The organism is Ruegeria sp. BF10, assembly GCF_056538725.1.
The window spans coordinates 288357-342808 of sequence record NZ_JBQFTR010000002.1 but is presented as its reverse complement, the minus strand read 5'-3'; the positions used below and the strand labels follow the sequence as shown (position 1 = coordinate 342808).

The 54452-nt window shown below is 58.1% G+C and carries 61 protein-coding genes, 1 tRNA gene and 1 pseudogene (1 of these 63 only partly in view); 42 read left to right on the top strand and 21 right to left on the bottom strand.

The genetic code is table 11. From position 1 onward, the window contains the following. Positions 1-99, top strand: partial view of a Gfo/Idh/MocA family protein gene (locus ACR0DJ_RS11400; protein ID WP_480685001.1) — the final stretch only. 936 nt of this gene lie to the left of the window's left edge; 99 of the gene's 1035 nt are visible here — the last part of the coding sequence; the start codon falls outside the window, past its left edge; the stop codon is at positions 97-99. Then, entirely contained in the window at positions 96-1091 is a 996-nt protein-coding gene (locus ACR0DJ_RS11395) for an ABC transporter ATP-binding protein (protein WP_257601083.1), read from the top strand. Before ACR0DJ_RS11400 ends, ACR0DJ_RS11395 begins: the two co-directional genes overlap by 4 nt. Positions 1092-1150: 59 nt before the next feature. On the opposite strand, the gene ACR0DJ_RS11390 is transcribed toward ACR0DJ_RS11395, so the two are convergent. Beyond that, the gene (locus ACR0DJ_RS11390) at positions 1151-3382 is read right to left on the bottom strand and encodes a CHASE2 domain-containing protein (RefSeq protein WP_480684999.1); all 2232 of its coding nucleotides are present in this window, start codon (positions 3380-3382) and stop codon (positions 1151-1153) included. 57 nt (positions 3383-3439) lie between these two features. Next, positions 3440-4267 (bottom strand): FecR family protein, encoded by an 828-nt coding sequence (locus ACR0DJ_RS11385; RefSeq protein WP_480686260.1) that lies wholly within the window; start codon positions 4265-4267, stop codon positions 3440-3442. Positions 4268-4918: 651 nt separating this feature from the next. On the opposite strand from ACR0DJ_RS11385, the gene ACR0DJ_RS11380 reads away from it, so the two are divergent. From ACR0DJ_RS11380 to ACR0DJ_RS11345, 8 genes are all read left to right on the top strand, one after another. Further along, a complete protein-coding gene (locus ACR0DJ_RS11380) occupies positions 4919-5353 on the top strand; it encodes a hypothetical protein (protein WP_170345234.1) in 435 nt (144 codons plus the stop codon). Continuing rightward, the gene (locus ACR0DJ_RS11375) at positions 5350-6015 is read left to right on the top strand and encodes a MotA/TolQ/ExbB proton channel family protein (RefSeq protein WP_170345235.1); all 666 of its coding nucleotides are present in this window, start codon (positions 5350-5352) and stop codon (positions 6013-6015) included. Before ACR0DJ_RS11380 ends, ACR0DJ_RS11375 begins: the two co-directional genes overlap by 4 nt. A gap of 25 nt (positions 6016-6040) precedes the next feature. Next, entirely contained in the window at positions 6041-6373 is a 333-nt protein-coding gene (locus ACR0DJ_RS11370; RefSeq protein ID WP_425079259.1) for an ExbD/TolR family protein, read from the top strand. Positions 6374-6377: 4 nt separating this feature from the next. Further along, positions 6378-6755: an ExbD/TolR family protein gene (locus tag ACR0DJ_RS11365; protein ID WP_170345237.1), complete on the top strand. Its 378-nt coding sequence runs from the start codon at positions 6378-6380 to the stop codon at positions 6753-6755. Continuing rightward, positions 6752-7900: an energy transducer TonB family protein gene (locus ACR0DJ_RS11360; RefSeq protein WP_425079260.1), complete on the top strand. Its 1149-nt coding sequence runs from the start codon at positions 6752-6754 to the stop codon at positions 7898-7900. The genes ACR0DJ_RS11365 and ACR0DJ_RS11360 overlap by 4 nt, the downstream gene beginning before the upstream one ends. 196 nt (positions 7901-8096) lie before the next feature. Continuing rightward, a complete protein-coding gene (locus tag ACR0DJ_RS11355) occupies positions 8097-10019 on the top strand; it encodes a DUF3604 domain-containing protein (protein WP_480684997.1) in 1923 nt (640 codons plus the stop codon). Positions 10020-10179: 160 nt separating this feature from the next. Then, positions 10180-11010, top strand: a complete 831-nt coding sequence (locus ACR0DJ_RS11350) for a peptidyl-prolyl cis-trans isomerase (protein ID WP_480684995.1) — start codon at positions 10180-10182, stop codon at positions 11008-11010. Beyond that, positions 11007-11996, top strand: a complete 990-nt coding sequence (locus ACR0DJ_RS11345) for a HupE/UreJ family protein (protein WP_480684994.1) — start codon at positions 11007-11009, stop codon at positions 11994-11996. Before ACR0DJ_RS11350 ends, ACR0DJ_RS11345 begins: the two co-directional genes overlap by 4 nt. 162 nt (positions 11997-12158) lie before the next feature. On the opposite strand, the gene ACR0DJ_RS11340 is transcribed toward ACR0DJ_RS11345, so the two are convergent. The 4 genes from ACR0DJ_RS11340 to ACR0DJ_RS11325 are packed head-to-tail and all read right to left on the bottom strand — an operon-like array spanning position 12159 to position 14637. Next, positions 12159-12353, bottom strand: a complete 195-nt coding sequence (locus ACR0DJ_RS11340; RefSeq protein WP_374041630.1) for a helix-turn-helix domain-containing protein — start codon at positions 12351-12353, stop codon at positions 12159-12161. Positions 12354-12363: 10 nt separating this feature from the next. Then, positions 12364-12852 (bottom strand): hypothetical protein, encoded by a 489-nt coding sequence (locus ACR0DJ_RS11335; RefSeq protein WP_170345243.1) that lies wholly within the window; start codon positions 12850-12852, stop codon positions 12364-12366. Between the two features lie 52 nt (positions 12853-12904). Then, entirely contained in the window at positions 12905-13477 is a 573-nt protein-coding gene (locus ACR0DJ_RS11330; RefSeq protein ID WP_480684992.1) for a carbonic anhydrase, read from the bottom strand. A gap of 47 nt (positions 13478-13524) precedes the next feature. Then, complete coding sequence (locus ACR0DJ_RS11325) at positions 13525-14637, bottom strand: NmrA family NAD(P)-binding protein (protein WP_254440004.1); 1113 nt, start codon at positions 14635-14637, stop codon at positions 13525-13527. 90 nt (positions 14638-14727) lie between these two features. On the opposite strand from ACR0DJ_RS11325, the gene ACR0DJ_RS11320 reads away from it, so the two are divergent. The 5 genes from ACR0DJ_RS11320 (at position 14728) to ACR0DJ_RS11300 (ending at position 17656) form a co-directional block, all read left to right on the top strand. Further along, positions 14728-15306, top strand: a complete 579-nt coding sequence (locus tag ACR0DJ_RS11320) for a TetR/AcrR family transcriptional regulator (protein ID WP_480686259.1) — start codon at positions 14728-14730, stop codon at positions 15304-15306. A 296-nt stretch (positions 15307-15602) separates the two neighbouring features. Beyond that, positions 15603-16181: a lyase family protein gene (locus ACR0DJ_RS11315; RefSeq protein WP_480684989.1), complete on the top strand. Its 579-nt coding sequence runs from the start codon at positions 15603-15605 to the stop codon at positions 16179-16181. 29 nt (positions 16182-16210) lie between these two features. Next, positions 16211-16813, top strand: a complete 603-nt coding sequence (locus tag ACR0DJ_RS11310; protein ID WP_480684987.1) for a DUF2141 domain-containing protein — start codon at positions 16211-16213, stop codon at positions 16811-16813. Between the two features lie 4 nt (positions 16814-16817). Next, positions 16818-17408 (top strand): TetR/AcrR family transcriptional regulator, encoded by a 591-nt coding sequence (locus ACR0DJ_RS11305; RefSeq protein WP_480684986.1) that lies wholly within the window; start codon positions 16818-16820, stop codon positions 17406-17408. After that, on the top strand, positions 17405-17656 hold the full coding sequence (locus ACR0DJ_RS11300; RefSeq protein ID WP_170345250.1) for a hypothetical protein: 252 nt from the start codon (positions 17405-17407) through the stop codon (positions 17654-17656). Before ACR0DJ_RS11305 ends, ACR0DJ_RS11300 begins: the two co-directional genes overlap by 4 nt. Before the next feature lie 107 nt (positions 17657-17763). Here the strand turns inward: ACR0DJ_RS11300 and ACR0DJ_RS11295 are convergent, their stop codons facing one another. After that, positions 17764-18273, bottom strand: a complete 510-nt coding sequence (locus ACR0DJ_RS11295; protein WP_480684984.1) for a redoxin domain-containing protein — start codon at positions 18271-18273, stop codon at positions 17764-17766. A gap of 133 nt (positions 18274-18406) precedes the next feature. On the opposite strand from ACR0DJ_RS11295, the gene ACR0DJ_RS11290 reads away from it, so the two are divergent. From ACR0DJ_RS11290 to ACR0DJ_RS11265, 6 genes are all read left to right on the top strand, one after another. Continuing rightward, positions 18407-18877: an Rrf2 family transcriptional regulator gene (locus ACR0DJ_RS11290; RefSeq protein ID WP_170345251.1), complete on the top strand. Its 471-nt coding sequence runs from the start codon at positions 18407-18409 to the stop codon at positions 18875-18877. Beyond that, positions 18874-19539 carry a Crp/Fnr family transcriptional regulator gene (locus tag ACR0DJ_RS11285; RefSeq protein WP_170345252.1) on the top strand — a complete coding sequence of 222 codons (666 nt, stop codon included), beginning with the start codon at positions 18874-18876 and terminating at the stop codon, positions 19537-19539. Before ACR0DJ_RS11290 ends, ACR0DJ_RS11285 begins: the two co-directional genes overlap by 4 nt. Positions 19540-19690: 151 nt before the next feature. Then, positions 19691-20047, top strand: coding sequence for a hypothetical protein (locus ACR0DJ_RS11280; RefSeq protein WP_480684983.1), 357 nt, complete (start codon positions 19691-19693; stop codon positions 20045-20047). 99 nt (positions 20048-20146) lie between these two features. Further along, positions 20147-21031, top strand: coding sequence for an MBL fold metallo-hydrolase (locus ACR0DJ_RS11275; RefSeq protein WP_257601397.1), 885 nt, complete (start codon positions 20147-20149; stop codon positions 21029-21031). Positions 21032-21046: 15 nt separating this feature from the next. Continuing rightward, positions 21047-22729 carry a bifunctional protein tyrosine phosphatase family protein/NAD(P)/FAD-dependent oxidoreductase gene (locus ACR0DJ_RS11270; protein ID WP_480684982.1) on the top strand — a complete coding sequence of 561 codons (1683 nt, stop codon included), beginning with the start codon at positions 21047-21049 and terminating at the stop codon, positions 22727-22729. Between the two features lie 133 nt (positions 22730-22862). Beyond that, positions 22863-24596 (top strand): SulP family inorganic anion transporter, encoded by a 1734-nt coding sequence (locus ACR0DJ_RS11265; RefSeq protein ID WP_480684980.1) that lies wholly within the window; start codon positions 22863-22865, stop codon positions 24594-24596. Between the two features lie 5 nt (positions 24597-24601). On the opposite strand, the gene ACR0DJ_RS11260 is transcribed toward ACR0DJ_RS11265, so the two are convergent. The 5 genes from ACR0DJ_RS11260 to ACR0DJ_RS11240 all read right to left on the bottom strand — a co-directional run bounded on the left by ACR0DJ_RS11260 (position 24602) and on the right by ACR0DJ_RS11240 (position 28723). Continuing rightward, a complete protein-coding gene (locus ACR0DJ_RS11260; protein ID WP_425079275.1) occupies positions 24602-25354 on the bottom strand; it encodes an anti-sigma factor family protein in 753 nt (250 codons plus the stop codon). Then, positions 25351-25860, bottom strand: a complete 510-nt coding sequence (locus ACR0DJ_RS11255; protein ID WP_425079276.1) for an RNA polymerase sigma factor — start codon at positions 25858-25860, stop codon at positions 25351-25353. The genes ACR0DJ_RS11260 and ACR0DJ_RS11255 overlap by 4 nt, the downstream gene beginning before the upstream one ends. Before the next feature lie 47 nt (positions 25861-25907). Then, the gene (locus tag ACR0DJ_RS11250) at positions 25908-26297 is read right to left on the bottom strand and encodes a COG4315 family predicted lipoprotein (protein ID WP_425079277.1); all 390 of its coding nucleotides are present in this window, start codon (positions 26295-26297) and stop codon (positions 25908-25910) included. A gap of 48 nt (positions 26298-26345) precedes the next feature. Beyond that, positions 26346-26594, bottom strand: coding sequence for a hypothetical protein (locus ACR0DJ_RS11245; RefSeq protein WP_480684979.1), 249 nt, complete (start codon positions 26592-26594; stop codon positions 26346-26348). 461 nt (positions 26595-27055) lie between these two features. After that, positions 27056-28723 (bottom strand): GMC family oxidoreductase, encoded by a 1668-nt coding sequence (locus ACR0DJ_RS11240; RefSeq protein WP_170345260.1) that lies wholly within the window; start codon positions 28721-28723, stop codon positions 27056-27058. Between the two features lie 197 nt (positions 28724-28920). Here ACR0DJ_RS11240 and ACR0DJ_RS11235 point away from each other — a divergent pair, with 197 nt between their 5' ends. Beyond that, positions 28921-29127 carry a LysR family transcriptional regulator gene (locus tag ACR0DJ_RS11235; RefSeq protein ID WP_480684977.1) on the top strand — a complete coding sequence of 69 codons (207 nt, stop codon included), beginning with the start codon at positions 28921-28923 and terminating at the stop codon, positions 29125-29127. A 70-nt stretch (positions 29128-29197) separates the two neighbouring features. On the opposite strand, the pseudogene ACR0DJ_RS11230 reads toward ACR0DJ_RS11235, so the two are convergent. Next, a pseudogene (locus ACR0DJ_RS11230) lies at positions 29198-29359 on the bottom strand (helix-turn-helix domain-containing protein); the annotation flags it as partial. A 108-nt stretch (positions 29360-29467) separates the two neighbouring features. Between ACR0DJ_RS11230 and ACR0DJ_RS11225 the strand changes: the two are divergent. Both ACR0DJ_RS11225 and ACR0DJ_RS11220 read left to right on the top strand, forming a co-directional pair. Next, positions 29468-29944 (top strand): hypothetical protein, encoded by a 477-nt coding sequence (locus tag ACR0DJ_RS11225; protein ID WP_480685243.1) that lies wholly within the window; start codon positions 29468-29470, stop codon positions 29942-29944. 232 nt (positions 29945-30176) lie between these two features. Further along, positions 30177-30674, top strand: a complete 498-nt coding sequence (locus ACR0DJ_RS11220) for an NAD(P)-dependent oxidoreductase (protein WP_480684975.1) — start codon at positions 30177-30179, stop codon at positions 30672-30674. On the opposite strand, the gene ACR0DJ_RS11215 is transcribed toward ACR0DJ_RS11220, so the two are convergent. Together ACR0DJ_RS11215 and ACR0DJ_RS11210 are read right to left on the bottom strand one after the other, a co-directional pair. Next, the gene (locus ACR0DJ_RS11215; RefSeq protein WP_480684974.1) at positions 30613-31707 is read right to left on the bottom strand and encodes a Gfo/Idh/MocA family protein; all 1095 of its coding nucleotides are present in this window, start codon (positions 31705-31707) and stop codon (positions 30613-30615) included. The two genes, ACR0DJ_RS11220 and ACR0DJ_RS11215, sit on opposite strands and share 62 nt — an antisense overlap. Positions 31708-31719: 12 nt before the next feature. Continuing rightward, positions 31720-32430 carry a GntR family transcriptional regulator gene (locus ACR0DJ_RS11210; protein WP_480684973.1) on the bottom strand — a complete coding sequence of 237 codons (711 nt, stop codon included), beginning with the start codon at positions 32428-32430 and terminating at the stop codon, positions 31720-31722. 105 nt (positions 32431-32535) lie between these two features. Between ACR0DJ_RS11210 and ACR0DJ_RS11205 the strand changes: the two genes are divergently transcribed. Genes ACR0DJ_RS11205 through ACR0DJ_RS11180 form a run of 6 tightly spaced genes read left to right on the top strand, consistent with a single transcriptional unit; the run spans position 32536 to position 38112 of the window. Continuing rightward, complete coding sequence (locus ACR0DJ_RS11205; RefSeq protein ID WP_425079283.1) at positions 32536-33690, top strand: LLM class flavin-dependent oxidoreductase; 1155 nt, start codon at positions 32536-32538, stop codon at positions 33688-33690. Further along, a complete protein-coding gene (locus tag ACR0DJ_RS11200) occupies positions 33690-34580 on the top strand; it encodes an aldo/keto reductase (RefSeq protein ID WP_480684972.1) in 891 nt (296 codons plus the stop codon). The genes ACR0DJ_RS11205 and ACR0DJ_RS11200 overlap by 1 nt, the downstream gene beginning before the upstream one ends. Further along, a complete protein-coding gene (locus tag ACR0DJ_RS11195; protein ID WP_371809256.1) occupies positions 34580-35095 on the top strand; it encodes a flavin reductase family protein in 516 nt (171 codons plus the stop codon). The genes ACR0DJ_RS11200 and ACR0DJ_RS11195 overlap by 1 nt, the downstream gene beginning before the upstream one ends. 53 nt (positions 35096-35148) lie before the next feature. Next, positions 35149-35736 (top strand): TRAP transporter small permease subunit, encoded by a 588-nt coding sequence (locus tag ACR0DJ_RS11190; RefSeq protein WP_480684970.1) that lies wholly within the window; start codon positions 35149-35151, stop codon positions 35734-35736. After that, the gene (locus tag ACR0DJ_RS11185) at positions 35737-37026 is read left to right on the top strand and encodes a TRAP transporter large permease (protein ID WP_170345268.1); all 1290 of its coding nucleotides are present in this window, start codon (positions 35737-35739) and stop codon (positions 37024-37026) included. It begins immediately after the preceding gene. A 24-nt stretch (positions 37027-37050) separates the two neighbouring features. Then, the gene (locus ACR0DJ_RS11180; protein WP_257601053.1) at positions 37051-38112 is read left to right on the top strand and encodes a TRAP transporter substrate-binding protein; all 1062 of its coding nucleotides are present in this window, start codon (positions 37051-37053) and stop codon (positions 38110-38112) included. Positions 38113-38142: 30 nt separating this feature from the next. On the opposite strand, the gene ACR0DJ_RS11175 is transcribed toward ACR0DJ_RS11180, so the two are convergent. Beyond that, positions 38143-38613 (bottom strand): tetratricopeptide repeat protein, encoded by a 471-nt coding sequence (locus tag ACR0DJ_RS11175; protein ID WP_152460163.1) that lies wholly within the window; start codon positions 38611-38613, stop codon positions 38143-38145. Positions 38614-38616: 3 nt separating this feature from the next. On the opposite strand from ACR0DJ_RS11175, the gene ACR0DJ_RS11170 reads away from it, so the two are divergent. Next, positions 38617-39900: a cytochrome-c peroxidase gene (locus ACR0DJ_RS11170; RefSeq protein ID WP_480684969.1), complete on the top strand. Its 1284-nt coding sequence runs from the start codon at positions 38617-38619 to the stop codon at positions 39898-39900. Positions 39901-40128: 228 nt separating this feature from the next. Here the strand turns inward: ACR0DJ_RS11170 and ACR0DJ_RS11165 are convergent, their stop codons facing one another. The 3 genes from ACR0DJ_RS11165 to ACR0DJ_RS11155 all read right to left on the bottom strand — a co-directional run bounded on the left by ACR0DJ_RS11165 (position 40129) and on the right by ACR0DJ_RS11155 (position 42284). Further along, complete coding sequence (locus tag ACR0DJ_RS11165) at positions 40129-40326, bottom strand: hypothetical protein (protein WP_170345270.1); 198 nt, start codon at positions 40324-40326, stop codon at positions 40129-40131. 369 nt (positions 40327-40695) lie between these two features. Next, positions 40696-40772: transfer RNA gene (locus tag ACR0DJ_RS11160), tRNA-Pro, on the bottom strand. A gap of 396 nt (positions 40773-41168) precedes the next feature. Continuing rightward, the gene (locus tag ACR0DJ_RS11155) at positions 41169-42284 is read right to left on the bottom strand and encodes a THUMP domain-containing class I SAM-dependent RNA methyltransferase (protein ID WP_480684968.1); all 1116 of its coding nucleotides are present in this window, start codon (positions 42282-42284) and stop codon (positions 41169-41171) included. Between the two features lie 297 nt (positions 42285-42581). Between ACR0DJ_RS11155 and ACR0DJ_RS11150 the strand changes: the two genes are divergently transcribed. The 6 genes from ACR0DJ_RS11150 to nqrF are packed head-to-tail and all read left to right on the top strand — an operon-like array spanning position 42582 to position 48454. Continuing rightward, on the top strand, positions 42582-43925 hold the full coding sequence (locus ACR0DJ_RS11150) for a Na(+)-translocating NADH-quinone reductase subunit A (protein ID WP_480684967.1): 1344 nt from the start codon (positions 42582-42584) through the stop codon (positions 43923-43925). Positions 43926-43930: 5 nt separating this feature from the next. Beyond that, positions 43931-45139, top strand: coding sequence for an NADH:ubiquinone reductase (Na(+)-transporting) subunit B (locus ACR0DJ_RS11145; RefSeq protein WP_480684965.1), 1209 nt, complete (start codon positions 43931-43933; stop codon positions 45137-45139). Continuing rightward, positions 45132-45959: a Na(+)-translocating NADH-quinone reductase subunit C gene (locus ACR0DJ_RS11140; RefSeq protein ID WP_170345274.1), complete on the top strand. Its 828-nt coding sequence runs from the start codon at positions 45132-45134 to the stop codon at positions 45957-45959. The genes ACR0DJ_RS11145 and ACR0DJ_RS11140 overlap by 8 nt, the downstream gene beginning before the upstream one ends. Continuing rightward, positions 45959-46612 (top strand): NADH:ubiquinone reductase (Na(+)-transporting) subunit D, encoded by a 654-nt coding sequence (locus ACR0DJ_RS11135; RefSeq protein WP_117873115.1) that lies wholly within the window; start codon positions 45959-45961, stop codon positions 46610-46612. Before ACR0DJ_RS11140 ends, ACR0DJ_RS11135 begins: the two co-directional genes overlap by 1 nt. Further along, positions 46612-47220 (top strand): NADH:ubiquinone reductase (Na(+)-transporting) subunit E, encoded by a 609-nt coding sequence (nqrE, locus tag ACR0DJ_RS11130; RefSeq protein WP_050603817.1) that lies wholly within the window; start codon positions 46612-46614, stop codon positions 47218-47220. Before ACR0DJ_RS11135 ends, nqrE begins: the two co-directional genes overlap by 1 nt. A gap of 10 nt (positions 47221-47230) precedes the next feature. Next, complete coding sequence (gene nqrF, locus ACR0DJ_RS11125; RefSeq protein ID WP_480684964.1) at positions 47231-48454, top strand: NADH:ubiquinone reductase (Na(+)-transporting) subunit F; 1224 nt, start codon at positions 47231-47233, stop codon at positions 48452-48454. A 59-nt stretch (positions 48455-48513) separates the two neighbouring features. Here the strand turns inward: nqrF and ACR0DJ_RS11120 are convergent, their stop codons facing one another. Next, positions 48514-49527: an NAD-dependent epimerase/dehydratase family protein gene (locus ACR0DJ_RS11120; protein WP_480684963.1), complete on the bottom strand. Its 1014-nt coding sequence runs from the start codon at positions 49525-49527 to the stop codon at positions 48514-48516. A 235-nt stretch (positions 49528-49762) separates the two neighbouring features. On the opposite strand from ACR0DJ_RS11120, the gene ACR0DJ_RS11115 reads away from it, so the two are divergent. After that, positions 49763-50476 (top strand): metallophosphoesterase family protein, encoded by a 714-nt coding sequence (locus tag ACR0DJ_RS11115; protein WP_480684962.1) that lies wholly within the window; start codon positions 49763-49765, stop codon positions 50474-50476. Between the two features lie 11 nt (positions 50477-50487). On the opposite strand, the gene ACR0DJ_RS11110 is transcribed toward ACR0DJ_RS11115, so the two are convergent. Continuing rightward, positions 50488-51012, bottom strand: coding sequence for a CBS domain-containing protein (locus ACR0DJ_RS11110; RefSeq protein WP_171119143.1), 525 nt, complete (start codon positions 51010-51012; stop codon positions 50488-50490). A 123-nt stretch (positions 51013-51135) separates the two neighbouring features. On the opposite strand from ACR0DJ_RS11110, the gene ACR0DJ_RS11105 reads away from it, so the two are divergent. The 4 genes from ACR0DJ_RS11105 to ACR0DJ_RS11090 all read left to right on the top strand — a co-directional run bounded on the left by ACR0DJ_RS11105 (position 51136) and on the right by ACR0DJ_RS11090 (position 54407). Beyond that, positions 51136-51321: a hypothetical protein gene (locus tag ACR0DJ_RS11105; protein WP_170345279.1), complete on the top strand. Its 186-nt coding sequence runs from the start codon at positions 51136-51138 to the stop codon at positions 51319-51321. A gap of 66 nt (positions 51322-51387) precedes the next feature. Further along, positions 51388-52413 (top strand): FAD:protein FMN transferase, encoded by a 1026-nt coding sequence (locus tag ACR0DJ_RS11100; protein WP_425079676.1) that lies wholly within the window; start codon positions 51388-51390, stop codon positions 52411-52413. Between the two features lie 15 nt (positions 52414-52428). Next, entirely contained in the window at positions 52429-52665 is a 237-nt protein-coding gene (nqrM, locus tag ACR0DJ_RS11095; RefSeq protein ID WP_170345281.1) for a (Na+)-NQR maturation NqrM, read from the top strand. Positions 52666-52736: 71 nt separating this feature from the next. Next, positions 52737-54407 (top strand): sulfatase-like hydrolase/transferase, encoded by a 1671-nt coding sequence (locus ACR0DJ_RS11090; protein WP_480684960.1) that lies wholly within the window; start codon positions 52737-52739, stop codon positions 54405-54407. The last annotated feature ends 45 nt before the right edge of the window (positions 54408-54452 follow it).

The following is a 54452-nucleotide window of genomic DNA, read 5'->3' as shown; positions in this document are numbered from 1 at the left end:
CACATGAACGACGCGGTGCAATCGCTGGCCATCTGCCTGGCCGCTGATGAAAGCATTCGTACCGGCCAACCCATTTCGCTGAAAGAGGCACGCAAATGACCGCCCTGACGCTGCAAAACGTGAACAAGTCCTTCGGCACCGTCGAGGTCCTCAGGGATATCAACATCGACGTTGACGAGGGCGAATTCGTCGTCTTCGTCGGCCCTTCGGGGTGCGGTAAATCCACCCTTCTGCGTGTCATCGCGGGGCTCGAGGATGTGACGTCAGGCGAGGTACGCATCGGCGGTGAGCTCATGAACCTCACACCGCCCTCAAAACGCGGTATCGCAATGGTGTTCCAGAGCTATGCTCTCTACCCCCACCTGAACGTGCGCAAGAACATGTCATTGGCGCTGAAACAGGAAGGCCAGAGCAGGCAGGTCATCGAAGAGCGTGTTGCCAGGGCCAGCAAGATGCTGAACCTCGAACCTTACCTTGACCGGTATCCTTCCGAACTGTCCGGTGGTCAGCGCCAGCGCGTCGCCATCGGTCGTGCCATCGTGCGGGAACCGAAGCTGTTCCTGTTCGACGAGCCTCTGTCCAATCTCGATGCGGCCCTGCGTATGAATACACGGTTGGAAATCGCGAACCTGCACCGGCAGCTTGACGCTTCGATGATCTACGTGACCCACGACCAGACCGAGGCAATGACTCTTGCCGACAAGATCGTCGTCCTGCGCGACGGGCGTGTGGAACAGGTCGGCAGCCCGATGGAGCTTTACAACAACCCCGCCAACCAGTTCGTGGCCGGTTTCCTTGGGGCGCCGTCGATGAATTTCTTTCCCGCCAGCATGATCGGCGAAAGCGCAGACATTACAACGGGAATCCGGCCGGAAGACCTGTTTTTGTCTGATGATGGCCCGGTTGTTGCAAACGTCACCCATGTCGAACATTTGGGCGGTGACACCAACGTGATTGCCATGATGCAGGATCACCAGATCACCGCGCGCCTGTTCGGGCAGCATCAGGTTGAAGCCGGTCAGAGCATCCGATTTGGATATTCTCCAGGCAGGGTCTATCGCTTCGACGCCCAGGGTGCGCGTCTCGCGTGACACTCACTGACGCAGGGCTTTGGGGGCCTAAGTCAGCCGGCTTTTCCATGCAGTGCCGCCTAAACACCACCGGCTATTCTGGTGTTTCGGGTGAACATGACCGTCCCGGATGATGAGACCGCGCGGAAATCGGCCGCGCGACCCGCCAAAGCGCGATAGAACTGGCGCAATCCGGGTTCGATATCTGCGGCAAGTTTTTCGCAATGCTGACACATGCGCACGATGTCGCCCTGAGGTTTTCGGGTTCTCAACGCTGCGATCAACTCACCATGCCGTGCAACGAGCTCCTGGAACGCGTCGGTCTTCCGCAAAGTGGAATCTCCCACCAGAACAAAAACGGGCTCTGGGTTGGTTTTGCCTTTCAGGTCAACATGGCCGGCCTGCAAAAATGCCAGGTCATCTCGACCGGCTTGATACACCCCGTCTGAGACGACAATGTCATACTCGACCGTTCGACAGCATTGTTCGATCCGAGCCGAAACATTCACGACATCTCCGATAACCGTATAGTTGAACCGTTTTTGCGATCCTATGTTGCCGACGCAGGCCTGCCCCGTGGCGATTCCGGTTGCCAGCGCTATCGGCTTTCGGTTCCGGATGATGTCGGATGCGTTGAATTGTGCCAAAGCACCTCGCATCCTGAGCGCGGCAAGCGCTGCGCGGCATGGATGGTCGGCAACGGGCAAAGGTGCGTTCCAGAAGGCCATGATGGCGTCACCTATGAACTTGTCGATCGTACCACGCTCATGCAGGATCTGATCCCCAAGCTTGGAAAACAGCGCGTTCAACAATGAAACAAGTTCTGTGGCCGTTGCGGACTCGGACAGGGCGGTAAATCCCCGGATATCCGAAAACATCACGGTGATTTCCTGGCTTTCACCGCCCAATTGCAGCTGGTGGCCCGAATTCTCCATTTCATCAAGGATTTCCGGGGCCACGTAATGCGAAAAGACTTTTCGAATTTGGCGCTTTTCGCGCTCGGTCGATACGAAAAGATACCCCGCTAGCAGACCGAAATTTGCGATGCCTCCAATCAGGGGAAAGGTGGCGTCGAACAGGATGGATTGGTTCTGAAATACCAGCCAGCTGATGGCAAGAACGGCTGCGGCGGCAATGCCGCCGGCGATGAAGGATGCGATGGCACCAAAGCTGGACATGACGGCAATCACCACAAGCCCCAGAAACGCAAAGGCAAGCAGTTCCTGCGCCGCAGTCACGTCAGACCGGCTGAGCATATCACCGGTCAGAATCTGTTCGATCATCTGAGCATGAATTGAAACACCGGGGACGCTTTCGCCCAGTGCCGTCTGATGAATATCGAACAAACCGGCAGCGGAGGTTCCGATCAGGATTATTCTGCCTTCGATTTCGGATCGCAGCCCGGGGTTTTCGGAACCTTCCAGAACATCCCTGGCTGAAATGTAAAGGTCGGGAGTGTCCCGCCGGTATTTCAGCCAAAGCTCGCCATTCTCGGTTGTCGGCAAACGGTATCCGGCGATTTCGACCGCCAGCATGATGCCAGCCTCGTCAGGCGCGCCTTCCACGAAGATGCTGGTCTCACCCAGGGCGACTCTGAGGGCTTCAACTGCAAGGCTTGGCAGCGGACCGTCCGGACCGTTCCATAGAACCGGCGCACGTCTTACGATGCCGGTCCCACCGATGGGCGAGACATTGACCCCGCCGACACCTGCCGCCACCCGATCCAACGGTGGCGCGATTGGCGTCCAATGCGGGACCGAGATCAGCCCCTCGGCGGGGCTTTCCCCGAATTCAATGAGCCCGGCCTTGGCCGTAACGGGTTCCCCTTCAGCTGACAATCGCGCGGCCACGCCCAGAACCACGGGCCAGTTGGCCATTTCCATCCCCAGCACGACATCGTTGTCCAGCTTTTCGGCGTGGCGTTCCACAGTCAGTACGCCCGCCAGCGATGGATCGTTCAGAAGGCGAGATGGCGAATACCGGTCGGGTTCGGCAAACAGCATGTCGAAGGCAATCGTCGCGGCGCCGTAGTCACCCAGATTTTGCACCAACTGCGCAACCAAAGTGCGGGGCCATGGCCATTGTCCAAAGCTGGCAAGCGAAGCCTCATCGATATCCACGACGCGCACGGGGAGTTCGGGATTGAACTCCCGCGGAGACAGTCTTTGCAAGACGTCGAAATAGATCAGACGCGTCATTCGAACGGGGTACGGATCCCATGCCCGAATGAAGCAACCCAAAAGGATCAGACCCAGCCCCACGAGGCGGAAGGCCCATCGCCCGTTCCTGGATTTCCGCAGCTTGTCGCTCACACCATCCTCCAGACAAATGGAACTGGAACTGCGTGTTCAGCAGCAATTCCCGAGCAATTACGGATCAGTTTCTTCCCGCTCTGGTTCGTCCCGTTCGGGTTCCTCAGGTTCCGGTTCTTCCCGTTCGGGTTCCTCTTGTTCGGGTTCTTCCCGTTCAGGTTCTTCCTGCTCTGGTTCTTCTCTGTCGGGCTCCTCCTGCTCTGGTTCTTCCCGTTCGGGTTCTGCATGGTCCGGCTCTTCTCTTTCCGGGTCATTGTTCGCCGAAGGCGAAGGTTCAGTGACCGTATTCTGCGCTTCGCGTTGCTGAGGAGGCGCTCTACCGGCTTCCGACCGGTCCGCCTCGACACGCCGTATGGGTGCTCCATCACCTGAACACCCTTCAACCCGTACCTGCAAAGGGGGCAGCAGCCCGTCCTGGGACTGAACGAATGGAAACCCGCCTTTCAGCGCTTGATCGTATTGGGCCTGATCGGCAGGCCGTCCGACACCTCCGTCTCCGCTTGTTGCGAACATGCTGCATTGACGTCCCGAGGATCTGCACGCGCCCTGACTGCCACACATGCGGACCGTACCTTGCAGGACAAGCATCGCGCTTTGTTTCTCCGACACGATCCACATATCGAAGGTGGTGCCGCGCACGGCCATTGTCGCCGACGGAGTCCTGATCGAGTAAGCTCTCTTTCGGCTTTTCCCGGAAATAAACCGAAAACTGCCACCCAAGGCCTGAACGGCAAAGCTCTTGGCTTTGCGGTTGTTTCGCAGCATGGACACATCCAGCACCATGCGTGCGTTGGGGCCGATGGCAATCTTGGTGTCATCCACAAAAACGATTTGAATTACGCCGGTCCGATCCGTGCTGAGCGCGTCGCCGGACGCAACCTCCATTCCTGAATAAACAGGTTGTGCTTTTCCCGCGCGAACGACTTGGGCGCCTTGTTGGACGCTGATGATTTTTCCAATTTCGGCGATGGTCTGCGACGGTATGGCCACGGCAACGCAAAGAACCATTACAATCTTTAACAACGACAAACTCGAACCCCTTCCCCCAATGGGTTTTGACGCGCGGAAACCGCGCTGTGCTCGACGCTTGCCTCTCAAAAAACGTATTATTATCTTTTATATGCATTAAAAACGTAGACAAATATGCTTATTTTTCGCGCTCTTAGCAAGAATTATGTGAAAACGACGTTCAAAAGTCGCTTTGGGCGCGCTTCTGTGAAGGCTTGATCGGGCGCAGTTTCGCACGTTTACTGCGGGTTAAGCATCTGTTTGGAAAAAGAGCGACTTTTCAAAACTGAACCGACATCAACTTGCTGGTTGTCCTGATGCGCAGTGCAACCTTGGGCGCAGTTGAAATTCCAATTGCGCAACGTATGTCTTGCCATGAACGTACGTATATCAATCCGCGCTGAAGGCCGTTTTGCTTTGCCACCCTACGCGGCTCTTTAATGTGACATGTCCCTCGGGTAGAAACGCAGTTGGGCAAGCTGACGGTCGCTGCCCGATTGTTCCAGCGCTGCAACACGGAGTCTGTTCATGCTGTTTCGTCGCATTATGGTCGCGGCCATGTTTTCTGGCTGTTTGCTGTCCACAGCGTCTGCACAATCCCAGGCCGAATCCTCTGCCCGGCTCTTCGTGGAACTGAACTCGGCCGAGGATGTTGCTAGCGCGTGCAGGTTGACGTTTCTGGTCAAGAATGAAACCGGGCAGCCGATCGACGGCGCCGTGTTCGAAACCGTCATTTTCGACACCGAAGGTGGTGTGTTGAACCTTTCTCTGTTCGATTTTCGCGATTTGCCCGCCGACCGGCCCCGGGTGCGCCAGTTCGATCTTCCCAACAGAACATGTGACACAGTTGGGCAAGCCTTGATCAACGGCGCGAACTCCTGCGTCGTGGATGGTTCCGAAAGTGACATATGCGACAGCACCCTGACGCTGAGCAGCAGGGTGGAAATGGGGTTGTTGGGATGAATCCTCTAGCCGCACTTCGTGAGATATTTGAACTCGGCGGGCCGGTGGTGGCGATATTGATCGCCATGTCGGTTTTGACGCTGGCTGTCACTCTCTACAAGCTCTGGCAATTTGCCGCCTGCGGCGTCGGGCGGCACAGGGTGCTGTCTGAAGCTCTGGCAGCCTGGGACGCAGGAGATCACAGTACGGCACGCGCCAGGCTGGCGGACAGCAGCAGCTATCTTGCCCCTATTGTGGGCGCGGCGATGAACGCATCTGGTGTTCCCGGGGCCGATGACCGGCTGGATGCCGAAGCGGGTCTGGCGCTCGCCGGGCTGGAACGCGGTTTTCGCTTGCTGGACACCGTGGCGCAGCTGGCGCCGTTGCTGGGTCTTTTCGGTACGGTTCTGGGAATGATCAGCGCTTTCCAAAGCTTGCAAACCGCTGGATCATCGGTTGATCCGTCACTTTTGGCCGGCGGTATCTGGGTGGCCCTGATCACCACCGCTGTGGGTCTGGCTGTTGCAATGCCAACATCGATGGTTTTGTCCTGGCTTGAAAGTCGAACCGCGCGCGAGCGTGTTTTTGCAGACAAGGCTTTGCGTACGGTTCTGGTTCCCGGTCATTCCATCCAAAGCACAGAGGCGGCCGCACAGGTCCCGGTCGCCCCAGAACATGCGTAACACTGCGCCTTTTGTGCGGCGGCGCATGTCGATGACGCCCCTGATCGACGTGATCTTTCTGCTTTTACTGTTTTTCATGCTGTCCTCAACGTTTTCTCGATTCAGCGAGATCGAGTTGAGCAGCGCCGCCACAGGCGGGAATGCTGATGCTACGCCGCCCGAGCGCCTTTTCGTGCAACTTGGCCCCTCACGTGTTGCCCTGAATGGCCAACCCCTGTCGCTTGAGGAATTGTTCAATCAGGTCAAAGCCGGTCAGGTGCTGGTAAGCCTTGATCCCGGGACAACTGCGCAACGTCTTGTGGACCTGCTTGTCCCGTTGCGCGGGCGCGAAGGTTTGACGGTCAGGGTGTTGGAGTGAGGCAATGATCCGCTATATCCGGCCCGGTCGAAATCGTGATTCCACCATTCCGCTGATCAACGTCGTCTTTCTGATCCTGATCTTTTTTCTGATTGCGGGTACGATTGCACCGCGGTTGGATCCCGATCTGGATTTGGTGAATACTGCGGATCTTGAAGGCCGCGAGCCGCCGGATGCGCTTGTTCTTCATCGTGACGGAACGCTGAGTTTTCGGGGCAATCCGATCGAGGCCGAAGCTTTCATGGCCGCGCATGACTCGGGACCCGTGCGGATCGTACCTGACAGGGATGCGTCGGCCTCTCGATTGATGGAAGTCACCAGCAGTCTGCGCCGGTTGGGTGCGCCAACCGTTTTTCTGGTGACCGAACAGGCCCTCGAATGATCAGGCGGTCCGTTTTTGTTGCAATCATTGCAATTTCGATTTCCGTACTGGTGCATCTGATCGGCCTGATTGTCACGGTGCCAGAGTTGTCGGATCCGGCTTCCGGGGAAACCGGTACCGACACAATCGAACTCAGCAACGCGTTTGAAGAGTTGGCCGATGCCAGGATTGAACCCGTACCGCCCACGCCGGATGAACCGCCAACCCCTCCGGTGGAGCCGCCAACCCAGCCGCAGGAGGCAGAGGTTCCGACAAGTGATGCCCGCGTTGCCTCGCCGAACCCGCAAGAGACGTTCACGCCCGACACCGGGGATTCAACGATTATCCAACCGAGGGCGCCGGAGGAGGTTGTCGTGGACCCTGTCGACCGGAACCTGGAGGACGAAGGCGAAGCCGCCGAAGCTGAAGGCGCTGCGTCTGCAAGGCCCGAAGCGTTGGCCGAAACACCTGAGTTGCCGAAGCAAGAGCCGGTTGCTCCGGTTGAGCCTTCTTCTGCCGCGGAACCGGCGTCCGAGGAACAGCAACAGGTTGCGGCGTTACCAGTCGAGGTGGCTCCGGTTGTTCCGGAAGTCACGCCGCCACTTGAACCTGTGATACCGGAAGAAGCGTCGGAACCCCTGGATGAAGAAACCGAACTGACCGTACCCGATGCAAACGTGGACGGATCCGAACAGGCCGTAGCCACGTCATTGCGGCCTCGCCTTCCAGACCGACGTCCACAACCCACCCTGCGGGGTGCGTTGGATCCGTCAAGCAACTTTGACGCTCTGCGATTTCCGGAACAGACGATTGAATCACCTCTGACGACGTATCAAAGAGAGGGTGTCGACGCCTTCCGGCAAAACCGGGGCGGCACCCGTTCAGGCGGGCGGGGGCCGGGAAATTCGGACACCACGAACTATGCAGGTCAGGTTCTTGTTCATCTGAACCGGGCGCCGGTCGTTTACGTTGCCGGTCGTGGCTATGCGCGTGTGTTTTTTCAGATTGACCCGGATGGTTCGTTGGCCTGGGTTGATGTCGTCGAAAGCTCCGGCTCGCCGGAAATAGAACGCGCAGCCAAGGAACAGGTTCGAACCGCCGCACCTTTCCCGCGCCCGCCGGGGGGCGTCAGCCGGAAGCTTTCCTTCTACTATCAGATAAGATGACCCGACGGGTCTTGCCTGTAGGACACGATTTGCGATCGCCCCAGAGGCTTTCGCCGAGTTTCCGGATTGCGCGGGTTTGCAGCTTTCATAAAAAAAACTCTTTGGTCGAAAGAATGTGATATAAGAAAAAGTGAATATTATGTTGGCGCGATGAAACCGCCGACACCTCTGAGTATACCTGATTTGGGAGGTCACTTTGTTTCGGATATCTTCTTGTTTGATTTCACTCGTATTGGTCCCTGCTGCTGCTGTCGCCGACGCCGTACCCAGCGAAGAAGCTGCCGAGGGATTGTTTTCTGATCAACCGTATTCCCCTTATGCTCAACGCACATTTCCTGAGCGTCCGCTTTGGGGTGACACTCACCTCCACACTGGACTTTCGTTGGACGCGGGCGCTTTTGGCAACACCTTGCTACCGGACGAAGCGTGGCGTTTCGCAAAGGGTGAGCAGGTCATTTCTTCGACGGGTCAACCAGTAAGACTGTCACGACCGTTGGATTGGATGGTTCTCACGGATCACACGGACCTGATGGGGTTTGCTCCGGATTTGCAGGCCGGCAAGCCGGGCGTTCTTTCCGATCCGAAAGGGCTGGAGTGGTACGAGGGGTACAAAGCCGGCGGGGAAGAAGCCGGTAAAGCGGCTTTCGACATCATTACCAATTTTTCGCAAATGACTCTGCCAGAAGTCCTGTTGGAGTCGTACAGCCCCGGTGCCGATGCTTTTGCCTTCACCTGGGAAAGCATTGTTCTGGCGGCCGAGCGGCACAATGATCCCGGCACCTTTACCGCTTTCATCGGCTTTGAATGGACCTCGGTGCCGAAAGGGTTCAACTTGCACCGCAATGTCATGCTGCGCGATGGGCCAATCAGGGCGCTTCAGATGGTGCCGCCGGTCACGCAGCCGCCCTACGGTGATACGGATCCAAAGGCGCTATACGCCTGGCTTGAAGAATATCAGGAAAAAACGGGGGGGCGAGCAGTTGCCTTTGCCCATAACGGAAACCTGTCAAATGGGTGGATGTTCCCAACCGAAGACACGTATCACGGCGGCAAGGTTGACGAGGAATATGTCGCTGCCCGCGCGAAATGGGAGCCCCACTATGAGGTCACGCAGATCAAGGGTGACGGCGAAGCGCACCCTTTCCTGAGCCCGGATGACGAATTTGCGGACTATGAGAACTGGGACGTCGGCAATCTGGATATTACCGAGTTGAAGACCGATGACATGCTGGCTGGTGAATACGCTCGCGAGGCGCTGAAGCGCGGTTTGATGCTGGAAGAAAAGTTTGGCGTGAACCCATACAAGTTCGGCATGGGTGGCGCGACGGACAGCCATACCTCTCTGGCTACGGCCGAGGAAGACAACTTCTTTGGAAAATCCGTCAGCGTCGAACCCTCTGCCTCGCGTATCAAGCATCCGTTCATCGCAAATGACCTTGGTGAAATTCCCGGCGATTTGCTTGTCGCCTCCGGATACACGGCGGTCTGGGCCACCGAGAATACGCGCGCGGCGATCTTTGATGCCTTCAAGCGCCGCGAAACCTATGCAACGACCGGGCCAAGGATTGGTCTGCGGTTCTTTGGCGGATGGGATTTCAGTGACGCCGATGTTGAAACCCGTTTCCTTGCCAATGTTGGTTATACCAAAGGCGTGCCAATGGGTTCGGACCTGCGCCCGCGCGAGGGTGAGGCTGCGCCAAGTTTCCTGATCGCCGCTCTGCGCGACCCGGTTGGTGCCAATCTGGACCGCGTTCAAGTGATAAAGGGATGGCTCGACCCAGAAGGTGAATTGCAGGAAAAGGTCTACGACGTGGCATGGTCGGATAACCGTGAGGTCGATCAAAACGGCAAGGTCCCTGCGGTCGGGAACACTGTGGACGTGGACACCGCCAGCTGGACCAACACAATCGGAACGGCCGAACTTGTCACCGTATGGTCAGACCCGGATTTCGATCCGAATGCACGCGCGTTTTACTACGTCCGCGCCATCGAGATCCCAACGCCGCGTTGGATCCTGTACGACAAGCTGAGGTATGGTATCGAATTGCCCGAGGATGCAGTGCTTACGCATCAGGAACGCGCCTATTCGTCCCCGATCTGGTACACCCCGGCAGAGTGATCCGCTCGACCCACGAATTGAGCGCCGGGGCGGTGATTTCCACCTCGGCGAATTCACCACGTTTCCGGAACACCCGGACTGCTCGTTTTCTTGCAAAACCCAACCGGTTGATGACAGCATCTGTATGTAGAACCTGAGCACGTTTTACGCAGGAGACTCCATGCGAATACTGAAAGAACCTCTGTTCCATTTTTTCTTGATTGGAGCGGCTATTTTTATTTGGTTCCATATTGTTGCGCCGGACAACGAGACCGTCGAAGATCTTGAGGTGATAACAATCGACGAAAATGACGTCGCATTATTGTCTTCTCGGTTCGAAACACAGTGGAAACGCCCGCCAAGCGATGCGGAACTGAAGGCGTTGGTCGATGCATCCATTCGTGAAGAGGTTCTGGTCAGGGAGGCAAGAAAGCTTGGTCTGGATCGCGGAGATCCCTTGATAAGGACCCGGCTGAGCCAAAAAATGGATTATCTGACCGAAGCCATTGCCACTTCCATCGTTCCGGAGGACGAAGACCTGGAGGCCTTTCTTCAGGAAAACGCGGAACGCTATGCAACGCCTGTCATGGTGGCCTTCCATCAGGTCTTTCTTGGAGAAAAGCCCGGAGAGGCCGAAATCGAGAATGCGCTGGCCACCCTGCGCGCCAAGCAAGACGTTTCCGATCTGGGCGGTTCAACCTTGCTGCCGGCGTCAATGCCCTTGTCCGCGACGCGGGTTATCGAGTCGGTCTTCGGAGGAGGGTTTTCGAAAGGCATCACAGAGGTCGAAACAGGTCGGTGGACGGGGCCGATCCGGTCGGGTTACGGTATCCACCTTGTTCAGGTCGTCGCTATCGAGCCCAGTCGAACACCTCCTTTGGCTGAAATCCACGACGCGGTGCTGCGGGATTGGCGTCGGGAAATGAGTGAAGCTCTGGCGCAAGCGCAATACGACACGCTTGCCGAAAACTACGAGATTGTGGCCCCCGATCTTTCAGGCCCTGCCAAATGAGAGTTTTGGTCTGCTTCCTGTTTGCGCTGCTGTTCCTGTGGCCTGCAAATTTCGCCACTGCGCACGCGCTTGATCCGGGATATCTGGAAATTCGTCAAATTGCCTCTGACACCTGGAGCGTTCATTGGCGAAAGCCTGATGTGAATGGCCAACCGATGGCGATTGACGCCATATTGCCAGATGGCTGCACACCTGCGCGTGGCCCTGATCCCGTTTCCGACGGTCGAGGGTGGGTTTCGTCCTGGGTCGTCGAGTGCCAGGTGGATGTCGCAGGTCAACCCATTGCCATTGAAGGCCTTGAGACTCAGAGAAATGACGTGCTGGCGCGTGTGCATCCCCTCGATGCCCAACCTGCAACGCTTCGTTTTACCCCGGACGCCAGTGTCCAAATCTTACCTTCTGAACAGTCGACATGGTCAGTGTTTGCCGCGTATTCCCAGTTGGGTTTCGAGCACATACTGGAAGGCTGGGATCACCTTCTGTTTGTCTTTGCGCTGTTTGTTCTGGTCCGTGATCCGTGGAAACTTGTGGGGGCAGTAACAGCGTTTACACTTGCGCATTCAATAACACTGGCGCTGGCAACGATTGGCGTTTTGAATGTTCCCGGACCACCGGTCGAGGCCGTTATCGCACTGTCCATCGTGTTTCTGGCGATGGAGATTGTCAAAGGCGGTGAAGGACGGTTCCGGCTTTCAAGGCAGAAACCCTGGATCGTCTGTTTCGGGTTCGGGCTTTTGCATGGCCTTGGATTTGCTGGGGCTTTGGCTGACATTGGATTGCCATCTGACGACATTCCCGCGGCATTGCTGGCCTTCAACCTCGGTGTCGAAGCCGGGCAGTTGAGCTTTATTGCTGCTTTGACTTTGCTTCTGGCGACCTGGCGGCTGGTTGCACTTCCAGCAGGTAGAAATGCCACGGTCTTGACCGCGTATGGGATCGGGTCAGTGTCAATGTACTGGCTGATTGAACGCGTCAGCGGGTTTTGAACCGCGGCAAAGTCGCGAGAGTTGAGCAAGACATTGTGGATCATGACGGCGCATGTGCCTGAAAAGGCATACGGCCCGAACCTGGCCAGCTGAGCTTTTGCGCCGTTTCGGATTTTCTTCCATGAAAGACCAAGGTTACAAACAGCACAAAGCCTATGGTTTTCAATCGACAGTGGCCGATGGCAATTCGCCGAAACACTTTCTGTAATCTTGTGAGAACTGCCCGATACGCCAAAAGCCATATCGGTTTTCAGCGTCAGAAATTGACATTTCATTACCTTGCTCTGCAAGCAGGCTGCGAACTCTGTTAAGGCGGAGCCTTGTGTAATAAGCCTTTGGGCCGTTTGTGAGAAGCACATTTGTTCTGTCATGCCGACGCCGTATTGGGCCATTCGGCCTTCAACAGCCGTGCAAAGATCATCACATGCGTGACCAAAAGTACGGGCACAAAGAATGTGGGAATGAACCAAGTGGGGCCAAAGTGGTCAATTGCCTCGGCTTGGCGCAAGGCGTTCACCAGATCGACAGTTCCAAGGATGTTGAAACCCCACACCAACGGAAGGGTGGCCATTGATCTCCATCGCAAAGCGATAAGCGCCGCGATTGCCAGAAACGCCGAGAGCAAATCGCCGTAGCTGGCGCTGGTTGCAAACGCCTCGGGCAACCCTCCGTTGTTGAGATTTGGTACCATGAAGCTCATTCCGATGTGTCGGAAAGCATGCGGCAGCAGCAGGATTGAGAGCGCCGCCGCCGCCGACAGCCGTGCAAGCCAGGGTGCAACGTACCACGCCGCAATGAGGGCAACGACAAAGAGACTCATCGCGAACTGAAGAAGGAATATCACTGTGGGGGTCATCTGATCGGTCCTTTCGACATGTTTCTGTTGACGTGAATTCGGGGGCAGACGTTCACCCTCGACCAGCAATTCGTTTTACGCTCGCCTCAGCCCGCATTGCCCCTAGCGAAACGGCCGGAGCAATCTCGTGGGCTGTTCCAGTGGCGACATCATAAAGCAAGGCCGAGACTGTGATCGCGTCAGGCACCTCCGGTGCTGCCGCCAGGCGCTTGATGTCTGCCGAAAGGTCGCTTTCGTGGTTCGTGATTGCGTTTTCGGATAAGTCGATCCCAAGCTTTTTTTGCAGCGCGTCCTGAAGGTCCGGATAGGACAGCCGCTCGGCTCCACATTGTGTGTGCTGCATCAGGATGACGTTGAACCCCTGTTCGCGGCCCTCCGTCATAGCGCTCACCAGAAAGGCGAGAGTGGCGATTTCTTCGATTGCGGCGCGTGTAACCCGTCCGCCATTGTTTCGGATCACAACCGCGTCGCCAAGCTCCAGTCCGAGGATGTGCGCGGGATCGACCCGGGCATCGCCGCAGGTTAGAACAACTGTTCGCAGTTTTGGCAGGATCGGCAGGCCGGCACTGTCAAAGCCCGCAGAGAATTCTTTGTTTCGAGTGATGAGTTCGTCTTGAACGATCATAAAAAGGTCCTTTCGTCTTGGAGGGTAAACCTTCGTCGTATGCTGCGTTAGGCAACGCGCATCGGTGCGGCTTGTACGTCCTTGGGTTGGTGTTTTTCCGTCCAGTCCGCATCGTCCTGGCAGTACGAAGCGGATGAGAGCTGCACGTAGTCTCGCTGCTTCTGAGCGTGATCAAGATCGAAGGCGCGTGTCGTGAGGATCTTTAGAAAGCTGCCGATCGCACCAATGCTGCCGGACAGGCTGCGTGCCAGGCCCGGTTGATCTGCTATCTTGCGCCGTACGATGCTTTCAAAAGCTTCAGGCTCGTGCCCGCAGACTTGAAACACGTCCTCGGTCGGGGCGTTTACCGCGAAGGCGCCTCGCCTGTACTCCTCTGAATAGATTGCAAGTTGGGTGACTGCCGCTTCCGAATAGTTTGCTGGGCGCAGGGCCTTCAGGGCTTTGACCATCATTCGTTCGGAAATATCGACATAGCGTACCCGCCGCCCCAGCGCGCGGCCCATTGCTTCGGCGATTTCGTTGGGCGACAGCAGCGTTGGACCCGTGGGGCGGTAGGTTTTGCCTGCATGGTGTGCCGGGTCCGTCAAGGCACCGACCGCCACACGGGCAATGTCTTCGTTCGAGGGGGCAGCATTCTTCTTCAGGCCGCCGTCGCCAAGCGGCATTGAGAACTGCCCAAGATGGGCCGCCATGCCCAGCATCATCAGGTAGTTTTCAGCAAACCAGCCGACATTGACCGTTGTCACCGACATCTCCGGGCGCATGCCGATCAGGATGTCGCCCAGGTAGACTTCGCGTGTAAACAGTGATGGGTGATCTGCACTCGAAAGCCATTGGCTTAGCGTAACGACGTGCTCGACCTTTGCTTCGTAAGCTGCAGCTGTGAAGACCGCGTTGAAGTGGAGCCCATTGGGTGCCGTCGGAGCGCATTGATAGGCCCGCTGCACGCCTTTCATCGCCGAGCGCATGTCGCTCAGGGAATACTGGTCGCCCACGAATAGTTCAGCGCCCGCGCGTTCGAGAATCTCAGAGCGATGATCCCTTTGCCGTATGAACGCACGGACAGGATAGGCTTTGGCTCTGAGCTGAAGCGCGACTTGCAGCCCGGTCTTGCCGCTTGCGCTGGTGACGAGGATCTTGGGCTTGGCAGGCACGGGCATACTCCTTTAGATGATGATTGCAATCTATAAATTAGATGATACATATAATCTTAAATGTCAACCCTGTCTGGGAGCGCGAAAATGCCGAGAATGTCGGAAGCGGAAAAAAGGCGCAGTCACAACAGGATACTGGATGCTGCTGCACAGTTGTTCCGCGAACGCGGGGTCGAAGCGACAAGCGTCGTTGACGTCATGAAGGCAGCCGGAATGACACATGGCGGTTTCTACCGGCACTTCGAGTCGAAAGAGGATTTGATCGCGGCATCCTTTCGGCACGCAGTCGATGATGTCGTTTCAGGAATGGAACGCGAGGAATCCAGTGAAGGGCGAGGGAAGGAACGTCAGGACTACATAGCCAAGTACCTATCCCAATCTCATGTGCAGGACAGTCGACATGGATGCCCGCTTGCGGCAATGGGAACCGAGCTTGCCCGGACCAAGGGTGCTGCCCGGCACGCGGGCGCGCAGGCGTCTGATCGCATGGCAGCCCTTTTGCAGGACACGCCGGAAACCGGCTCGGATCAAGGCATAGCCGCAATGGCGCTCTTGATGGGTACGATTATCCTGGCCCGTTTGACGGAAAACGAAAAGGAGGCGGACCGAGCGCTGGAGGCAGGACGCACTGCTATAAAACTGCTGCAAGATCATTGGCCAAAAGATAAGCTCTAGGGTCAGGACCCATTGATTTAGGATTGAAGTTCTGAATCACTGCCGACCAAAGGGAGCGGTGACATGAGTGATTTGTTTTGGCTGACCGATGCACAGATGACGCGGCATCTGGGCGTCACTTAACCAAAAAAGATCAGATGTTTGCCTAAATCAATCGCAAGTAACTGCAATCTGTGAACTCCTTCTGCTTGCTACATCCGCCGAAGACCATCGGCTTGGGTGCAAGGGGCGTCGATTCCATAAGATGAGATAGGTCAAAGCGTTAAGCGTTTGATCCAGAGGGTCAAACGCGGCGCATGACCGGAACCAAGCAGAGCCACGATCTGATAAGCGAAGCAGGACGGCGTGGACTTTTGGTACAGGTAGGAGGACCTCTGGGCGATCTGTCCAACTACGATGTTGGAACGGAAGCAGAGGTCAAGATGCGTATGGCAGAGGCGCTTGATCTGGGTATTGCAGAACCACATTGGCAAAACGCGCGTGACGGCATGGCCGATATCGTTGCCGCACTTGGCGCGCTGTGTGCGACGATCTGCAAAACAGCCCACAACATCAATCTGCTTTCGTCCAGCGACATCGGTGAGGTGTGCGAATGCCATGAAAACGGCAAGGGTGCGTCATCTTCAATGCATCACAAGCGTAACCAGCGGGCCAGTGAATTTGCCGAAGCCGTCGCTAGGCTTGGGCGCCAAAGATCGGAGCAGATCGGAGAACTGACCTTGCATCAACATGAGCGCTCTGGCGGTGTCTGGGTTGGCGAATGGCTTGTCGTCCCGGAGGTGTTTTTGTTGTCGTCCGGCGCTTTGTCATGGGCAAAGCGGATGTTGTCTGAATTGAGGGTCAACGAAGACCGGATGGAACAGAAACTTCAATGAGGTAGCTGAGAGCGCAAGTTGAACACTGGATGACGCTCTTTGTATGGCGGCACAGGCGAGAAGCGCTCAAAGTGTCATTCCGCGGGCTTCGCATTTGGTTTGGCAGAGATCAACTTATTATTGTCATTATTGACAATAAAACTCCGTCCGCTTACATCTCCATAAACATCACAGCTCATGGTGATCGGATGCGGTTGTTGAAGTACACGTCGATGACAGCTTGTTTTGCTATTGCAAACAGCTCTTTTGCCCAATCCTCGGATAACGCTCCATTTCAGGTTGCCGTTGAAGGCCTGCGAAACGAATACGGAGCGGTCATTGTGGCCGGCTTCAGTAAAGCTGACGCATTTGAGGCAATGGGCGCAACCAATGCGGCAGCGATGGCTCAGATACCGGCATCCAGCTCACAGGCCGCCGTCACGTTTCATGATTTGCCACCGGGAGACGACGCTTTTGCCGCTGTTTACGATAAGGACATGGATGGTGACCTGGACATGAAAGGCCAGGTCCCGACCGAGGGCTATGCCTTTGCGGCCATGGGCCGCGACGGCCGACCTCCGGAATTCAAGGATGCTGCTGTCTCAGCCGGTGGCACCGCTCAGTCGTCATTGCGGCTGAAGTATTGGGACTAGGACAATGGGACGCCCTTCAAACCGCGATGAGCGCTATGGTCAGGTCATGGAGGCGTTTGTGCGCTGTGTTGCACGGATGGGCCTGGATGGTGCCACCTTGAGTGTGATTGCAAAAGAGGCGGGGCTGACCCGCCCACTGATCCGTCACCATCTTGGCAACCGGGATGAGATGATCGTGGCCTTGCAGGATTACGTGTTGGACCAGTTCAACAGTGCCGCGAACGAATTGGTTGCCGCTTTGCCGGACTCAGATCCCGCGCATGTCTTGGTGAACCACCTATTCTCCGATCAGTCAGACTCGTCACCTGATCTGGTCCTGGCGTTTGCGGCCCTCACGGCTCGAGCCAGTGAGGATGGCGAGCTCAGGGCAAACTGCCGGGCTTCGATCCTTGGATTTGAAGCGCAGGTTGCTGAGGTTTTGCAGCGGAACTATCCCAAGGCCCCACAGATGGACACCCAACAGGCAGCGCATGGCATAGTGGCGCTTTACTTCAACAAGGCATCGCTTGCTGCTTTGGAAATGCCGACAGAGTGGGTGAACCGGTCGAAGGCGATGGCAGTTTCACTATGTGAAAATCTGGCAGACCCAGCATGAAACGCATCCAAATCGCAAACTACACCATGTTCGCCTTGCTGATGATTTCAATTCTGCTGGGCTATCAATTTCTCTGGGGTCTGTTGTTTCTGTACTGGACCGTCATTGGCATTTCGTCTGGACAAGCTTTCTTGTTGACCGATGTCTACCGGGCGACTGAGCCGGTCCTGTTCTGGTGTATCCAGGTCACCTGGATTGTGTTGGGTTTTTTCCTGCTGCTGGGCGACTTCTTTCCATCGTTGGCCTAACTTCCCTGAGGAGGAATGCACCCAATGGCAAACATGCTCCATCTGTTGCCGGCCGAAGCTTACACCCGTCAGGACTGGTTTGATCGTGATCAGCGGGACATCTTTTCCTATACATGGCGCCATGCCGGGTTCATGGAAGATATCACCGAGCCGGGCCAATACATCACCGTGCAGGCTGTGCTGCGGCCGACGCTCATGGGATAGGTTATGGTCAGGCGCAGCTTCTTGTCGGGGTCGATGATGAACGCCGACCGTACCGCGGCGGTTTCGGATTCCGCTGGGTGGATCATCTCGGACAGTTTGGCGATCTTCAGATCAGGGTCGGCCACGATGGGAAAGGTCAGGGTCGTGTGTTGCGTGTCGTTGACGTCTTCGATCCAGCGCAGGTGTTCGGTGACGGTGTCGGTGCTCAGACCGATGGGTTTCACGCCACGTTCGGCAAACTCGTCGGCCAGCTGCGCAGTGCGGCCCATTTCGGTGGTGCAGACCGGGGTAAAGTCGGCAGGAAGGCTGAAAAAGAACGCCCAGTCCTCGCCGATCCAGTGATGGAAGGAAATTGGGCCGGTCGTGGTGTCGGCTTGGAAATCGGGAACAACGTCTCCAAGAAGCAAGGTCATTGGTCTTCCTTTCGGTCTTTCGGGTTCTGTTTCATCGGCTCAGGTTGTTCCGTGCCGCATCCCGGTCAGTGATAAAACCACCGAACTTGCAAAAAACTTACATCTTGAATAGAGTTTTTCGAAAGAGACGTGCATGAAACTCACATCCTATTCCAATTTTGCCCTGCGTTCGTTGCAGTTGGCGGCGCTCAAGGCGCCGAATCGCATCCGCGTAGACGATGTCGTGCGCGTGCACGGGCTGGCCCGGCCGCATATCGTGAAGATCGTGCACGAACTGGGCCGTGCCGGTTATCTGGAAACCACGCGGGGTCGGGGTGGTGGGTTCCGGCTGGCCAAACCGGCCGAGGACATCGTCATCGGCGATGTCATTCGCCTGACCGAAGGGCCACTGGACGTGGTCGAGTGTTTCAATCCAGAAAAAAACACGTGCCCGCTGATCGGAATATGCAAGCTGTCCCAAGCGATTCAAAAAGCGACCCGGGCGTTCATGGCGGTGCTCGATGATCTGACGTTGGCTGACATCGCCGCAAACCGGGCTGAGTTGCTGAACCGCATCGCGCCGATCGAGGAGGGCATCGTGGCACCCATGCGCAAGGCAAGATGACGATCACCGACTGGACCGAGCGTTTCCACGGCACCAGCCGTCTTCCCAAACCGGTACGGGAAAGGTTGCGGGCAGCCGCCCGAATCCTGCGTTTCCCCAAGGGCACCCAGGTATTCGGGCCCGACAATGTGCCCGACAGCCTTCTCTTTCTGTATGACGGCCGGGTCCGGGTTTCTCAAAGGTCGGATTCCGGGCGCGAGATTGTGCTGTATCGGGTCGAGGCCGGTGAAAGCTGTGTGCTGACCACGGCCTGCATGTTGGCCGAAGAAGCTTACAATGCAGAAGGTATCGCCGAGACCGATGTCGTTGCCGTGGTTCTGCCGAAGCTCTCGTTTGATCGTCTGGCCTCGGAAGAGGATGCCTTTCGCCAGTTTGTCTTCGAGGCCTATTCGCGCCGATTGATCGATCTGTTGCGGGTGGTGGATGATGTGGCCTTCGGGCATCTGGACGTGCGCCTGGCCGAGCGTCTTCTTGATTTGGCCGAGGGGGGCGATGAAATCCAGGCCACCCACCAACAGCTTGCCAGCGAACTGGGTACCGCGCGCGAAGTCATCACGCGGGTTTTGCAGGATTTCCAGAAGCGCGAGATGATCACCCAATCGCGCGGACGGATCACTTTGACCGACAAGTCTGCATTGGAAAAACAGGCGCAGAGCGCCTGAAAATTTCCAAAGGGTTGCGGGTTTCGTGACTTTGTCACTGAACTGTTGTCATGAAAGTTATATCTGCTCTTCAACTTTAGATTCGCGCCCGAGGCGCCGAAGCCCTGAACAGAAGCTCGGTTGCGGACGGACCAAAACCCAGGAGAGTGAAATGGATGACCGCAAAAACGTCCCGAAGCTCGGCGGTGTTGCCGTTGCGGCGGTCGGTACGCTCGGCGCCTGTTTCCTGTGGCCCCATGCATACGGCCACAAGCCTGGAAAGGCCGGCGCGTCGACGCAGCGTCGCCACGGAGCGGATGAGAAAGGCCATGACGACGTGAACAAGCCGGGATTGCGCGGCCGGTATGCGACGCCCGAGGAAAACGCCGAACCGGCGGCGAGGGTCCGCAACTTCGATACCATCACGCGAAATGTCGAAAACCTGCCGGACGGCATCCGTACCGTCACCCGGTCATCGGATCCCCGGGTCATGGAGGCCGTTCACGAAATGATGATGACGCGCGGTTAACAGAGGCTGGACCCGCGCCCAAGAGGAGGCACGAATATGAACGATCAGAAGACCATTGACACGCACAACCAGAAGATGGCGGACGCGATTGCGACGCCCATAGCGAACTATCCTGTTGACCAGAGCGTCAAGCCCGAGGTTCAGGGGTTCTATGACGAGGCGACGGCGACGATCAGCTATATCGTCAAGGACCCGACGTCGAACGCCTGCGCGATCATCGACAGCGTGATGGACATCGACTATGCGGCCGGCCGGATCACGTTCGACCATGCCGACCTGCTGATCGCCGAGATCGAAAAGCAGGGACTGAAGCTGGAATGGATCATCGAAACCCATGCGCATGCGGATCATTTGTCGGCGGCGCCCTACATCCAGCAAAAGCTGGGTGGCAAGATCGGCATCGGCGAGAACATCAAGATCGTGCAGGAGGTGTTCGGCAAGATCTTCAACGAAGGCACCGAGTTCCAGCGCGACGGCAGCCAGTTCGATGCGCTGTTCACCGACGGCATGACCTACAAGATCGGCAACATGACCGCCTTTGCCATGCACACGCCGGGCCATACGCCGGCCTGCATGGTGCATGTGATGGGCGATGCGGCTTTCGTGGGTGACACGCTGTTCATGCCCGATGGCGGTTCGGCCCGGGCCGACTTTCCGGGCGGGGATGCGGGGACACTTTATGACTCGATCCAGAAGGTGCTGAGCCTGCCGGACGAAACCCGCCTGTTCATGTGCCACGACTATGGCCCCAACGGTCGCGACATCCGTTGGGAAACCACCGTGGCCGAGGAGAAGGCACACAACATCCACGTGGGCGGCGGCAAGTCGCGAGAAGAGTTCATCAAGATGCGCACGGAGCGTGATGCGACGCTGGCGATGCCGACGCTGATCATCCCGTCGATCCAGGTCAACATCCGCGCCGGAGACATCCCGACGGATCAGGACGGCAACCAGATGCTGAAGGTTCCGGTCAACAAGCTCTGATCGCGGGAGGCGACGATGGAAAACAGGAAAATCTCCGACCAGTTGTCGGTCTCGCCGCAGATCACGCCGGACGACCTTGCCGCCATCAAGGCGGCGGGGTTCCGGGCCATCATCTGCAACCGGCCCGATGGCGAAGGGGCCGACCAGCCCAGCTTTGACGAGATCGAAGCAGCGGCCCGAAAACATGGCCTTGAGGCACGCTATGTCCCGGTGCAGAGCGGGATGGTCAAGGATGATGACGCGCAGGCCTTTGGCGGTGCCCTGACCGAGTTGCCGGGCCCGGTTTTGGCCTATTGCCGTACTGGGACGCGGTCGGCCACGTTGTGGTCGCTGCACGAGGCGGCGCAGGGCCGCCCTCTGCCCGAGATCCTGGCCGCGACCAAGTCCGCCGGATATGACATGAGCGGCGTGGCCCGCCGTATCGCCAATGGCGGCAAGACCCCGACCGACACTGGGGACGCGTCCTTTGACGTGGTGATCGTGGGCGGCGGGGCCGGCGGCATCGCCACTGCGGCCAGCCTCCATGCGCGCAAATCCGACTTGTCGATCGCCATCATCGACCCGTCCGACGTGCATTATTATCAGCCCGGCTGGACCCTTGTGGGCGGCGGCGTGTTCACGCCCGAGCAGACGGCCAAGACGATGGGCTCGCTGATCCCGCGCGGGGTCAAGTGGATCAAGGCCGCCGTGGCCGCGTTCGAGCCGCAGAACAACGCGGTGATCCTGGATGGCTGCCGGGTGGTCAAATACGACCGTCTGGTGGTGTCTCCGGGGCTCAAGCTGGACTGGGGCGCGGTCGAGGGGCTGGAGGAAACGCTGGGCCGCAACGGCGTGACCTCGAATTATCGCTATGACCTGGCACCTTATACCTGGCAGCTTGTCCAGGACCTGAAGGAAGGCCGGGCGCTGTTCACCCAGCCGCCGATGCCGATCAAATGCGCCGGCGCGCCGCAGAAGGCGATGTATCTGTCGGGCGATGCGTGGGTTCGGCGGGGCGTTCTGAAGGATGTCGACATCCAGTTCATGAACGCGGGTGGCGTGCTGTTCGGGGTAAAGGACTATGTCCCGGCGCTGATGGACTACGTCAAGAAGTACGACGCCACGCTGAACTTCTTCCACAATCTGGTTTCGGTGGACGGGCCCGCGAAAACTGCCACGTTCCGGGTGACCAAGCCCGACGCCGAGCCCGAGCAGGTGACGGTCGAGTTCGACATGATGCATGTCTGCCCGCCGCAGGTGGCGCCGGACTTCGTCCGGGTCTCGCCGCTGGCGGATGCGGCGGGGTGGGTCGATGTCGATCAGACGACGCTGCGGCACAAGAGCTATGACAACATCTGGTCGCTGGGCGATGTGATGAACGCCCCGAACGCGAAAACCGCGGCCGCCGCGCGCAAGCAGGCGCCGACCGTGGCCGACAACATCGTGGCGGATATCGAAGGGCGCTCGCCGGTCGCTGCTTATGACGGCTATGGCTCGTGCCCTTTGACGGTGGAACGCGGCAAGATCGTGCTGGCCGAATTCGGGTATGGCGGTGTCCTGAAGCCCAGTTTTCCGAAATTCCTGATCGACGGCACCAGACCCAGCCGCGCGGCCTGGTTCCTGAAAGAAAAGCTGCTGCCGCCGGTCTATTGGTCGGCGATGCTGAAGGGCAAGGAATGGATGGCCAAGCCCGAGGCACTGAAGGTGGCAGCCGAATAAGAAACCTGACCTCCTCGAAACCGACGCCGGTGACACCGGCGCAAGTTCTGGCCTGTCTCTCCCGGATGTCAGGCCATGATCTGGCGGTCAGAGCCTCCTCGCTCTGACCGCCGCCTTTTCAGGACATGGACCCATGCAGAGCCTACTGAATTACTTCCCGATTCTTGATTGGGGTCGCCGATACGACCGCAATGCGCTGTCGAATGACCTGGTCGCGGCGGTGATCGTGACGATCATGCTGATCCCGCAATCGCTGGCCTATGCGCTGCTGGCGGGGCTGCCGCCCGAGGCGGGGATCTATGCCTCGATCGTGCCGATCATCCTCTATGCGATCTTCGGCACCAGCCGGGTGCTGGCGGTGGGTCCGGTGGCGGTGGTGTCGCTGCTGACCGCATCGGCCGTGGGGCAGGTGGCCGAGCAGGGCACCGCCGGCTATGCGGTTGCGGCGCTGACGCTGGCCTTCCTGTCGGGCGGCTTTCTTGTTCTGCTGGGCGTGTTCCGGCTGGGCTTTCTGGCCAACTTTCTCAGCCATCCGGTGATCGCGGGCTTCATCACCGCCTCGGGCATCCTGATCGCGACCAGCCAGCTGAAACACATCCTGGGGGTCAGAGCGCATGGGCACACCCTGCCGGAAATGCTGGGTTCGATCCTGGCGCATCTGGATCAGACCAACCCGATCACGGTGGTGATCGGCGTGCTGGCTACGGCGTTCCTGTTCTGGGTGCGCAAGAACCTCAAGCCGGCGCTGCGGCGCATGGGGGTGCCGCCGCTGCTGGCGGATGTGCTGACGAAGGCCGGGCCGGTGGCGGCGGTGGTGGCGACCACCTTGTCCGTCTGGGCCTTCGGGCTGGACGCGCGCGGCGTCAAGATCGTGGGCGAGGTGCCCCAGAGCCTGCCGCCGCTGACCCTGCCGGGGCTGTCCTTGGACCTGATCGGCGCGCTGTTGGTTCCCGCCATACTGATCTCGATCATCGGCTTCGTCGAAAGCATCTCGGTGGCGCAGACGCTGGCCGCCAAGAAACGCCAGCGTATCGACCCCGATCAGGAACTGATTGGCCTGGGCGCGGCCAATCTGGGCGCCGCATTCACCGGGGGATACCCCGTCACGGGGGGTTTCGCACGATCGGTAGTCAATTTCGATGCAGGCGCCGAAACCCCCGCGGCGGGCGCCTTCACCGCCATCGGGCTGGCGATTGCGGCGCTGTTCCTGACGCCGCTGGTTTACTTCCTGCCCAAGGCGACGCTGGCCGCGACGATCATCGTGGCGGTGCTCAGCCTGGTGGATTTCTCGATCCTGAAAAAGACCTGGGGCTATTCGCGCGCGGATTTCACCGCCGTCGCCGCCACCATCGCCCTGACCCTGCTGGCCGGGGTCGAGACCGGCGTGGCCAGCGGCGTGGCGATCTCGATCCTGCTGCACCTGTACAAGACCTCGCGCCCGCATGTGGCCGAGGTGGGGCTGGTGCCGGGCACCCAGCACTTCCGCAACATCAAGCGCCACAAGGTCGAGACCGACCCCACGCTGGTGACGCTGCGGGTGGATGAAAGCCTGTACTTCGTGAATGCCCGCTTCCTCGAAGACCTGATCCAGTCGCGCGTGACCGAGGGCTGCGAGATCCGCAACGTGGTGCTGATGTTCTCGGCGGTGAACGAGGTCGACTTCTCGGCGCTCGAAAGCCTCGAGGCGATCAATCACCGCCTGCGCGACATGGGCGTCGGCCTGCATCTGAGCGAGGTCAAAGGCCCGGTCATGGACCGGCTGAAACAGTCCCATTTCCTCGACGACCTGAACGGACAGGTCTTCCTGTCACAATATGACGCGTGGAAAACACTGACCGAACACGAACGGGTGTGCGTGGCGGAATAGTCCTGTCAGATCAGTTCTTCATGGGCCTTCCGTGCGATGGTTTCGATGACCTGGCGACCGGAGCGGCCCACCATGGAGTATTCCCATCGCCCGTCCTGCCAGAACACGATGCCCAAATCCCCGTCGCGCCGGTATTGAAACGAGGTTTGAGCCGGGTCCGTGGTCAAATTGGCAAACAGGCTGAGGCGGTCGCCGGATTCGTTTTCATACAGGAAGAACGCCGCCGGGCCGTGGCCCAGCGGCAGCAGCCGCCCGCCGATCAGTCGGTAACCGGTGTCCCCCAACTCCGGTGCGATCACCGGCGCGCCCAGCCGGTTGCTGAGCCAGGTTTGCAGATGATCGCGCTGATCGGCGAACACCTCGACCGGGTGCAGAACCTCGGGTGAATACAGGGCGTGTGCCGCCGCCGCCTGAACCGGTGCTTGCGCCATCAATGTCACGGGCGTGGCAGAATCCTGCGACAGGAACAGGCCACTGCCCAGACCCAAGGCAAAGATCGCCACCGCTGCGGCCAGCCGTCCGAACCCCGCGTGACTGGTGCCCCCGCGCGCCCCGCGCATCAGCCGGTCCAGTTGCGCGGGATCGGGCTGCGGCACCGAGGCGCGCACCATCTCCGCCTGCCGGATCATCTCCGCCAGCCGCGCGCGGTCGGCGGGATGCGCGACCAGGTGCCGGTCCAGGCGGTCCTGCTGAGATGGCGTCAACTGGCCGTCGACAGCGGCCTGCATCAGGGTTTCAATGGTCGGTTCGGTCGTCATTTCACGCTCCGCAATCGTGATTTGCCCGCCTGTTCTTCCGGGGCTTGCAGCCTTGTCCTGGCCCGGGACAACCGAGACATGACGGTGCCCTGCGGGACACCCAGCAATCGGGCGGTCTCGGCATAGGTCAGCCCCGCGATGGTGACAGCCAGCAGAACAAGTTTCTGATCCTCCGGCAAGGCGTCGATCCGGCGCCAAAGCCAGCGCAGTTCCAACCGCTCTTCGGAGGTGGCCTCGGGCGAGACCAGTTGATCCAACGCCCGAGGATCGGTTTCGGGACGGGTCGCGGCGCGCCTCCGGTCATTGCGATGGCAATTGAGCAGGATTTTCATCGCCCAGGGCTTGACCGGGTGGCCCGGCCATCTGAGCCCCTTTTTCCGGATCGCGCGCAAAACCGCATCCTGCACCAGATCGTCGGCCTGGTCGCGATTCCGGGTCAGTGAAAACGCAAATCGCCACAGATCGGGCAGGGCGTCTTCGAGTTGCTGGTCGAATGTCCGTGTCATCGTCTAAGTCAAAGGCGGCCCGGTCGGACCGCCCCCTTGCGCCGCAATCAGGGCCGCGCGGTATGCCACACGCCCTTGACGCCGTCGCCGGTCATGTCTCCGGGTTGTTTGTCCTTGATCCACAGGTACAGCGGTTGTCCCTTGTAGGCGATCTGCATCGTGCCATCGTCGCGCTGGATCAACGAATAATTCTTGGGCAGGTCGGTTCCTGCGGCTGCGGTCAGGGGCGGCCAGTTCACTGCGCATTGATCATAGCAGTTGGATTTGCCCGTTTCGTCCTTGTCGAACGTGTAAAGGGTCATCTTGTTGGCATCCATCAAAATGGTCTGATCACCCAGTTTCCCGGTCAGGACCGGGGCATTGCCAGCGGCGGCGACGGTTGCAAGGGCGCATGCCATCAGGGTGGATGTGGTCAGCGCAAAAGAAGTGCGGGTCATTCGGGTGTTCCTCCGTGTCGGGCGTCTGCACCATCGCAGACATGACACTTACACGCAGGCGATCGGGTTTATTCCCCCGGGCCTGAATTTTTTTGCGCACAGCAAGGTCATGCGTGCCGCACCAAATGCCGGTTGATCGGACAAAGACAGCGGGATGTGGATGTCGCGCCGCAGCGTAGCGACATGCCGTTTGTCCAGATCCGATACAAAGGCCACATCGCGCATATAGATCGCGTAGATCGCGCGACCGTCGCGAGCGGTCAGCTTGAGATTGGCGATTTCGGCGGGAGTCGACAAGGAGCCACCGTTCGTCAGTGGGATCTGCGCACCGCCGTGGCACAGAAGACCGGCTGGTGCGGTCGAATAGGCGCGCTGCCCTGGCCGCAAGCTGCTGATGCCTGATGCCGCACGGTGTCGGATGTTCCGAGACGGGCGTATCGCGCAGGACCTCGTACGCGGCGCCCACCAGGTGGGTCAGGCTGACGCCCTCGGTCCGGGGCAGCTGAACCGCGACCTTGCGGGCAACGTGTGTAAACTCGGCAACGGAGATCGTCCGCTGCCCGGGCGCCGGAGAGAAGGTCTGCGACGCGATTGGAACGCCGTTGATGCCGCGCCCGGATCGCCAAGCAACATTGCGGCAGCAGGACCGGCGATACACCTGGCAAGGCCGGCGACTTTCACGCCGGTCACCGGAAGATCGGAGAATGGCTTGCGCATGGATCCTCTGGGAAGTTCTTTCACCCGGATGCCTACGGGACTTATTGACCCGCCAGCATCCAGCCCGCGGCCTTTTCCGCGATCATGATCGTGGGTGAATTGGTGTTGCCACTGGTGATCTCTGGCATGATCGAAGCATCGACCACGCGCAGCCCAATCACTCCCTTCATGCGCAAATGCGGATCGAGAACGGCGGTTTCATCATCCTCTCGGCCCATTTTGATCGTACCAACTGGGTGAAAGATCGTGCTGGCGATATCGCCTGCCAAACGGGCCAGTTCCTCGTCGGATTGATACTGAATGCCCGGCTTGAATTCTTCCGGCTCATAGGCTTCCATCGCCGGCTGAGCCATGATTTCGCGCACCTGCCGCAAGCTTAGAGCGGCAACCCTGCGATCTTCGTCTGTATCGAGATAATTGGGCTTAATCCGAGGCGGGTGACGGAAATCCGAAGACGCGATGCGGACATGCCCGCGGCTGGTCGGATTCAGGTTGCAAACACTGACGGTGATGGCGGGGAAATCATGCAGGTCTTCGCCAAACGCCTCAAGGCTCAACGGCTGAACGTGGTATTCGAGGTTGGCGTGCGGTCTTGCCGGATCAGACCGGGTGAAAGCCCCCAATTGGCTGGGCGACATGCTCATCGGGCCAGAGCGCTTCAGCACATATTCCAGTCCGATCTTGGCCTTGCCTATCAACGAATTGGCCAAGGTGTTCAGCGTCTTGGTGCCCTTGACCTTGTAGACCGCACGAATTTGCAGGTGATCCTGTAGGTTTTCACCCACATAGGGCGCATCCATGACGACATCAATTCCGTGCTTTTTCAGAAGCGCCGCCGGGCCGATCCCCGACAGTTGCAGGATTTGCGGCGAGTTCACGGCGCCAGCAGACAAAACCACCTCCTTTGTGGCCTCGACCGCAATGGGCTGTCCTTTGTGATGGACAACTGCGCCGGTACAATGCAACCGACCAGTCTCGCCTGTTTCGAAGGTCAACTTCTCGACCTGCGCCTGTGTCCAGATCGACAGGTTCGGGCGCGACTTGGCGGGGCGCAGAAACGCCTTGGAGGTATTCCAACGCCAGCCAGAACGCTGGTTGACGTCGAAGTAGCCAACCCCGGCATTGTCGCCGGTGTTGAAATCATCGGTCTTGGGGATGCCGTTTTCGACAGCGGCTTCGGCAAAACTGTCCAGAACATCCCAGCGCAGTCGCTGTTTTTCCACCCGCCATTCGCCGCCATGCCCGTGCAGATCGGAAAACCGGCTGTTGTCGCCGGTGCGTGGGTCGGCACCGTCATCCAACCGGTAGTGGTTCTCATGAGCCTTGAAGTCGGCCAGCGCGTTTTCCCAGTTCCATGCCTCTTCACCGGTGAGCTTGGCCCAGTTGTCATAGTCGCGGGCTTGGCCCCGCATATAGATCATCCCGTTGATCGAGGAGCACCCGCCGAGCGCCTTCCCGCGCGGGTAAAGCAGGCTGCGCCCGTTCAGCCCCTTGGCGGGTTCGGTTGTGTACATCCAGTCTGCGCGCGGGTTGCCGATGCAATAGAGATAGCCAACCGGAATGTGTATCCAAGGATAGGTGTCGGGCTTGCCTGCCTCAAGCAGCAAAACCCGGTTCCCGGGATCGGCGCTCAGCCTGTTGGCCAGCAGGCACCCGGCCGATCCGCCGCCAATCACGATATAGTCGAACCTGTTTGCGCCGTCAGACATCTTTGTCTTCCACCTGTTCTGTCGTTGCTTCGCCATTTGCGCACCGGAAAGGAAACGGATTCCTGTTTACTGGTACGAGGCCCTTTTGATTCACCTCCGAGGGTGGGGGCGGTTCACCCACCACCACACAACGCTGGTTCTACCGATCTCTGCGGGAGCGGCAGGCAAAAAGCTAATGACAATTTGCATAATGCCATATGAGTAAGTCCTACATAGACCGGTTTTCGATCCTTATCACCATCCTGATCTTCGTGACGGTGGCCCGTGAAGGCAGTGTTTCACGCGCAGCCGAGGTGTTGAACCTGACACAGCCGGCCATCAGCCATCAATTCAAGCGTCTTGCCGAAGAAAAGGGGCTTACCTTGTTCAACCGAAACAGCAACCGGGTTGCAGATCACTCATGACGACACTGCGGTTTTGGCGAAGGCTCAACAAGTGCTCGATGCAGTCAGTGATTTCCAACGCAGCCCCCACCAGCGCCTGCTCGCCTCCCTGCTCATACAATTCCTTGAACCGGTAGAAGCTGTCCCGGCTGTATCCCATTACCTTGCAGGCTTGCGAAACGCTGCCGAGCTGTTTGGCCAGTTCCAGCAGCCCCAGCTTCGGTTTGATGATGTTTTCCTGAATGCTTGTCATTGATCGACACTCCTTACTTGCGCTCCAAAAGAGCAGAAATGTCAGATCAAGTCGTGTGTTTTACAGATAAGGACGTCAGACACTTTGTGAAACGCACTTGGAAGCTTGTTGTTTGGTCCAGCGGCTGTGTTGCGCGAGGCCAAGCCGCCCCAAAGCGTGATTTCGCCAGCCGCGCATGAGCACAAGACAACTATTTGCATTGTGGGATGGGCTTCAAACACTGGAGGTGATGATATCGGCCTGGCTGTTGCGAAGACCCTGCAAGGCGCAACCTTGCCGCCTTCGTTTCTTGTCGCGTTCCACGCCAAAAACGTTGGGAAAGACGTTCAGACAACCTACGATCTGAACCCGGGTGATGACAAGAAACTGCACTGGATCAAGGACAGCGATACGCGTCGCTTCATCGGCTTTAACTCTCTTGGCGAGCACCCCGAAACGATGGTCGAGTTCTTCAACACGCATATTGGGGTGACGGCATCCCGGCTTCCTGTTCTTTGGTCATCCCAAAAATCTGGGCTTCCGCGAAACGGCTCTTTCGCATTCGTTTGCTTCTTCAAGAGTTCGTTTGCTCCTTTAAGAGGTTGAGCAAACTCTACATCAGATCGAGGGAAGTTTCGGGGGCAGGTCACGTCCGCTGCCATCATGCCGGACACCATGGCAATCTTCTTGATCCGGTGATCGGTCACGGCAGCCGACGCGATGATCGAACCGCCCTGACAAACGCCCAGACCGTAGATTTCATCTACGAACGGACGCGTGCCAAGGTAAGACACAGCGTCCGAAGTGTTTTCGATCAACCGCTTCCACGACAAATGGCGTGGGTACGGCTCTGATCGTCGTTGGCGGCGCCGCGCGTCTGCATCTGCCAAACGGCGGTCCACATACGGTTATGTCAGATCCGGACTTCTCGCCTGACAACATCGTTCCAACAGCCCGCGCATCGATGGCGCAATGGGGACTCTGCGCCTCTGAAACATCGGCAAACTGGACTTACGCCAACCCGCCAGCCCTCTTGCAGCCCGGTCCACGCCTGGGCACGTACAGAACCGGTACCGACACCCTGCTGGACGATGAACTGGGCAAATCGCAGTTATCGATGGAAGACTTTGCCGTTGCGCTGGGTCACGAGGCACAATCAGCCAATTTTCGGCGGGCTGCGTTCACGGTCGGTTACCAGCACTCGTTCATGAGCGCAGGGGAAAGGCAGACCGGCCAGCCGACCAGCAGGCCGGGCAGGAACCAGCGGGTGTATGTCAGACCAAGTAAACCGTTTCACCGGTTTCTGTTGCCTGTTGCGCCGCTTGCCCCATCCTGACAGCCCAGAGGCCGTCCTTCAAACTCACATCCGGTTTTGCCTTTTCGCCACGAAGAACGGCCAGGAATCCTTTGTGCTGATAGTAGGTTGACCCATTGTGATCCCCTGCCGCCAAAAGGGTGGGGTCCACCGGAACGTCCATTGATACCGGACCTTTGGGACTGCGCGGGCTCAGGATCACCTGCGGCAGTGGCGGAGTTCCCAAATGATCGGGCCAGAATCGTCCGGGCCCGGGAACAAACGCCTCAATCTTGGCGTCCGGTCCGACGGCCGATATTTCTTCCTGATAGCGTGAGCCTTCGGCAAACATGCAAAGCTCCAACATCGCGCGCGCTCCCGAAGCAAAGTCGACCAGAACATAGCCGTGATCCAGAATATCCGGGGTTTGACCGTCGTAACGCTCGTCCAGATGGTTCACCGCCTGCCCACCGCTTGCCGTGATACGCACCGGATCGGATTGCAATATCAGACGCATCAGGTCGAAGAAGTGGCAGCATTTCTCGACAAAAGTGCCACCAGTATTTCGGTTGAACCGGTTCCAGTTGCCGACCTTGTCCAGGAATGGAAAACGATGCTCACGGATCGACAGCATTTTTACCCCACCCGTCGCCTCGGCTTTGTCGATCAAAGCAGCAATAGGGGGCATGTACCGGTATTCCATCGCAACCCAAATCGGGCAGGGGTAGTCGCGCTGCAACTGCTCGAGTCGGGGCGCGTCCTGCGGGTCGGTGAACAATGGTTTTTCTACCAGAAGCGGCAGAGGACGTGTTTCAGCGATCTCGCAGATCTGGTCCACATGAAGATGGTTCGGGCTGACAATGACGACGCAGTCCAGTTCCTCTACCGCCAGAAGATCTTGGACGGAACCTACCATGGTTGCAGTTGGCGCAATTGCCTTGGCGGCTTTTGCCATTTCCAGATCGGGTTCATAGATCGCAGCCACACTGGTACCTTCCAGCAACCCGATGTTGTGCAGGTGCTCTTGCCCCATCATTCCGCATCCAATCAGCCCGTAATTGATGGTCCGGGTCATGTGCGATTCCTTTTACTTCAGACGTTGGACGTAGTTGGCCCGATCCGGGTCGAACCATGTTTTTGAGAATTCAACGGGTTCGGCGTTTTCCGACCAGCTGAACCGCTCGATATAACCGACTGCTTGGCCTGCTGGCTTGGTGAAGTCAGAAGGCGTCCAGTCCGGTAGGGGCCGGACCGAAACCCTGTCTTCGGCTCTTGCGATCCAAAAGCCCAACTGGCGCTGATAATAGCGATAGAGCGAGTCGGACAGCAGGCTCTGGTCGATCAGGCCCGCTGATTCGTCCAGCCAGATTTCTTCGACAGCGATGATTGTATCATTCAGGTAGCGCATCCGCCGGACACGCGAACCGGCGTCAGAAGCACCGAATTTCGGCAGGTCGACCGGCTTATTCAGATGGTCAACCGACAGGATATCAGCACGTGGCAGGCCACCCCCTTCAGGCAGTTCCAGCCTGAACATTGCATAGACGCTGTTTTGTGTGCCGGTCTCGCGGATGTAGTTGCCCGAGCCTTGGATACGCTCCAACATGCCCTTTTTTTCTAGCTCAGAGAGCGATTTTCGCAGAGTTCCAACCGAGACATTCAGCTCTGCGGCCATCTCGCGCTCGGGTGGCAAGCGCTCACCTTCAATAAGGCGACCAGCCGCGATGTCACGGATCAGAAGTTCCGCGATCTGAATAAATACCGGCAGGGCATTAGGGTTTCGGTTGGATGCAGGCACGGCAGACGCTTCACTCGGTCGCAGGAAAAATTGATACACTATTGATCTACATCAAAGCGATTGCTACGCAAGAGGAAAGTCAAAGATGTACGGAGCGTGAATCAAATGAGCATCGTCCCCATCACATCCCCCGATCTGGATGCGGCCGAAGTTTCGTGGTTTGCCGCGCTGTGTTCAGATGATTACCAGTTCCTTGGTGTCCCTGATGGCGACCTGCGGTCGAGTTGGGAGCATTGCTCGAGCATTGTGAAAGAGGCCGAAGCGCAGGGATTCCGCAACATCCTCTGCCCGTCCTCCTATCAGGTCGGTCAAGACACGCTGAGCTTTGTCGCCGGCTGCGCCCCGATCACCGACCGGATCAACCTGCTGGCCGCCGTGCGCTGTGGTGAGATGCAACCGATCATGCTGGCCCGCACCATCGCAACGCTGGATCACATGCTGAAGGGGCGGTTGACGGTCAACATCATCTCATCCGACTTTCCCGGTGAGAAAGCCGACAGCGCGTTCCGCTATCAGCGCTCGCGCGAAGTGGTGGAGATTCTGAAACAGGCCTGGACGCAGGATGAGATCAATCATGCAGGCGAGGTCTATAACTTCTCGGGCCTGACCACCGACCCGGCCAAGCCATATCAGACCGGCGGGCCGCTGCTTTATTTCGGCGGCTATTCTCCCTCTGCCTTGGATCTGTGCGGCGAGCATTGTGACGTCTACCTGATGTGGCCTGAAACCAAGGACCAACTGGCCGAGCGGATGAAGGCTGTTCACGCCGTCGCTGAAAACTACGACCGCACGCTGGATTACGGGTTGCGTGTCCATATGATCGTTCGCGATACCGAGGCTGAGGCACAGGAATACGCGGATTACATCGTCTCGAAGCTGGACGACGAATACGGTCGTGCCATCCGCGAACGGGCGCTGGATTCGACCTCGCTGGGTGTGGCGCACCAGGCCAGGAACCGCGATCTGGCGGATGAGTACGGCTATGTCGAACCCGGTCTCTGGACCGGTGTTGGCCGGGCGCGGTCTGGCTGCGGTGCCGCTCTGGTCGGATCAACCGATCAGGTTATGTCGAAGATCGAGGAATACCAGAAGATGGGCATCCGCGCTTTCATCTTCTCGGGCTACCCGCATCTGGACGAAGCCCGCCATTTCGGCGCCCGCGTGTTGCCGAATCTGAAAACCTGCTCCCTTCCCGAAGCTTACGGAAGGGTTCCAGATACGACCCCGGCCACACCGCTGGGCAAAGGAGAACGCCGCTGATGCAACGTGTGAAACTATCTGACTCGCTGGAAATGAGCCGCCTTGTCTATGGCATGTGGCGGTTGGGCGATGACAGTGACACGTCCGCGGGCCATGTCGAGGCCAAGATTCAGGCCTGTCTGGATCAGGGTATCACCACCTTCGATCAGGCCGACATCTATGGCGGCTATCAGGCCGAGGCCGTGCTGGGCGCGGCCCTGCGCGCCAATCCAAGCCTGCGTCAGAAGATGGAGATCGTCACCAAGTGCGACATCGTCGCGCCGGTTGGCCGTTACGCGGATGCGAAGGTAAAATACTACGACACCTCGCGCGCCCACATACTGAAATCGGTCGAAACGTCGCTGTCGGAAATGGCGATTGACCACATCGATCTGCTGTTGATCCACCGTCCAGATCCGATGATGGACCACCATGAAACCGGAGCCGCCCTGGATGAGGTTGTCGCCAGCGGCAAGGTCGGCGCGGTGGGCGTATCCAACTTCCGCCCGTGGGATTGGTCGTTGCTGCAATCGGCGATGAAAACGCAGTTGGTCACCAACCAGATCGAAATTTCTCTGGGTGAGATCAGCCCCTTCACCAACGGGGACCTGGCGTTTCACCAACAGCATGGCCATCCGGTGATGGCGTGGTCGCCGCTGGGTGGAGGCCTGTTGATGGCCGGAAACCCACCGGTTGGGGTCGTCGCCGACGAAATCGCAGCCGGGTTCGGCGTGGATCGTGCGGCCGTCGCAGTGGCGTTCCTGCTGGCCCATCCGGCCAACATCCTGCCGGTTCTGGGCACCAACAATCTGGACCGGATCAAACGCGCCTCGGACGCATTGAAAGTCAAACTGGATCGCGAAAGCTGGTTCCGCCTGTACGAGGCGGCATTGGGGCATGAGGTACCATGATGAACGCAATCTCAAAGGACATGACCCGCACCTTCATTCCGCATAAGGACGACACACGCACCCTGCGCGACGCCTTCGGCCGCTTTGCAACCGGCGTCACGATCGTGACTTGCGACAGCGCGGACGGGCCGGTCTGCATCACCGCGAATAGCTTTTCGTCCCTATCGCTCGACCCACCGCTGATCATGTGGGCCGGAGACCGAAACTCGCGCCGCTTCCCCTATTTCCACAAGGCGCGCCATTTCAGCGTCCACGTGCTGTCCGCGGAACAGGCCGAGCTGTGTTTCGGCTGCTCGAAAGACGCCTTTGCACTGCGGGACATCCGCCACGAGCGCTGTGAGAACGGGACACCGGTGTTGGCGGACTGCCTGGCGCGATTCGAATGCGAACAGCACGCGTATCACGATGCAGGCGATCACGTTATTGTAGTTGGAAAGGTTCTCAGGGCCAGCATGTCGGATGGAGACGCGCTGACCTTTTATGCCGGGAAACTCGGCCAATTCGCGAAAACCTAAGCGCGATTTGATGACCGTGGGGGACACCCGCGGCTGAACAAGGGAGGATCCGCATGGGCGGACTGGCATCGGTGCTTGCGCCGATTGCATTCGTGAACGAAACCGTGCTGCGTCTGGGCCGCGCGGTTGGTGTTGTTGCGATTGCGCTCATGGTGATCGCAATCCTGATCCAGGTGTTTTTCCGATACGTTCTGGGCAATGCGCTGCCGTGGCCGGATGAGGCCGCGCGGTTCTGCATGTTGTGGATGACCGGTCTTATGGCGCCCACCGCCTTTCGGCGCGGCGGCTTTGTGGCCATAGACATGCTGGAACGCTTCCTTCCCCGTATCATCGGTCAAACGCTGAATCTGTTCCTGCTTTTGATCGCGCTCGTCGTCCTGCTGGTCGCGGTCAACATCGGCTGGTCCGAGGTTACCGGCTTTGGCGGCAAATTCGCCACCGCCGCGCTGTATCTGCCCACCACTTTCGGGTTCGACGAATGGTATCGCATTCCGCGCAGTTGGATGATGGCATCGCTGCTGGTGGGGATCATCCTGCTGATCTCGGTGAATATCGAGCTGATCCTGAGATCCTTCATTATTCTGCTGGGCGGCGGCCACCTGTTGCCCGAAATTCCCGATGCGGCAGTGGGGGCCGAATAAATGCTGATCTGGTTCCTGCCCACCTTCCTGATTTTCCTGCTGATCGGCCTGCCGGTCTTTTTCGCTTTGCTCGCGGCGCCCGGAATCCTGCTGTGGCTGAACGGCCAGACAAACGACATCACGCTGCTCTATCGCAATGTCTATAACGGCATGGACAGCTTCCCTCTGATGGCGATCCCCTTCTTCATGCTGGCCGGAGAGCTCATGAACCGAGGCGGCATCACCATCCGCCTTGTCGAGTTTTCCCAAGCCCTGATGGGCCATCTGCGCGGTGGTCTGGCGCATGTGAACGTGCTGAGTTCGATTCTGTTTGCGGGCCTGTCCGGGTCCGCCGTGGCGGACACCTCGGCGCTGGGGTCGATGCTGATCCCGGCGATGGAGAAACAGGGCTATACCCGCAAATTCGCCGCCGCGATCACGGCGGCGAGTTCGGTGATCGGGCCGATCATTCCGCCCTCGGGCATCATGATCATCTATGCCTATGTGATGGGCGAAAGCGTGGCCGCGTTGTTCCTTGCGGGGATCGTTCCGGGCGTGATGGTCGGTGTCGGTCTGATGCTGATGATCAAACTGATGGCCGACCGCTACGACTTCCCCGTCGCCAGCCGCAAATACACATGGTCCGAGAGGCGTCAGGCCAGTTTGAAGGCCTTCTTCCCACTTTTGACACCGGTCATCATTCTGGGCGGTATTCTGGGTGGTATCTTTACACCGACCGAGGCTGCGGCAGTCGCTGTGGGCTATGCCTTCATCATCGGTTTCTTCGTCCTGCGCACACTGACATGGAAAGAAGTTCCCGAGGTGCTCAGCAACGCAGGCATGACCTCAGCCGTTGTTCTTCTGCTGGTCGGCGCGGCAATGGCGTTCAAGACGGTTGTCAGCCTCAGCCATGCGCCGGAACAACTGGCCTCGCTGATCCTCAGCCTGTCAGAAAACCCGCTGATCCTTCTGTTCTTGATTAACCTGCTGCTGTTCATCGTCGGCATGTTCCTGGACGCAGGCCCCGCGATCATCATCCTTGGACCAATCCTTGGCCCGATCTTCACCAGCCTCGGTGTCGACCCGATCCATTTCGCCATCATCATGAGCGTCAACCTGACGGTCGGCCTCGCCACGCCACCGATGGGTTTGGTGCTATTCGTGGCTGCCGCCGTATCGCGCGAACGGGTTGAAACCATCGCCAAGGCGATCCTGCCGTTCCTGGCGGTCGAAATCATCGTGATCTTCCTGATCACATACATCCCCGCACTATCCATGACGATCCCGAGGATAACGGGATTTGCCAACTAACTGAGTTTCACAGGGAGGAAACGCATGCTCAGAGAATTCATCAAAACCGCAGCGGTGGCCACATCGCTGGTGGCGGCGTCCGCTATGGCTGCGACAGCCGCCGATTATACGCTGCGCGCAACCGCAAATTCGAACGAAAACGATGAGGATTATGACGGGCTGATCGTCTTCAAGAACTATGTCGAATCTGCCTCGAACGGCGCGATCGAGGTCGAGCTTTTCATCGGCACACAGCTCTGCTCGAACGGGGCCGAATGTTTGCAGGGCGTGGCAGACGGCACCATCGACATCTACATCTCGACCTCGGGCGGTGCCTCAGGCATCTTTCCCTACGTGCAGGTTCTGGACCTGCCCTATCTGATGGCCGATGACCGCATTGCCGAGCATGTCCTGTCGGGCGACTTCACCCGTACCATGCGTGACATGGCGCTTGAGGACTCGGGCGGCGCGATCCGTCTGATGACCATCGGCAACACCGGCGGCTGGCGCAACTTTGCCAACACCCAGCGCCGCATTGCCGAGCCTGCGGATATGGAAGGTTTGAAAATCCGTACCGTGGTCGCCGATCTGCCGCAGGAACTGGTCAAGGCGTTGGGCGCTTCGCCTACCCCGATCCCGTGGCCGGAACTGTTCACCAGCTTCCAGACCGGTGTCGTTGAAGGATCCAAGAACGGCATCACCGACATCATGGGCATGAAATTCCCGGATGCGGGCTTGCAATATGTAACGCTGGACGGCCATGCCTATATGGGCGCACTGTGGTGGATGAACAACGCCAAGTTCCAAGAGATGCCTGAGGATATGCGCCGCGTCGTGGTCGACGGGTTCTATGCGTTGCAACAGGCCACTTTTGCATCCCCCAAGCGCAAGTCGATCCAAGCCTATGAGGATTTCGTCGCCGGCGGCGGAGACCTCTATGTGCTGACACCCGACCAGAAGGCTGCGTTCAAAGAGGCCGCAACGCCAGTGTATGATTGGTTCCAGTCCAACGTTGCGCGTGGCGATGAAATCTTTGCTGCACTGACCGAAGCGGTCGCGGCGGCTGAAGCGGACGTCAACGCCGCTCGCGATGCAGATCTGAAGTGAACGGTTGGGCCGGGCTTTGCGGCCTGGCCCTCACCGAAACGGGTACATCCACCCTTTGTAGTCGTTGACCAGAACATGCGCCTTTTCGATTTGCTCCGGCGACATTTTCTTGACCACTTCCTCAAGGCTGATCGCCGCGTCGGGGTCGCCGCCAATGGCGCTGAGCGTGTACCACATATACGCACGCACCAGATCGGGCGCGGGCATGCCCAGACCCAATTCATAATACCAGCCAACACCCGACTGCGCCCCCGGATGCCCCTTCATCGAGGCGCGCAGATACCATTCAAAGGCCCGTTCGTAATCCTGCTCGACCCCGAGACCCAGCCCGTACATCACGCCGATCAACTCCTCGGCCTCGGCGTTGCCCGAGCGCGCGGCTGGAAGAAGTTCCTCGCGCGCGGCTGCAAACTGTCCGGCTTCCATCATATCGCGGGCTTGTTCCAGTTCAGCCAGAGCCGGAGACGCAAATACGCAAAGGGCAAGAACAAGCTGGCGCATGGGATGGTTGCCTTCTTCTGGGTCGGGGCCGCTGTGGCACAGGATTTGCCGCGCCCGCTGACCGATGATGACTTTATCCCCTTTGATATGGAACAGGCCGCCATCGGTCATCAACTGTTTTACGACCCGATCCTGTCAGGCAACCGCAACATCGCCTGCGCCCATTGTCACCACCCGGATTTCGGCACTTCGGACGGGTTGTCTCTGGGCATAGGAGAAGGGGGGAAGGGGTTGGGGCCGGACCGCACACCCGGCACCGGGGCCGACAGAATACGCAAACGCATCCCTCGCAACTCTCCGGGCCTATGGAATCTTGGGGCCAAGGACATACACACCGTCTTTCACGACGGCAGGCTGAGCATTTCCGACGTCTACGGCAACGGCTTCAATTCCCCGGCGCAGGAGTGGCTGCCCGAGGGCCTGAACTCCCTGCTGGCGGCACAGGCTCTGTTTCCCCTGACCTCCCAATTCGAGATGGCGGGCAATGTGGCCGAAAATGAGGTCACGGGCGCGGTGCATGATCGTATCGACAAGGGCTGGCCCATTCTGGCGAAACGCGTCCGCACCGATCCGCGCTATGGTCCGGCCATCGTCGCCGCCTTTGATGAGGTCGAGACGACCGAGGACATCACGATCACGCAAGTCGTCAACGCTCTGGCCGCTTTCATGGCGATCGAGTGGCGTAGCACCGACAGCCCGTTTGACCACTATCTTGCGGGCGACTCGAATGCCCTTTCAACGGTACAAATCGAGGGGATGAAGCTTTTCTACGGCAAAGCTCGCTGCTCGACCTGCCACACTGGGCCGCTCATGTCAGATCAGAAGTTCCATGCGTTGGGTTTGCCGCCCTTTGGGCCGGGTCGCACACGACAATGGGACCCCTTCGTCCGGGATGTGGGCCGCATGGGTGAAAGCAACCGCCTTGAGGATGCTTACAGATTCCGCACCCCGATGCTGCGCAACGTTGCCCTGACCGCGCCTTACGGTCACAATGGCGCGTTCCCCGATCTTGAAAGCGTTATTCGCCATCATTTGGACCCGCAGGCAAGCCTGGACAAATGGACTCCTCACATGGCTGCCTTGCCCGAGGTACCATGGTTGCAAAAAACGGATTTCCTGGTTTGGCAGGACCACTATGAAATGGAGCGTCAACGCAAAAGAATTGACATTGATCCGATCCAGCTTGAGGAACTGGAAATAGAAAACCTGATTGCGTTTCTGCATTCGTTGACAGGTCGCAGCGTAGACTCTCCGATATTCGGTGTGCCGAAAGGGTTTACCCCTTAGCCATCTCTCACATCATCAAGGTAAAGCCAGAGAAATCGCATCCTGCCGTCTTTCTTGGCGCTTCATTATGGCGAGAGCGTGGAGTGAGTTGATCAGAAGAGAAAAAACCTCCGCAGAGCGGCGCAAAACACAAATACGGGCATATGATACGGTATCAAACCAGTTCAATCTCACGAGACCGACATCGGTAACCGGGGTACTGTTCTAGATAGTGGAATGTTCCCGGTATCAGATGAGTTCGATATCGACCGGCACCGTTATCGCCACCCCCGGATTGGATGAATCCACCAGCAAGGCCGCAATACGCGCCCGCCGGGTTTCGAATATCGCCGGGCATGATCCGGCACGAGGAATTGCTGCGCACCGTGGCGCAGCCTGCCTCGATGCAAAGGCAATCTGTTCGTCGCTATATCGTTTCTTCGGCATCGGTACACTCCTCTGTTGCCGGAAATGTACCCAAAACTTCGCACTCAATTCGGACCAGTTTCAGGGGGCAAGACCATGGGCATCTGGTCTATCGGAACGATGCTTTCCGGAGCAGGCGGACGATAGCCCAATGAGCTGCGCGGAATTCCGAGGTTGTTTTCGTGCCATGATGTTTCTCCTTTGTGGCAAAATACCAAGTTAAAGGAGCGGAACAATTCCGTGACGGGTCCAGGTCCGTTTGAGCACGCTTAGTCCCGAGCACCTGCATAAAGCTGCCAGTGCATTGGTGTTCGACTAATGCTCAGGTTCAACGAACCTCGGATCACTGTCTTGAAAACAACAAAGGCGCCCATGGGCGCCTTGATTTATTGGTCGGAGTGAGAGGATTCGAACCTCCGACCCCTGCCTCCCGAAGACAGTGCTCTACCAGGCTGAGCTACACTCCGACCGTGGCGGGTGATCTATACGCGGCGCGTCTGATGCGCAAGAGGATTCTGTATTGCGATCACCCGAATCTTTCGATCTCAACAACCGAAAAAACATGGCAGCGGAGCAATGGGCTCGGAACCCGGTGATCTGAGCGGGTCGCCGTGTTCACGGTTCGAAAAACGCACGTTTTCAAGATTGCGTTCTTCTGGTTGACCGGCGCGCAAGTGTTCCGCCAACCTGTTCGCCCCTGCCGGGCAGGTCGTGATTGCACCGGTCCAAGACGTCGACTGGTTCACAGGCACGTTGAAAGACAAGGGAATCGCAAGCCGTTGCGGCGGAAACCCAGTGGTTGTCTTGTCCGCTCTCGCCCGCGCAGCCATCGTCATGAATTGGCTGCGAAGCCTTCCAGGCAATCACGGCAAGGCATCCGTTTTGTACAGACGAATTTTGGTTCCACCATGGTCGACGACCGGCCCCGGCGCCAGCAAAGGCAGACGTGTGGCCCGGGCAAGCCCCGGAGCGCTGGTGATCATGCCGACCCGCCATCCCCGGAACCGGTTCATCAGGGTTTTGCCCATGGCACCATAGACCGACCGCAAGCGTCTTTCGTCACCAATTCGCGCCCCGTAGGGCGGGTTCACAATGACCAGCCCCGCAGGACCTTCGGGGGGTCTCATGTCACTGACGGAACGCTGTTGAAACCGTGTCACATCACTGACCTGGGCTCTTTCGGCATTGGCAGTCGCCGCGTCAACCGCGCCGGAGTTGCGATCCGAGCCGTAGAAGGTAAGCGCGCATTCCGCCGTCTTTGTTTCCTGCCGCATTTCCTGCCACTGATCAGGGTCAAAGCCCACCAGGTCTTCGAATGCAAAACTGCGGGAGCGGCCAGGGCGCAGGCCCAGAGCGATCTCGGCGGCCTCGATCACGAAGGTACCCGATCCGCACATCGGGTCCAGTACGGGTTCATCGCCCGAGTAGCCACACTCTCTCAGAAACATGGCGGCCATTGTTTCGCGCATTGGAGCCTTGGCAATGGCTTCCTTGTGGCCGCGCTTGTGCAACAGCTCGCCAGAACTGTCGACCGAGATCGTGCAGATGTCTTTCTCGATTCGAAGCAAGACCCGAAGGTTCGCGTCGGATGAAATCGAGGCGCCCAATGTCTCGGATATTGCCCGCTCGATCCTCTGACGCGCTGCCCCGGCGTGATAAATTCTGGATTTGCGGCTGATGGCTTCCACCTTGACCGGCACGTCAGGACGCAAAACGGTGCCCCAAGGGAATTTCCGAGCACGTTTGTCCAATTGGGCAAGGTGTACGGCGGGGAAACTGCCCAGTCGCACCAGAACCTTGTTGGCGCCGCGCAGCGTCAGATTGGCGCGCCAGACCTCGGGCCATGAACCCCGGCATGTCACGCCGCCCGGTACAGTTCTGACCTGCGCGAATCCGTTGAGTTCCGCCTCGTCACCGAGAGGCGCTTCGAGGCCCGGCGTGGCAACCAGAAAGATTTCCAAATCTGTGTCTTTTTCCATTCCGGTTGCTTACACTGGAACCTTGGTGGGCGCGATATGCAATTATGCGCCATGGATTCAGAAGAAATGACCGATCAATCGCAGGATTGTGTGGTTCGCCCTCAAGTTTTGGCGGTAACAGGTTTGCGTTTGTGACCTTCCCCGCGTAAAGGGTCCTTGATCGGAAATACGCCTGCGGAATTTGGACCGTTTTCGACGCTTTTGCGACGGAGGTTCGAAAAAACCGCGCTATTGCATGACCCCGAAAGGGCGTTGGCAGAGCTGGCGCAGAAAAGAGGCTTGGAAGAACGTAGCAACATGCAAACTTTCAAACTGAAAAAAGGGCTGGATCTGCCAGTGGAAGGCGCTCCTGACCAGACCATTCACCCGGGCCCGGAATACTCGACCGTAGGCGTCCTGGGCGGTGACTACATCGGCCTGAAACCCAAGATGCTGGTGCAGGAAGGCGACAGTGTTGTGCGCGGCACGCCGCTGTTCTGCCACAAGGACGCGCCTGACGCGATGATGGTCGCCCCGGTCAGTGGCAGAGTCGTCGCGATCAACCGTGGTGCCCGTCGGGTGCTGCAAAGCGTCGTGATCGACGTGACCGACGCCAATGACGCCGGGGTGGATTTCTCGGGCATAGGGGATGCTGACAGCGCTGAAGGCGTGACAGCCAAGCTGTGCGCCGCCGGCCTTTGGACGTCGTTCCGCACGCGTCCCTATTCGAAAATGCCGGAGCCCGGCATCAAACCGGATGCGATCTTTGTCACCGCCATGGACAGTGACCCGCTGGCCGCTGACGCTGCCACGATCATTGCCGAGGCGCCCGAAGAGTTTACCGCCGGTTTGGCGGCAGTCAGCACACTGACCGAGGGCAAAACCTATCTTTGCCAAAAAGAGGGTGACACGATACCCGGCGCAGATGTCGCCGGTGTCGAAACCGCATCTTTCGCAGGTCCACACCCATCGGGCCTGGCCGGAACGCATATTCACTTCCTCGAACCCCTTGCAGGCGACAAGCAGGTCTGGACCATCGGGTATCAGGATGTCATCGCCATTGGCCGCCTGATGCAGACCGGTCATCTAGATCCGAATGTCGTGATTGCCCTGACGGGGCCGGGTGCGCGTCAACCGCGTTTGATCCGTACCGTGATGGGCGCATCAACTGACGATCTGACCCGCGACGAAGTGAATGTGGACGGCACGCCCCGCATCATTTCGGGTTCGATCCTGTCGGGCCGGCACGCTGAGGGCCCGACCGCCTATCTGGGCCGGTTCGCGCGCCAGATCAGCATCATCCGTGAAGATCCCGATCAAATCCCCTTGGGCTGGATTCGTCCGATGCCGTCGAAATACGCGGTGCAGCCTGTATTGGGTTCGGCATTCGCCAAGAAGCTGTATGCGTTCACATCCAACCTGAACGGCGGTCGTCGTGCCATGGTGCCCACAGGTGTTTTCGAAGAGCTGATGCCGCAGGACTATCTGCCCACTCAGTTGCTGCGGGCGCTGCTGGTAATGGATACGGACACTGCCCAGGCCCTGGGTGCGCTGGAGCTGGACGAAGAGGATCTGGGCCTTGTGGGCTTTGCCTGTCCGGCGAAATATGAATACGGGCTGGCGCTGCGCGACTGCCTGACCAAAATTGAAAAGGAGGGCTGAGCCGAATGGGTTTGCGCAGCTTCTTTGACAGGATCGAGCCGAACTTTACCAAGGGCGGCAAGTACGAGAAGTTCTTTCCCGTCTACGAGATGGTGGAAAGCTTCATCTACACTCCGAAAACCGTGACCACGGTGGCGCCGCACGCGCGGTCTTACGTGGATATGAAACGGATCATGACCTATGTCGTGATCGCGACGATCCCCTGTATCTTATGGGGGATGTGGAACACTGGTTATCAGGCAAACTCGGCGATTGCTTTGCTGGGTCCGGAATCGGCCACCGGCTGGCGGATTGCCTTGTTGCAGATGTTCGGAATTTCGCTGGACCCGTCCAGCATCTTTGCCAACGTCATGCATGGTCTGATGTATTTCCTTCCGATCTACATCGTCACGCTGGTCGCGGGCGGTATCTTCGAGGTCATCTTTGCCACCGTGCGCGGCCACGAGGTGAACGAAGGCTTCCTTGTGACATCAATGCTGTACACGCTGATCATGCCTGCAACCACTCCCCTGTGGCAGGTGGCTTTGGGCATCATCTTCGGTGTTGTGATCGGTAAGGAAGTGTTCGGGGGCACCGGCAAGAACTTTCTCAACCCCGCGCTTGTGGGGCGGGCGTTTTTGTATTTCGCCTATCCGGCGCAGATGTCGGGTGATGCAGTCTGGACACCCGTTGACGGGTTCTCGGGCGCGACTGCATTGGGCGTGTCTGCGGCCGAAGGCGTGCAGGCGCTGGCCGCCGAAGGCATAACCTGGTCGAGCGCGTTTTTCGGCACCATTCAAGGCAGCTTTGGCGAGACATCGACACTGGCCTGCATGATCGGTCTGGCCTTCCTTCTGATGACCAGGATCGCCAACTACCGCCTGATTGTGGGCTGTCTGGCCGGTACCATCGGCTTTACTTTGTTGCTGAACCTGATCGGATCGGACACCAACCCGATGTTCGCGATGCCATGGTACTGGCATATCGTGTTGGGTGGCTATGCTTTCGGCCTGGCCTTTATGGTGACGGAACCGGTTTCGGCCAGCCACACCAATGTGGGTCGCTATATCTACGGCGCGCTGATCGGTGTCATGGTCGTGATGATCCGCGTGATCAACCCGGCTTTCCCCGAAGGCATGATGCTGGCAATCCTGTTCGGCAACGTCTTTGCACCGCTGATCGACTATTTCGTCGTGCAAGCCAACATCAAACGGAGGGCGCGTCGCCATGTCTGATACGCAATCCCCAGATCAAAACGAGGCACCCAAGGGCGTACTGGCCAAATTCCTGGCGGCCTCGCCGGATTCTGTTGGCAAGACGATCTTCATCGCCGTTGCCGTCTGTCTGGTCGCCTCGATGGTTGTGTCCGCGGCCGCAGTCAGCCTGCGCCCGGTGCAAGAGGCCAACCGCCTGAAGGACAAACAGGTAAACGTTCTGCAAGTTGCGGGCGTGTTCGAGCCGGGCATCGACGTAACAGAGGCTTTTGCCGCCTTCGAACCACATGTGCTGGAGCTGTCCACAGGCACCTTCGTCGATGATCAGTTTGATCCGACCACGTTTGACGACATCGCCGCCGCCAGCGATCCCGAGCTGAGCGTCGCGCTGGACAACGACCCCGCCGGTATCGGACGCAAATCCAAGTACCGCGTTATCTATCTGCTGCGCGATGATGCGGGTGATCTGGACAAGGTGATCCTGCCTCTGCACGGATACGGTCTGTGGTCGACGCTCTATGGCTTTATCGCGCTTGAGAATAACGGCAACGATATCTACGGCCTGCAATTCTATCAGCATGGTGAAACTCCGGGTCTTGGGGCCGAAGTGGACAACCCACGTTGGAAAGCCTTGTGGAACGGGAAAAAGCTGCGCGACGAAGCAGGTGAACTGCAAATCACCGTTGCCAAATCGCAGCCCGCAGCCGGGCCAGATTTCTATGTCGATGCGCTGGCTGGGGCCACGCTGACGTCGGTCGGCGTCGATAACCTTGTGAAATTCTGGATGGGCGATGCGGGCTATGGTCCCTTCCTGGCCAAACTGCAAGCAGGAGAGATTTGATGTCGCAGACCAAAAAAGAGATGCTGGTCGACCCGCTTGTCGACAACAATCCGATCACATTGCAGGTGCTGGGCATCTGTTCAGCACTTGCGGTGACATCATCGTTGCAAGTGTCGATGGTGATGGCGCTGGCGGTGATCTTCGTGACCTCGTTTTCGTCCTTCTTCATTTCGTGCCTGCGCAACCAGATCCCGGGCTCGATCCGGATCATCGTGCAGATGGTGATCATCGCGTCGTTGGTGATCCTGGTGGACCAGATCCTGAAAGCCTATGCCTTTGAGATATCGAAAACCCTTTCGGTTTTCGTCGGCCTGATCATCACCAACTGTATCGTGATGGGCCGCGCCGAGGCATTTGCGATGAAGAACCCTCCGGTTGCGTCCTTCATCGACGGCATGGGCAACGGCATGGGCTATGGCCTGATCCTGCTGCTGGTCGGCTTCATTCGCGAGCTGTTCGGGGCAGGGTCGCTGTTCGGCATCACGATTCTGGAAACCGTCAACAACGGCGGCTGGTACGTGCCCAACGGCATGCTGCTGTTGCCGCCTTCGGCGTTCTTCATCATCGGTCTGATCATCTGGGCCTTCCGCACCTGGAAGCCGAACCAGGTGGAAGAGCGTGAATACAAAATTCAGCAGGTAGAGGCCCACTGATGGAAGGTCTGATCTCACTGGCCGTAAAGGCCATCTTTGTCGAAAACCTTGCGCTCAGCTTTTTTCTTGGCATGTGCACTTTCATCGCCGTATCCAAGAAGATTTCAACCGCGCTGGGTCTGGGGATTTCGGTCATGGTCGTGCAGGCCATCACCGTACCTGCCAACAACCTGCTGCTGAACTATCTGCTGAAACCGGGTGCGCTGGCCTGGGCCGGGTTCCCGGATGTTGACCTGACCTTCCTTGGCCTGATCTCATACATCGGCGTGATCGCGGCAATGGTGCAGATCCTCGAGATGGTTTTGGACAAGTATTTCCCACCGCTTTACAACGCGCTGGGGATCTTTCTGCCACTGATCACGGTGAACTGCGCCATCCTTGGCGGGTCGCTGTTCATGGTGGAGCGTGACTATAACTTTGCCGAGGCGGCGACTTATGGCTTGTCTTCCGGTTTTGGCTGGGCGCTGGCAATCACGGCAATGGCCGGAGTGCGGGAAAAGCTGAAATATTCGGACATCCCCGATGGTCTGCAAGGTCTGGGCATTACTTTCATTACCGCAGGTCTGATGGCTATGGCCTTCATGTCCTTCTCGGGCGTGAAACTGTAAGGGGGCGTTGATGGAAACCTTTACCTTAGGCGTAGCTCTTTTCACCTTAATCGTTCTGGCATTGGTGGCCATTATCATGGCCGCCCGATCCAAGCTGGTATCGACTGGCAACGTCAACATCACGATCAACGGCGAAAAGACCATTTCCGTTCCGGCAGGTGGCAAGCTGCTTCAGACACTGGCTGCCGAGAAGCTGTTTGTTCCTTCGGCCTGCGGTGGCGGCGGCACCTGTGCGCAATGTCGGGTGCGGGTGCATTCGGGGGGCGGGTCGATCCTGCCAACCGAAGAAAGCCATATCACGAAACGCGAAGCGTCGTGTGGTGATCGCCTGTCTTGCCAGGTGGCCGTCAAGCAGGACATGGAAATTGAAGTTCCGGAAGAAGTCTTCGGCGTCAAGAAATGGGAATGTACCGTTCGGTCGAACGAGAACGTAGCGACCTTCATCAAGGCGTTGATTCTGGACCTGCCCGAGGGCGAGGACGTGAACTTCCGCGCCGGTGGCTACATCCAGATCGAAGCCCCTGCACACAAGTTGAAATACACGGATTTCGACATTGAAGAGGAATATCGCGAGGATTGGGATCGCTTCAATCTGTGGCAATATGAATCGGTCGTGACCGAACCCATCGAACGCGCCTATTCGATGGCCAACTACCCGGACGAAAAGGGCATGATCATGCTGAACGTCCGCGTGGCCTCGCCGCCGCCGGGGTCCGAAGGCATTCCGCCGGGCCAGATGTCGTCATACATCTTCAACCTGAAGCCGGGTGACAAGGTCACCATTTCAGGCCCATTCGGCGAATTCTTTGCCCGTGATACGGACAAAGAGATGGTCTTCATTGGTGGCGGCGCCGGTATGGCACCAATGCGCAGCCATATCTTCGATCAGCTCAAGCGCCTTCAGAACCGCAACCGCAAGATCAGCTTCTGGTACGGTGCGCGGTCGAAGAAAGAGATGTTCTTTGTCGAAGACTTCGACAGTCTGGCTGAAGAATTCGACAATTTCGAATGGCACGTGGCCTTGTCGGACGCGCAACCCGAGGACAATTGGAAAGGCTATACCGGCTTCATCCACAACGTTCTGTACGAAGAGTACCTCAAGAACCATCCCGCGCCTGAGGATTGCGAATACTATATGTGTGGTCCGCCAATCATGAACCAGTCGGTCATCAACATGCTGCTGGATCTGGGCGTGGACCGCGAAGACATCATGCTCGACGATTTCGGCGGGTAGGGAACAAAAAAGAACCGGCGTGGAAGGCGCCGGTTCTTTCATTTGGCGGTCGGCCCGCGTTATTTTCCGTAATAGTCCCGATACCACGCGACGAATTGGGTGATGCCGTCTTTCAGGTCTGTCTGAGGACGATAATTCGTCAGTTTTTGCAGCAGCCGATTGTCCGCCCAGGTGGCATGAACATCACCCAACTGCATCGGCATGAAGTTCTTGATCGCCTTCTGCCCCACGGCCTGTTCGATGGCTTCAATGAAATCCATCAAGCGCACTTTTTCTCCGTTGCCGATATTCACGATGCGGTAGGGCGCGACGGGCGACAGGCTGTCTCCGTCCTCGATATCCTCACGACGGGCTGGCCGCACCGGAGGCACGTCGATCAACAATCTGATGCCGCGTACAAGGTCTTGGACATGGGTGAAATCCCGGTACATGTCGCCGTGATTGTAAATGTCGATCGGGCGGCCATCCAGGATGGCAGCGACAAATTTGAAATACGCCAGGTCCGGCCGTCCCCAGGTGCCGTAGACGGTAAAGAAGCGGAACATGGTCGTCGGCAAATCCCACAGATGCGCATAGGAATGCCCCATCGCCTCATTCGCCTTCTTTGTCGCGGAATAGATGGTCAGTTGGGTGTCGGCTTTTTCCGTCTCGGTGAACGGCATCTCTTCGTTGGCACCGTAAATCGAAGAGGTCGATGCCATCAAAAGGTGATCCACCTTATGTTGCCGTGCAATTTCCATCACGTTGAATGTTCCGACGACATTCGATTCAACATAGCTGCGAGGGTGTTCCAAACTGTGTCTCACACCGGCCTGAGCCGCCAGATGAACGATGACTTCCGGCTGAAATTCTTCGGCGACCTGCAACAGCCGATCATAGTTTTCCAACCGATCCTCGGTTGCCGTGAATCCGGGTGTCTGAAGCAGAATTTGATGGCGACGCTGTTTCAGGACCACATCATAGTAATCCGTCATCCCGTCGTATCCATGCACGCGGAACCCTTCCTCTAACAGCAGCTTCGCCAAATGGAACCCGATGAACCCCGCAGAGCCCGTAATCAAAACCCGTTTCATAGAACCCTCAAAACGCCCTGCACGATCATCGCCGAACAAAAGGTACTGCCCCTGATGCCGGGTCAAACATTTTGAACTGCGCCGAAGGTCATATCGAACATCCAGACGTCATTGGTCAACTCTTTGCTGAATCAATCAGATGCTCATTGCCGCCAATGGGCGAGAAGGATAGGGATCAACATGTATGATTACGAACTGGATCAGACGGTGGTTCGACCGCAGGGCGGGGCGGACTATGAATGCAGTGTCTTGCGACATCGCTCCGGCCGAGAAAGTGACGGCCGTGGGCGATATTCACGGTCGTCTGGACTTGTTGCAGGCGTTGTTGCCCAGACTGGACGATCAGAGCTTGCTGGTCTTTGTCGGAGATTACATTGATCGGGGGCCATACAGCGCGCAGGTGCTGCACCATCTGTTTCACCTGAGCGAGACGTCAGAAGGACGCGTTCAATGTCTTCTTGGAAACCACGAAGAGTTTCTGTTGCAATTCCTGGATGCGCCGGAACGCAACGCCCGGCTCTGGTTTCAAAATGGGGGTGTGCATACGCTGGCGTCGTTCGGGCTGAAACCGCCCGGGGAAATCGACAATAGCCAGCAGATTCGAAAACTGGCGGATGATCTACGCCTGAAGATGGGGGAAAGCCTGATCAACTGGCTTGCCGACCGGCCTTTGACCTGGACCACTGGCAACGTCACTTTCGTTCATGCGGCCCTGGACCCCCGACTTCCGACTGAGGCCCAGGATCGCCAGATTTGCCTCTGGGGACATCCCATGTTTCCCAGGCTGGCCCGCAGCGATGGTCAATGGGTGGTGCATGGCCACACCATCGTGGACCTGCCCCGGATCAGGAGCCGGGTGGTATCGATTGACACGGGCGCTTTCGCTTCGGGTCGGTTGACAGCCGCCGAGATCAGCGCCGGAAGTGTTCGGTTCACCTCGACCGTGTGAACAGTGGGCCGTTAACCGACGATCATTTGCTTCATGCGAAGCGCTTCATATTCCAGCTCTTTGAGACGGAAGTGGACAACGTCTCCGATCGTGATGACGCCGCACAAGTGACCGTCGCGCAGCACCGGCATATGGCGAAAACGGCCCTCGGTCATCGTTTTCAGAACTTCATTCAGCAGATCGTCCGGTGTGCAGGTCTTAACATCCCTGGTCATGAGATCTTCGACCGATTGCGGAAGGGTCTGGCCGGGTGTGTCTGCCATGCGCCGAACGATGTCGCGCTCTGACAAAATCCCCTGCAACGCCCCGTTCTGATCCGTCACGAGAACAGCACCGATCCGCTTTTCCTTCAGCGTGTTGACCACAGAATGGATGGTGTCATTTGGTCGCACCGAAAAAACCGCGTCCCCTTTACCTTCAAGCAGCTTGGCCACGGTTGTCTGCGAATGCGACAGGTTCGATTCCGCTGACTGGCTGTACGTCGTCTTGTCAGCCTTGTCGCCACGCGAGGGCGACTGGTAAGAGGTTGGAGCCATGGGCAATCTCCTTGTGGTTCTTGCAAAGTCTTTCCCTTTCACCTTAGCGCAGCTAAACGACCTGTATAGGGTGCAATTGCGCCGATCGGCAAAAACGCGGGCCCGGAAAGGACGTTCAAGCCATTGAGTGAACTCTATCTTACGCCACCCATAGCGGCATTGATCTTCTTTGCCGTTGTTGTATGCGGTCATAATTTTCGCATGGCGTGGAAGCAACAGCCGCCGGGTTGGCAAAAGCGTGCGTGGTTGTTTGGCGTGCCGGCGGGGGTCGGCCTGTTGGTGCTGGGATTCCTGCCGCTGAAGATGTGATCGCAGTTTGACTCTGGCAGGGGCCACTGGCATATGCCGGGCACAGAATTTCCCGGAGATCGCCCGATGCGTCTTATGCCTTTACTGGCCGTTGCCACCCTTCTTTCCGGCTGTTTGTTCGACAAAGAACCCGAGGTGGTTCGTCTGTCGGGCGAAACGATGGGCACGACCTTCAACATAACCGCGATCGGCGAAGATCTTGATGAGGCCGGATTGGCCGCGGCTGTCGAAGAGACGCTGGCCGAGGTGAACGCCAAGATGTCCAACTGGGATCCAAAATCCGAGGTTTCCGTCTTTTCCGCTGCAACCAGCACAGCCCCCGTTCCGGTCTCGGACGAACTCGCGCTGGTCCTTTCGGCAGCCAATGACGTGCACGAAAAAACCGGCGGGACCTTTGACGTAACTCTGGGCCCGCTGATCGAACTTTGGGGCTTTGGCCCACGCAAGCCCGAGGATCCCGTGCCATCGGATGCCGAAATCGAGGCGGCGTTAAGCGGCGTCGGGCAAGCCCGTCTGCTGACGCTCGACACCGAAGCCGGCACGCTGTCGAAGGCTGATCCGCAGGTGGGCATCAACCTGTCGGCGATTGCGAAGGGCTATGGCATCGATGCGGTTGCCGGCGCTTTGCAGGATGCCGGTATCGACGATTACCTTGTCGAGATCGGTGGTGATCTTGTTGCCAAAGGCAAGAATGAGCAGGGCGAAGCCTGGCGCATTGGCATCGAAAAGCCTGAAACGGGTGCTCAGAGCATTCAATTGATCGTTTCCCTGGATGATCGCGGCATGGCCAGTTCGGGTGACTACAAGAATTTCTTCGAACAGGATGGTGTGCGTTATTCGCATATCATCGATCCGACAACGGGACGCCCGATCACTCATCGCACGACCTCTGTCACGGTTCTGGCGGAAAACGCAATGTTGGCGGATGCCTGGGCAACGGCCATGCTGGCGTTGGGTCACGAGAAGGGAATGGACATTGCGGAAAAGCACAAACTTGCCGTGTACTTCATTTCGCGGGATGTGACAGGCGGCGAAGATGCCTATATTACCTCGCACAGCACCGCGTTCAAAGACGCTTTGGGAACCAACTGACAGGCAGGAACCGAGATGAGCACTTTTATTCTGGCCTTTATTCTTTTGGCGCTTGTCATGGTCGGTATGTCATTGGGTGTCATGCTGATGGGCAAGACCATCAAAGGCAGCTGCGGTGGCCTGAATGCGATCTCGGGCGCCGATAAATGCGTTGTGTGCCAAAAGGATGTCGACCCGGACAGCCCGCTGCGCGACCAATTGCAATGCAAACGTGCCAGGAAGATGCTGGAACAGATGGAACAGCAGACCTGAAGCAAGTTTTGCTTCGCTCTGCGGATGGAAGTGGCTAACTAGGTCCCCATGACTTTCGGGGAGGCACCGCGTTGGCCAAGGCAAAGAATATCCTGTTCATCATGTTCGACCAGCTGCGCTGGGATTATCTGAGCTGTTACGGGCACCCACATCTGCATACTCCGAATATCGATCGTCTGGCCGCGCGCGGTGTCCGCTTTGACCGTGCCTACATCCAGTCGCCGATTTGCGGCAGTTCACGCATGTCGACCTATACCGGACGATATGTGCATTCCCATGGGGCCTCATGGAACAACATCCCTCTGAAAGTGGGTGAGATCACGTTGGGCGACCACCTGCGCAAGGCGGGAATGGATTGCTGGCTGGTCGGCAAGACCCATATGGCCGCGGATGCCGAGGGGATGGCCCGTCTTGGGCTGGAGCCCGACAGCGTCATCGGCGCCCGCGTCGCGGAATGCGGGTTTGACGTGTTCGAACGCGATGACGGGTTGCGTGCCGAGGGTCCGGACGGGTTCTATGACCCGGACGGGGCAAAGAAATACAACCATTACCTTGCAGACAAGGGATACGAGAGCGACAATCCGTGGCATGACTTTGCCAATTCCGGTCTGGATGCGGATGGCAACGTGCTGTCGGGCTGGTTCCTGAAGAATTCATCCGAGCCTGCAAACATTGCGGAAGAGGACAGTGAAACACCATACCTGACCACCCGTGGAATCGAGTTCATGGACAGCCATGACGGACCTTGGTGCTGTCACCTCAGCTACATCAAGCCTCACTGGCCTTACATCGTGCCGGAACCTTACGCTTCGATGTACGGGCCCGAACATGTCGTGCCCGTGGTCCGCTCGGAAGCTGAGCGAAAGAATGCCCACCCCGTCCTGAAGGCCTTCATGGATACCAAGGTCGGGCAGGCATTTTCACGAAAGGATGTCCGCGAGGCGGTGATCCCGGCTTACATGGGGCTGATCAAGCAAGCTGATGACCAGATGGGCCGCCTGTTCGACTGGATGGAGAAAACCGGGAGGATGGACGACACGATGATCGTGCTGACCTCGGATCACGGTGATTTTCTGGGCGACCACTGGATGGGTGAGAAGACTTTCTTCCACGATGCCTCTACCAAAGTGCCGCTGATCATTTATGACCCGTCACCCGAAGCGGACCTCACGCGCGGCACCACCTGCGGCGCGCTGGTCGAGTCGATCGATCTGGCGCCGACGTTTCTGGAACTGGCAGGTGGTGAAAATGCCGGACATATTCTCGAGGGGCATTCCCTGCTGCCGATCCTGCATGGTCAGTCCGACAAAACGCCCCGACAGGTCGCGATCTGCGAGTATGACTATTCCGCCTCACCCATTGCGCAGCGGTTGAACGTATCCGTTCGCGACGCGGTGATGTTCATGGTCGCGAATGAAAAGTGGAAGCTCATCCATTGCGAGGGCGGGTACAGGCCGATCCTGTTCGATCTGGAAAACGACCCCGACGAACTGGTGGATCTGGGTGACAGCGCGGATCATTCGGATGTCATCGCGCAAATGTACGACCACCTGTTTGCCTGGGCGCGGCGCCCGTCACAGCGCACCACCCGGTCCGAACAGCAATTGATCGATATGCGGACCCGAAGCGGGGGTACGGGCATCATGATCGGTATCTATGATGAAAACGACACGCCGCTGGAACTGACGGTCAAGTATCGCAACCGCAAGGCAAAGCCATACACGCGTTACCTCAAAGGCTAGTCTCGTCCGGGTTTCCACCGATCATACCATGATGGCTCTGCGTCG

Bases quoted from the DNA above. Each gene is read 5' to 3' on its own strand.
- ACR0DJ_RS11395 (WP_257601083.1), top strand. From the start codon at position 96: ATGACCGCCCTGACGCTGCAAAACGTGAACAAGTCCTTCGGCACCGTC.
- ACR0DJ_RS11385 (WP_480686260.1), bottom strand. From the start codon at position 4,267: ATGGAGGTTGCGTCCGGCGACGCGCTCAGCACGGATCGGACCGGCGTA.
- ACR0DJ_RS11380 (WP_170345234.1), top strand. From the start codon at position 4,919: ATGCTGTTTCGTCGCATTATGGTCGCGGCCATGTTTTCTGGCTGTTTG.
- ACR0DJ_RS11375 (WP_170345235.1), top strand. From the start codon at position 5,350: ATGAATCCTCTAGCCGCACTTCGTGAGATATTTGAACTCGGCGGGCCG.
- ACR0DJ_RS11370 (WP_425079259.1), top strand. From the start codon at position 6,041: ATGTCGATGACGCCCCTGATCGACGTGATCTTTCTGCTTTTACTGTTT.
- ACR0DJ_RS11365 (WP_170345237.1), top strand. From the start codon at position 6,378: ATGATCCGCTATATCCGGCCCGGTCGAAATCGTGATTCCACCATTCCG.
- ACR0DJ_RS11360 (WP_425079260.1), top strand. From the start codon at position 6,752: ATGATCAGGCGGTCCGTTTTTGTTGCAATCATTGCAATTTCGATTTCC.
- ACR0DJ_RS11350 (WP_480684995.1), top strand. From the start codon at position 10,180: ATGCGAATACTGAAAGAACCTCTGTTCCATTTTTTCTTGATTGGAGCG.
- ACR0DJ_RS11345 (WP_480684994.1), top strand. From the start codon at position 11,007: ATGAGAGTTTTGGTCTGCTTCCTGTTTGCGCTGCTGTTCCTGTGGCCT.
- ACR0DJ_RS11335 (WP_170345243.1), bottom strand. From the start codon at position 12,852: ATGACCCCCACAGTGATATTCCTTCTTCAGTTCGCGATGAGTCTCTTT.
- ACR0DJ_RS11330 (WP_480684992.1), bottom strand. From the start codon at position 13,477: ATGATCGTTCAAGACGAACTCATCACTCGAAACAAAGAATTCTCTGCG.
- ACR0DJ_RS11325 (WP_254440004.1), bottom strand. From the start codon at position 14,637: ATGCCCGTGCCTGCCAAGCCCAAGATCCTCGTCACCAGCGCAAGCGGC.
- ACR0DJ_RS11320 (WP_480686259.1), top strand. From the start codon at position 14,728: ATGTCGGAAGCGGAAAAAAGGCGCAGTCACAACAGGATACTGGATGCT.
- ACR0DJ_RS11315 (WP_480684989.1), top strand. From the start codon at position 15,603: ATGACCGGAACCAAGCAGAGCCACGATCTGATAAGCGAAGCAGGACGG.
- ACR0DJ_RS11310 (WP_480684987.1), top strand. From the start codon at position 16,211: ATGACGCTCTTTGTATGGCGGCACAGGCGAGAAGCGCTCAAAGTGTCA.
- ACR0DJ_RS11305 (WP_480684986.1), top strand. From the start codon at position 16,818: ATGGGACGCCCTTCAAACCGCGATGAGCGCTATGGTCAGGTCATGGAG.
- ACR0DJ_RS11300 (WP_170345250.1), top strand. From the start codon at position 17,405: ATGAAACGCATCCAAATCGCAAACTACACCATGTTCGCCTTGCTGATG.
- ACR0DJ_RS11295 (WP_480684984.1), bottom strand. From the start codon at position 18,273: ATGACCTTGCTTCTTGGAGACGTTGTTCCCGATTTCCAAGCCGACACC.
- ACR0DJ_RS11290 (WP_170345251.1), top strand. From the start codon at position 18,407: ATGAAACTCACATCCTATTCCAATTTTGCCCTGCGTTCGTTGCAGTTG.
- ACR0DJ_RS11285 (WP_170345252.1), top strand. From the start codon at position 18,874: ATGACGATCACCGACTGGACCGAGCGTTTCCACGGCACCAGCCGTCTT.
- ACR0DJ_RS11280 (WP_480684983.1), top strand. From the start codon at position 19,691: ATGGATGACCGCAAAAACGTCCCGAAGCTCGGCGGTGTTGCCGTTGCG.
- ACR0DJ_RS11270 (WP_480684982.1), top strand. From the start codon at position 21,047: ATGGAAAACAGGAAAATCTCCGACCAGTTGTCGGTCTCGCCGCAGATC.
- ACR0DJ_RS11265 (WP_480684980.1), top strand. From the start codon at position 22,863: ATGCAGAGCCTACTGAATTACTTCCCGATTCTTGATTGGGGTCGCCGA.
- ACR0DJ_RS11260 (WP_425079275.1), bottom strand. From the start codon at position 25,354: ATGACGACCGAACCGACCATTGAAACCCTGATGCAGGCCGCTGTCGAC.
- ACR0DJ_RS11255 (WP_425079276.1), bottom strand. From the start codon at position 25,860: ATGACACGGACATTCGACCAGCAACTCGAAGACGCCCTGCCCGATCTG.
- ACR0DJ_RS11250 (WP_425079277.1), bottom strand. From the start codon at position 26,297: ATGACCCGCACTTCTTTTGCGCTGACCACATCCACCCTGATGGCATGC.
- ACR0DJ_RS11240 (WP_170345260.1), bottom strand. From the start codon at position 28,723: ATGTCTGACGGCGCAAACAGGTTCGACTATATCGTGATTGGCGGCGGA.
- ACR0DJ_RS11235 (WP_480684977.1), top strand. From the start codon at position 28,921: ATGAGTAAGTCCTACATAGACCGGTTTTCGATCCTTATCACCATCCTG.
- ACR0DJ_RS11215 (WP_480684974.1), bottom strand. From the start codon at position 31,707: ATGACCCGGACCATCAATTACGGGCTGATTGGATGCGGAATGATGGGG.
- ACR0DJ_RS11205 (WP_425079283.1), top strand. From the start codon at position 32,536: ATGAGCATCGTCCCCATCACATCCCCCGATCTGGATGCGGCCGAAGTT.
- ACR0DJ_RS11200 (WP_480684972.1), top strand. From the start codon at position 33,690: ATGCAACGTGTGAAACTATCTGACTCGCTGGAAATGAGCCGCCTTGTC.
- ACR0DJ_RS11195 (WP_371809256.1), top strand. From the start codon at position 34,580: ATGAACGCAATCTCAAAGGACATGACCCGCACCTTCATTCCGCATAAG.
- ACR0DJ_RS11190 (WP_480684970.1), top strand. From the start codon at position 35,149: ATGGGCGGACTGGCATCGGTGCTTGCGCCGATTGCATTCGTGAACGAA.
- ACR0DJ_RS11185 (WP_170345268.1), top strand. From the start codon at position 35,737: ATGCTGATCTGGTTCCTGCCCACCTTCCTGATTTTCCTGCTGATCGGC.
- ACR0DJ_RS11180 (WP_257601053.1), top strand. From the start codon at position 37,051: ATGCTCAGAGAATTCATCAAAACCGCAGCGGTGGCCACATCGCTGGTG.
- ACR0DJ_RS11175 (WP_152460163.1), bottom strand. From the start codon at position 38,613: ATGCGCCAGCTTGTTCTTGCCCTTTGCGTATTTGCGTCTCCGGCTCTG.
- ACR0DJ_RS11170 (WP_480684969.1), top strand. From the start codon at position 38,617: ATGGTTGCCTTCTTCTGGGTCGGGGCCGCTGTGGCACAGGATTTGCCG.
- ACR0DJ_RS11165 (WP_170345270.1), bottom strand. From the start codon at position 40,326: ATGCCGAAGAAACGATATAGCGACGAACAGATTGCCTTTGCATCGAGG.
- ACR0DJ_RS11155 (WP_480684968.1), bottom strand. From the start codon at position 42,284: ATGGAAAAAGACACAGATTTGGAAATCTTTCTGGTTGCCACGCCGGGC.
- ACR0DJ_RS11150 (WP_480684967.1), top strand. From the start codon at position 42,582: ATGCAAACTTTCAAACTGAAAAAAGGGCTGGATCTGCCAGTGGAAGGC.
- ACR0DJ_RS11145 (WP_480684965.1), top strand. From the start codon at position 43,931: ATGGGTTTGCGCAGCTTCTTTGACAGGATCGAGCCGAACTTTACCAAG.
- ACR0DJ_RS11140 (WP_170345274.1), top strand. From the start codon at position 45,132: ATGTCTGATACGCAATCCCCAGATCAAAACGAGGCACCCAAGGGCGTA.
- ACR0DJ_RS11135 (WP_117873115.1), top strand. From the start codon at position 45,959: ATGTCGCAGACCAAAAAAGAGATGCTGGTCGACCCGCTTGTCGACAAC.
- nqrE (WP_050603817.1), top strand. From the start codon at position 46,612: ATGGAAGGTCTGATCTCACTGGCCGTAAAGGCCATCTTTGTCGAAAAC.
- nqrF (WP_480684964.1), top strand. From the start codon at position 47,231: ATGGAAACCTTTACCTTAGGCGTAGCTCTTTTCACCTTAATCGTTCTG.
- ACR0DJ_RS11120 (WP_480684963.1), bottom strand. From the start codon at position 49,527: ATGAAACGGGTTTTGATTACGGGCTCTGCGGGGTTCATCGGGTTCCAT.
- ACR0DJ_RS11115 (WP_480684962.1), top strand. From the start codon at position 49,763: ATGAATGCAGTGTCTTGCGACATCGCTCCGGCCGAGAAAGTGACGGCC.
- ACR0DJ_RS11110 (WP_171119143.1), bottom strand. From the start codon at position 51,012: ATGGCTCCAACCTCTTACCAGTCGCCCTCGCGTGGCGACAAGGCTGAC.
- ACR0DJ_RS11100 (WP_425079676.1), top strand. From the start codon at position 51,388: ATGCGTCTTATGCCTTTACTGGCCGTTGCCACCCTTCTTTCCGGCTGT.
- nqrM (WP_170345281.1), top strand. From the start codon at position 52,429: ATGAGCACTTTTATTCTGGCCTTTATTCTTTTGGCGCTTGTCATGGTC.